Source organism: Streptococcus sanguinis SK355 (assembly GCF_000212855.1).
Lineage (GTDB): Bacteria > Bacillota > Bacilli > Lactobacillales > Streptococcaceae > Streptococcus > Streptococcus sanguinis_A.
Genome location: NZ_GL890993.1, coordinates 1,530,439 through 1,586,668 on the forward strand (window position 1 = coordinate 1,530,439; position 56,230 = coordinate 1,586,668).

Here is a 56,230-nt window from a genome sequence, read left to right on the forward strand (position 1 = left end):
CAATCAGCGGTTTTTTTTACGTTTGATTTCACTCATTTCAGTCTTGACTGAAATGAGTGAAAGAGATATACTATAGGCAAGAGGTAACAGATATGAATCAGAAAAAGAAGATTAGTTTAAAGCCAGAGTTACAAAAGTTTATTGAGAATATTGCTGCCATTTATGAAGGTTATGGCATTCCGCGAATTGGGGGTCGGATTTTCGGTTTGAGCCTTGTTTTTGGAGAACCTTTGTCAGCAGAAGATATGTCGGCTCTACTTCAAGCAAGCAGGAGCAGTATTTCTACCAATATTCGAGCATTGATGCTCAATGGCTGGATAGAAAAGGTTACCTTTCCTGGAGATAGGATTGACTATTTTAGATTTTCCCCCCAGGCTTGGGAACGAGTTCTCGAACATCGAAAAGAAGCTTTATTTCCAATCAAGCAGATTGTTGAAAGGGGACAGCAGGAATTGGCTGAAGATTCTCTCGAACACCAACAGTTAGAAGACATGAAAGCATGGCTGGATATCCAGGCTAATTATCAGGAGGAAATGTTGAAGGCTTGGCGGAAACATATTAGAGACAAGCAAAGAGGGTGACGAAGATGTATGAAAATCCTTATCAATATTTATCAGGAAATATTGGAGACAAAAAACTCATTCGAGCGGGTTTTGAAGAAAAACTCTATGATACAGGACAGATTAAACTGAATTATGTTGTGGGACCAGACAATGGACCCAATCTTCTGCTTATTCCAGCTCAAATAGGAACTTGGGAATCTTATGGCAAAGTCCTGATTTCTCTTTCTCAGCAGTTCAAGGTATATGCCATTGATATTCGGGGGCATGGCAAGTCCAGCTGGACACCAGGAGATTATTCTTGGTCTACAATCGGTCAGGATATGCGTTCCTTTATTGACAATGTCGTCCAAGGGAAAGTCATCATTTCGGGAAATTCTTCAGGAGGGATTATCGCTCTTTGGTGTGCAGCCAATTTGGGTTCGGAAGTGGCAGGAATTGTCATTGAGGATGCTCCTGTCTTTTCTGCAGAGATGCCTCGTTTTAAGGAGAGGGACCGTTTTGTCTACAATGGTCTCAAGCATGTGGTAGAAAAAATAGGGGATTTGGACAATCGTGATTTGGCGGATTATTTTTCAGGTCAGGAGATGCCTGTCTCGGAGAATCGGGTTAAAAAAATGCCTGACTGGATGATTCGTTTATTATCAAAGCGAATCAAAAAATTTCGAACCAATCACCCCAATCAGCCACTTGAAGTTGGTTTTCCATCTACCTTGAAGCAGCTTCTGAAATCACTGTCCATGTTTGATCCAGATTTTGCTCGCGCTTTTGTGGATGGCCGATTTTATCAAGGCATTCATCATGCTGAAGCCCTGAAAGCAAGCACTTGTCCAATACTATGTCTCCATGCTAACTGGAAAAGATATGAGAAGTACGGTCTAGTTGGGGCTCTAGATGACCAGGACGTTCAGCATATTCTGGAGCTGGCGCCACAGACTATTTACAAAAAAATTCCAGCCAATCATGTTATCCATGCATTTAAACCCCGTTGCTATATCCAAGCTTTGCTGGAGTTTAAAGACACAATTCAGAACAGCTAAAGCAAGCCAGCGGCTTGCTGTTTTTCATTTATTGGTAGGAATGGTATAATAGTTGATAGTCATGAGAAGTAGATTAGTGAATTTGGGAGAATGATGAAAAAGAGAGTTACAGATAATAAATGATAGCGATATAATCTATCAGCTTGGCAAAGAAAAGGAATAAAGATTTTAATTTTAAACGAGAGGTACCCCATGAACGAAATCAAATGCCCCAACTGCGGGGAGGTTTTTACAGTCAATGAGAGCCAGTACAGTGAGCTTTTGTCGCAGGTTCGGACTGCAGAGTTTGACAAGGAGATTCATGCTCGGATTGAGCAGGAACTGGCTTTAGCAGAGCAAAAATCCCAGAATGCCCAACAAGCCCTGCTATCGCAGAAAGATCAGGAAATTAACAATCTTCAAAATCAAATTGATCAGTTTGAGACCCAGCAGGAATTGGCAAAGAAAGAGGCGGAGCAGACAGCTAATCTTCAATTGCAGGAGAAGGATAAGGAAGTTCAGCAATTGGAAAGTCAGCTAATAACTCTGCGCTTGGAGCATGAAAATCAGCTTCAAAAGACCTTGTCTGCGCTGGAAAAAGAGCGCGACGAGGTTAAGAATCAGCTAGTTCTGCAAGAAAAGGAAGCAGCGCTGGCTCAGACCTCTCTCAAAGAGCGCTATGAGGTAGAGCTGCGGCAGAAAGATGAGACTATAGAGTTCTACAAGGATTTTAAGGCCAAGCAGTCTACTAAGATGATTGGCGAGAGTTTGGAACAGCACTGCGAGTACGAGTTTAACAAGAATCGTATGGCTATGTTTCCACGAGCGGAGTTTGGCAAGGACAATGATGCCAGAACCGGCAGCAAGGGCGACTACATTTACCGTGAGGTGGATGAAAATGGTGTAGAAATCCTCTCCATCATGTTTGAGATGAAAAATGAAGGCGATGAGACAGCGACCAAGAAGAAAAACGAGCATTTTTTCAAAGAGCTGGATAAGGACCGGCGGGAGAAAGGCTGTGAGTATGCTATTCTGGTGACACTTCTGGAGACTGACAGCGAGCTCTACAATTCAGGCATTGTCGATGTGTCCTATGCTTATGAGAAGATGTATGTTATCCGACCACAGTTCTTCCTGCCAATGATTACCCTCTTGCGTAATGCTGCGCTTAACTCGCTCCAGTACAAGCAAGAACTGGCCTTGGTGCGGGAGCAGAATATTGATATTACGCATTTTGAGGAAGATTTGGATGCCTTTAAAGTAGCTTTCGCCAAGAATTATCAGTCTGCTTCGACCAACTTTGGTAAGGCAATCGAAGAGATTGACAAGGCAATCCGCCGGATGGAAGAAATCAAGAAATTCCTGACAACCTCTGAAAACCAGCTGCGATTGGCAAACAACAAACTAGACGATGTCTCTGTCAAGAAACTGACGCGCAAAAATCCCACTATGAAAGCTAAGTTTGAAGCTTTGAAGGGTGACTAGGAGGATCCTATGCAGATACGAAAAGCAACCACGAAAGATGCTGAAGCCTTACTGTCTTTATACGAAGACTTGGGCTATCCAACGACCGCTTCTAAGCTGGCTCGACGTTTAGAAACGATTCTTTCTCAGCCGCATTATGGCTGTCTTTTAGCTGAAAGAAACGGAGAAATTTTAGGTTTCTTAGGTTATGCAAAGCTCTTCTTTTTTGAAGCAGATGGATCTTGCTATCGTATTTTAGCTTTGTCAGTTGCAAAAGAAGCAAGACGACAAGGAATTGCTAGTAGGCTAATTGATGAATTGAAAAAACAAGCGGTAAAAGAAGGAGTTAAGGCACTGGCTCTAAATAGTGGATTAACTGCTGAACGAAATGCTGCACATCAGTTTTATCAGGCGGTTGGATTTGAAAAAGTGACTGCCGGCTTTGCTCTGCATTTAAAAAGTCAATATGAATAAACATGATAAAATAGTAAGGAAAACGAAGTAATGTCTTCAACAAAAGGGAAAACCTTATATTTTAACAATAAGAGCATGGACTATGTGACCTTTGGAAAAGGTAAGAAACCACTGGTCATCATCCCAGGTCTAGGGGATGGTTTGGCGACTGTTAAGGGAATGGCGCAAATGCTTGCCCTAGCTTATAGGGGCTTAGCAACAGCGTTAATGATGAACGGTTGGCTGCGCATGCTTTTTATCAAAACCATGGCTTTCGCCAGACTAGCTTAGCTAATGTAGAGGAGGATGAGCATGGGAAAGAAAAAAGCTAAGACTAGACCGGAAATACCGAAGGAGCCCGACCTCAGCCCTGCTATGCAAGCCCTTTTAGAAGAGGCCTACACCCTGTTTAATTGCGATTTACACTTTCCTCTGACCCTTTGTACCTGCCCCGTCTGCATCTCCGAGGAGAATCTCAGAGCTTTGCAAACCATTCCTGTCAGGGAACTGAGTGAGGTGTTAATCTATGAATACCTCAACGCGGTGGTTAATAAGAGTGATGACGACTACCAAATCAGGCATTTTCTGCCTCGGATTTTAGAGATGATTGCTCACTACATTGAAATCAGAGTCGATGACTCTCTTAATCTGGATCGGTGTCACTTTGAAAGTGACAGTTGGAAGCCACAGGAGTTAGATTTTATGCGGCGCTTCTCACGTCAGTTTATCCTTGATACAATTAACTTTAGACCCAGTCAAGCTGATGGTGTGGCGGTTTATTTGGTTATGTTTGATCTGGCTGGCCTTGAAACCAGCCATCTGCTAGATAAGAGTCTTTGGCTGGAGGAAGCTGATCCCATCAAGGCACTACTTGCTCTGGAGGAGATTTACTACTATTACACCAAGGATTATGCCCACTTTGACTATATTTTTTCGGACAATCCTGCCTTTAACCAGCAGATGACAGATTGGCTGAACAGTCGGGAACTGGCTCAAGGTTTTTTTCCAATATTGGAAAATGTTCTCCTATCGGAGGAAGAAATAACGACTACTGAGGACTGCCGCCTTGAACAGCTTTATCAGATTTTTGAAAGTCGGATAGAAGTGTGACTATTTCGTTATGTTTTTCTAGTCAATCATTAGCATCCATATAAACTGATGGAATTTTTGAAAAAATCAAGAACAAAAAGTGACTGTTGATTCAGGCTCAGACCTGTCAAGAATATGATGCAAGAGCAGACAAGGATTTCCAAAAGAGAGTTTTAGTATTTTTAGAAAGTTAATCAATGAACGGAATTATCAACCTAAGAAAAGAAGCGGGAATGACCTCGCATGATGCGGTATTTAAGCTACGCAAGATTTTAAAAACCAAGAAAATCGGTCATGGGGGCACCTTGGATCCAGATGTAGTAGGGGTTCTTCCGATTGCTGTGGGCAAGGCAACGCGCTTAGTCGAGTTCATGCAGGAGGAAGGCAAGGTCTACGAGGGGGAAATCACACTGGGCTACTCAACAACGACAGAGGATGCCAGCGGAGACATCCTAGAGCGGACTCCAGTGACGGAACTTTTAGAAGAAGCTCTCATTGATGAAGCGATGGAGTCCATGACCGGTGAGATTCGCCAGATTCCGCCCATGTACTCTGCAGTCAAGGTCAATGGCCGCAAGCTTTATGAGTATGCAAGAGCGGGTCAAGAAGTGGAGCGGCCAGAGCGGCAGGTGTTCATCTATAGTTTCGAGCGCACCAGTCCGATTTCCTATGAAGATGAACAAGCCCGCTTTCGCTTTCGAGTCAAATGTAGCAAGGGGACCTATGTCCGAACTCTGTCTGTTGATTTAGGAGCCAAGCTTGGCTTTGCCAGTCACATGTCCCAGCTGACACGGACTTCCTCAGCAGGTATGAGCTTAGATGATGCCTTGACCTTGGATGAAATAGCGGAGCGAGTAGCAACGGAGGATTTCTCATTTCTCCGACCACTCGAATTGGGAATCGGAGATTTAGTGAAGGTTGAGCTTTCTGACGAGCAGGTTGAGGACGTGAGGAACGGCCGTTTTATCAGCTTGATGTCAGAAGAAACTGAGCTAGCTGGCTTTTATAAGGAGAAGTTAGTAGTCGTTTTGGAAAAGCGGGAAGCAGCCTACAAGCCCCGCAAAGTCTTCCTTTAATATTAACAGTAGAATTGTCAAAAGATTGTTACTCTTTTGTAATATGAAATGTGCGCTTGCATGTTATAATTATTTCATTAAACCTCACAAAAGGACAGCAACTGCACAACTGCTGTCCTTTTGTTTTGCTTTTTTCAGATTTTGACAAACGCCCTGACTAGAGCAGTAAAATTTTTTTAAATGTTTTGCAGTTTAGAGCGGAACGGATATTGTAAAAATAGCAAATGCGTAGTAAAATAGAGGAATGATGATAACCAAGAGAATTATAGATGAAAAAGGGATTGATCAGACAGAAGATACGGTCCTTGTTCTAGGCTATTTCGATGGGCTGCATAAGGGCCATCAGGCACTCTTTGAGAAGGCACGAGAGATTGCTGTAGAGCAAGGCCTAAAGATTGCAGTGATGACCTTCCCGGAGTCGCCTAAGCTAGCCTTTGTCCGCTATCAGCCTGAGCTCATGCTGCATCTGGCTAGCCCTGAAGACCGGATGGCGCAGCTGGAAAGTCTGGGTGTTGACTATCTTTACCTGATTGATTTTACTAGCCATTTTGCGGGCAATACAGCTCGGGACTTTTTTGAGAAATACGTGTCTCGTCTGCGCGCCAAGGCTGTGGTAGCTGGCTTTGACTATCATTTCGGATCAGACCGAAAAGAGTCACATGAGCTGAGAGATTATTTTAATGGCAAGATTGTTATCGTTCCCTCGGTTAATCTGGATAATCGGAAGATTTCTTCCACTCGGATTCGGGAGACGATTGCTGTCGGAGATATGCTGAAAACTCAAGAATTGCTGGGCTACCCTCTGTCCACTCGCGGTATTGTGGTTCATGGCAATGCCAGAGGACGGACGATTGGCTATCCAACAGCCAATCTAGCTCCCTTGGATCGAGTCCTTCTTCCAGGAGATGGCGTCTATGTCGCGGACGTTGAGCACAATGGTCAGCGCTATCGTGGTATGGCTAGTGTTGGGAAAAATGTAACTTTTGACGGTGATGAGCTTCGTTTTGAGGTCAATATCTTTGATTTTTCTCAGGATATCTATGGAGATACCATTCGGATTTTCTGGCTGGATAAGATTCGCGAGATGGTTAAGTTTGATGGTATTGACAGCTTGATTGCTCAGCTGCAGAGCGATGAACAGATTGCTCGAAGTTGGACTGGTTATCGAAATAGTTGAAAAAGTTATATTTTCATGACATTCGGCAGTAATTTTCAAAAAAATATAGTCAAGCCAAATAAAATTTAGTATAATAGAGGTAGTTATTATACAGAATTAGAAGAGAAACGCATGATTACATTATTTTTATCGCCGAGTTGTACTTCTTGCCGTAAGGCGCGTGCTTGGCTGCTAAATCATGAAGTGCCCTTTCAGGAACATAATATCATGACGAGCCCTCTGTCAGCTCCCGAATTGCAACACATTCTTTCTCTGACAGAGAACGGTACAGACGACATTATTTCAACTCGCTCAAAAATTTTTCAGAAATTAGATTTGGATGTGGAGGATTTGTCCATTTCAACCTTGATTCAGTTGATTGAGGAAAATCCCAGTCTTTTGCGACGCCCAATTATTTTAGACGGCAAACGGATGCAAATCGGCTTTAACGAGGATGAAATTCGTGCTTTCTTGCCTCGGAGTTATCGTAAGGAAGAGTTAAGATCCGCAACCATGCGGGCAGATATTCAGTAAAAATGAACAAAAATTATAGTTACCCACTAGATTTATCGTGGAGCACTGAAGAGCTTGCTTCGGTGCTCTCTTTTTTTAATGATGTAGAAGCAGCTTATGAACAGAAAGTCCAAGCGGAAAAGCTCTTGAAGTCCTATGCGGCTTTCAAGCAAGTTGTTCCTAGCAATGGCCAAGAGAAGCGAATCGGCCGTGACTTTGAAAACGTCAGCGGTTATTCGCTTTATCGTGCTGTTCAAGAGGCAAAAAGTAAAGGTAAAGGAAGCATTTCTCTTGGAAAATAAATTTCATTTTGCTAAAGAAATCATCTACCAAGCTGGTGCTTTTTTGAGGAAACATCTCTATGATGATTTGGATGTGAGTCAAAAGACCAGTGCCACCGACTTGGTCACCCAGATGGACCGGAAGGTTCAGGATGACTTGGTGGCTAAGATTCTAGCCCACTATCCGCAGGATGCTATTTTAGCAGAGGAAAATGGACTCCGACATAATATTGCTGATGGCAATGTCTGGGTGATTGATCCGATTGACGGAACCACCAACTTTATCACTCAGAAGGCTGATTTTGCCGTTATGATTGCCTATTTTGAAAAGGGAATTGGTCGTTTTGGCTTAATCTATGATGTGACCAGAGACCAGCTCTATCACGGTGGCGGAGACTTTGACGTCTATTGTAACGACAGGAAACTTCCTGCTTTTGAGAACCAGCCTTTTCAAAATTTTCTCATGGCTTCCAATGCCGGTATGCTGCAAGCCAATGATTGGGGCTTGGCAGACTTGGCTCGGGAGTGTTTAGGGGTTCGGGTTTATGGCAGTGCTGGGATTAGTTTTAGCAAGGTGCTGTCTGGCGGTCTCTTGGCTTATTTTTCCTACAACTGGCCTTGGGACTATGCGGCGGCTTCGATTATGGCGGAGAAGCTAGGCTTTATCGTCCAGACTTTGGATGGCAGTCAGCTAAATTTCCAGACTCGGCAGCCCGTTATGATGGCACCTAAGTGCAAACTATTAGCTATGAAGCCTTATTTAGAAAAGGGGAAGCAGTAAATGGACTTTCCTAAAGGTTTTAAAGAAAAATATGAGCAGATTCTAGGCTCAGAAGCAGCAGAATTTTTTGCGACTTTTGACGAGGAGCCAATTTCAGCCTTTCGCAGCAATCCTCTAAAAGAAGGCCAGCAGAATTTCTCAGATGCTATTCCTGAGACAGACTGGGGCTTTTATGGCAAGGTGTCTGGCAAGTCTGCTGAGCATGTGACTGGTCTGGTTTATTCGCAAGAGCCAGCAGCTCAAATGGTAGCTCAGATAGCAGCGCCATCTAAGGGGATGAAAGTCTTAGATTTGGCGGCAGCACCAGGTGGCAAGTCAACTCATCTTTTATCTTTTTTAGATAATACGGGCTTACTGGTCTCCAATGAAATCAATAGCAAACGCTCTAAAATCTTAGTGGAGAATATTGAGCGCTTTGGTGCTAGAAATGTGCTTGTTACCAATGAATCAGCCGAGCGACTGGCTCAGGTCTTTCAGGGCTATTTTGATCTGATTGTTCTAGATGCGCCTTGCTCGGGCGAGGGTATGTTCCGTAAGCAGCCGGATGCTACCCAGTATTGGACACCGGATTATCCAGCCCAGTGCGCCCAGCTCCAGCGAGAGATTTTAACAGCTGCTATGAGCATGCTTGCCAAGGACGGTCGCCTGGTTTATTCGACCTGTACTTGGGCTCCTGAAGAAAATGAAGGCATCGTTGCTTGGTTACTGGAAGAATTTCCACTTGAACTGATTGATATTCCTAAAGTAAACGGGATGACTGAAGGAATTGGCTTTCCTGAGACAGCTCGGATGTATCCGCATCGCTTCAAAGGTGAAGGTCAGTTTGCAGCTCATTTTCGCTATACTGGTGAGAATAGCTGCAAGAAGATTAAACCAGGTAAGAATCGTTTGACGAGCGAGCAAAGAAAACTCTGGCAGGACTTTGAGAACAAGCATCTAAAAACAGTCTTGACTGGAGAACTGCAGACCTTTGGGGATAATCTCTATTTGTTGCCTGCTGGTCTGCCAGATTTATCCAAGCTAAAGATTGCCCGTAACGGTTTGCATCTAGGAACATTTAAGAAGAATCGCTTTGAGCCTAGCTTTGCCCTAGGCTTGGCTATGAAGCCCAGCGAGGTTTCGAAGCAGGTTGAAATCAATGAACAGGACTTCACGAAATATGCTGCAGGCGAGACGATTGAACTGGCAGAAACGCAGCCAAACGGATGGTACCAACTAGTCCTTGGCGGGAACGGTCTGGGCTTTGCAAAAGTGACTGGAAAAACCCTGAAAAATTATTTTCCAAAAGGCCTGAGATTTAGATAAAATATTAGGAAAAGCTGCTATTATATGATATAGTTGAAGATGTGAATGTATTGAAAAAAGCTTCTTTCTGCTAAGTAAGAAATACTAAAGATACTTCCCATCCTCTTGATTTTATTAAAGGAGAAATCTTTTGAACAAATTGAAAAAATTTGCTTTAGCACTGACAGCTCTGGGCTTAGGTCTCAGCTTATCAGCTTGCTCATCTTGGATTGACCGCGGTGAATCCATGACAGCAGTAGGTTCAACTGCCCTGCAGCCCTTAGTTGAAGCAGCAGCTGATGAATTTGGCTCCAACAACATCGGTAAAACAGTCAATGTGCAGGGTGGTGGATCTGGTACAGGTCTGTCTCAAGTGCAGTCAGGAGCTGTTGAAATTGGGAACTCTGATGTTTTCGCTGAAGAGAAGGAAGGGATCAAAGCATCTGACCTGGTGGACCATAAGGTCGCTGTAGCCGGTATTGCTGTGATTGCCAATAAAGAAGTTGACGTGGATAATCTGACATCCGAGCAGCTGCAGAAAATTTTCACTGGTGAAATCACCAACTGGAAAGAGCTGGGCGGTAAGGACTTAGAGATTTCGATTATCAATCGTGCGGCTAGCTCTGGTTCCCGAGCAACCTTTGACAGTGTCATCATGGATGGGAAATCAGCTGTGCAGAGTCAAGAGCAGGATTCCAACGGTATGGTCAAAAATATCGTTTCGCAAACTCCTGGTGCGATTTCTTACCTAGCCTTTGCCTATGTTGATGAGTCTGTAAAAACCTTGAAACTTAATAACTACGAGCCAACAGCAGAAAATGTTGCTACCAATAACTGGTCGCTCTGGTCTTATGAGCATATGTATACACTAGGCAAGCCGACTGGTCTGGCTGCTGAATTTCTGGACTATATGCTATCAGATGATGTTCAAAAAGGCGTTGTAACCAGCATGGGCTATATCTCAATCAACGATATGAAAGTCAGCAAGGACGCTGATGGGAATGTCACAGCAATAGAATGAGATTCAAAATGAAAAATGAGGAATTAACCAAAAAGTTGTTATCGCCTTCTAAAAATTCTCGCTTGGAGAAGTTTGGCCGCTATCTGACTTTTGCTTGTCTGTCACTGATTGTGGTGATTGTGGCTATGATTCTAATCTTCGTTGCTCAAAAAGGTCTATCTACTTTCTTTGTCAACGGCGTTAATGTTTTTGATTTTCTTTTTGGTGGCGTCTGGAATCCTTCTGGTAAGGAATTCGGTGCCCTGCCAATGATTTTAGGCTCTTTTATCGTTACCATTCTGTCAGCTCTGATAGCAACTCCCTTTGCGATTGGTGCAGCTGTCTTTATGACAGAGGTTTCTCCAAAAGGAGCGAAAATATTGCAACCGGCGATTGAACTTTTAGTTGGTATTCCGTCTGTTGTTTATGGATTTATCGGTCTGCAAATCGTAGTGCCTTTTGTCCGTACAGTCTTTGGTGGTACTGGTTTTGGGATTTTGTCTGGTATTTTTGTGCTCTTTGTTATGATTTTGCCGACAGTAACCTTTATGACGACGGACAGTCTGCGTGCTGTGCCGCGTCACTACCGTGAAGCAAGTCTGGCTATGGGCGCAACGCGCTGGCAGACTATTTGGCGGGTAACTCTCAAAGCAGCTCGCTCAGGTATTTTTACAGCTGTGGTCTTTGGAATGGCGCGCGCCTTTGGTGAAGCACTAGCTATCCAGATGGTCGTTGGTAACTCAGCGGTGATTCCAACCTCTTTGACAACACCAGCAGCTACACTGACCTCTGTCTTGACTATGGGAATTGGAAATACCGTTATGGGAACAGTGGACAATAACGTTCTCTGGTCTCTAGCTCTGGTGCTCTTGATGATGAGCTTAGCCTTTAACAGTGTGATTAAACTAATTACAAAAGAAAGAGGTAAGAAAAACTATGCACGCTAAGAAATTAGATAAATTGGCGACTGGTGTTCTCTACACAATAGCAAGTATCATTGTTGCCATCCTTGCCTCTCTCATCCTCTATATCTTAGTTAGAGGCTTGCCGCATGTTTCTTGGTCTTTCCTGACAGGGAAATCCTCTTCTTACCAAGCTGGCGGTGGTATTGGGATTCAGCTATACAATTCCTTCTTCCTGCTTGTAATTACTCTGATTATCTCTGTGCCTCTTTCTATGGGGGCTGGGGTTTATTTGTCAGAGTATGCTAAGAAAGGTCCAGTGACCAACTTTGTCCGCACCTGTATTGAAATTCTGTCTTCACTGCCTTCAGTAGTAGTTGGGCTCTTTGGTTATTTGATCTTCGTTGTCCAGTTTGAGTATGGTTTTTCTATCATCTCTGGTGCCTTGGCTCTGACAGTCTTTAATCTGCCTCAGATGACGCGGAATGTCGAAGACAGCCTGCGTCATGTCCACCACACCCAGCGTGAAGCTGGTTTGGCCTTGGGAATTTCCCGCTGGGAAACGGTCCTGCATGTGGTCATTCCGGAAGCTTTGCCTAGTATTGTGACAGGGATTGTACTGGCTTCCGGTCGTATCTTTGGTGAGGCAGCAGCCTTGATTTATACAGCAGGTCAGTCAGCTCCAGCTCTTGACTGGTCCAACTGGAATATTTTCAGCGTTACCAGCCCTATCTCTATCTTCCGTCAGGCTGAGACCTTGGCCGTCCATATCTGGAAGGTCAACAGCGAGGGAACAATTCCTGATGGAACGGCTGTTTCTGCAGGTTCAGCAGCGGTTCTCCTAATTTTCATTTTGATTTTCAATCTGGGAGCCCGCAAACTGGGCAGCTATCTGCATAAGAAATTAACCTCTGCCTAAAGGAGAAGAAATGACAGAATATAATTGGAATGAAAAACATATCATTACTTTTCCTGAAGAAAAGGTAGCCCTGTCAACCAAGGATTTGCATGTTTACTATGGTAAAAAGGAATCCATCAAGGGCATTGATATGCAGTTTGAAAAAAACAAAATCACTGCTTTGATTGGTCCCTCTGGCTCAGGGAAATCAACCTATCTTCGCAGCCTCAACCGCATGAACGATACCATTGATATTGCCAATGTGACTGGAGAGATTCTCTACGAGGGGATTGATGTCAACCGCCCTGAAATCAATGTTTATGAAATGCGCAAGCATATCGGCATGGTTTTCCAGAGACCAAATCCTTTTGCCAAGTCCATCTATCGAAATATCACTTTTGCCCATGAACGGGCCGGTGTCAGAGATAGAAAGGTTTTGGATGAGATTGTGGAGACTTCACTCAAGCAAGCGGCTCTTTGGGACCAGGTCAAAGATGACTTGCACAAGTCAGCCCTGACTCTCTCTGGCGGTCAGCAGCAGCGGCTCTGCATTGCCCGTGCTATCTCGGTCAAGCCAAACATTCTGCTCATGGATGAGCCAGCGTCAGCCTTGGATCCGATTGCGACCATGCAGCTGGAAGAAACCATGTTCGAACTTAAGAATAACTATACCATTATCATTGTGACCCACAATATGCAGCAGGCTGCCCGTGCTAGTGACTACACTGGATTCTTCTATCTGGGCGACTTGATTGAGTACGATAAGACGGCCAATATTTTCCAAAATGCTAAGCTTCAGTCCACTAATGACTATGTTTCAGGCCACTTTGGTTAAGCTGCTGTCCGTATTCGTCACGATTCAACAAGCTTAGTCTTTGGTTGAATGTAAAATTAAATGAAGGAAAAACGTATGACAGAACCTATTTTGCAAGTCAAGGACTTGTCGGTTTATTATAATAAAAAGAAAGCCCTTAATAGCGTTTCACTTGATTTCATGCCAAATGAGATTACGGCTTTGATTGGACCGTCAGGCTCAGGGAAGTCAACCTTGCTCAAGGCCATCAACCGAATGGGGGACCTGAATCCAGAAGTAACGACTACAGGAACGGTCATTTATAACGGTCACAATATCTATAGTCCGAGGACAGATACGGTAGAGCTTCGCAAGGAAATCGGAATGGTCTTCCAACAGCCCAATCCCTTCCCTATGACTATCTATGAAAATGTGGTCTATGGACTTCGGATTAATGGTGTTAAGGACAAGGCTGTTTTGGACGAAGCAGTTGAGCGCTCCCTAATTGGTGCTTCTATCTGGGATGAGGTCAAGGACCGTCTGAATGATTCCGCTATCGGTCTTTCCGGTGGTCAGCAGCAACGTGTTTGTGTGGCTCGCGTGCTAGCTACTAGCCCTAAGATTATTCTCTTAGACGAGCCAACTTCAGCCTTGGACCCAATCTCAGCTGGGAAAATCGAGGAAACCCTCTACAGTTTGAAAGACAAATATACCATGCTTTTGGTCACTCGCTCCATGCAGCAGGCGTCTCGGATTTCTGAAAAGACTGGCTTCTTCCTTGGCGGAGACTTGATTGAATTTAATGAAACCAAGAAGATGTTCCTCAATCCAGCCCACAAAGAGACCGAAGACTACATTACTGGTAAATTTGGATAACAGAAAGGAATCTTATGCTTAGAGTACAATTTGAAGAAGATTTAGAAAAACTTCATAATCAATTCTATGCGATGGGAAATGAAGTCCTATCGCAGATTAACCGAACGGTGCGTGCCTTTGTCACACATGATCGTGAACTGGCTCGTCAGGTCATTGAAGACGACGCTGAAGTCAATGACTACGAGGTCAAACTGGAGAAAAAATCTCTGGAAATCATCGCTTTGCAACAGCCTGTGTCTCAGGACTTGCGGACTGTTATCACCGTGCTGAAAGCCAGCAGTGACTTGGAACGCATGGGCGACCACGCCGTATCGATCGCCAAAGCTACTGTTCGGATGAAGGGAGAAGTCCGCATCGAGTCCGTAGAGGATGCCATCAGCAAAATGGGGCGCGATGTTAAGAATTTCGTCGAAGAAACTCTGAACGTCTATCTCAATGGAAATGTAGACCAAGCTTATGCCGTAGCAGCGCTAGATGAGAAAATTAACCAATACTTTGATGATATTCGCGATCTTGCTACAGAGGAAATCAAACAAAATCCAGAACTGATTGTGACTGGCCGCGACTATTTCCAAGTTATCTCTTACTTGGAACGAATCGGCGACTATGCCAAGAATATCTGTGAATGGGTTGTTTACTTTGAAACAGGTAAAATTATTGAGTTGTGATCATCAAAAGATACGATTTATTTCGTGTCTTTTTTTCATACTCATGAAGAGGCTCAAGCATCCAGTTATTCATTGGAACTTGAGTACGACTATGCTACACTATAAGAGTATAAAGTATGCAATGTCTTTTCATAGAGAAGTATTTAGGTGGGAATCATGAAGAAAAAAATATTTATAACACTTGCTCTTATTCTTGTCTTGGTATCTGGTGGGATCTTTGTCTATAATAAACTGACAAAACCTAACTTAAGCCTCAAAACAGCCAAACTCTATCAGCGAGGTTTTCGACTCTTAGAAGAGCAAATTGGCACTTATATTAAGGAGAAATATTCAGGTATTGAAAAAATTGAATTTTCTCCAATTTATGTTATCGGAGATGATGGATCTTCCATGTTGAACGCCTATGTACGTCCGACTATATATGATAAATACGGGAATCAAGCAACTCTAGGTACACAAATAAAAAATTATACTCCAAACAGTTTGGGTATTGTTACGGACTTAATCGTTGATTTTGACTGGGATGGTAACGAGGTAATTGAATTATTTGATTCAGATGACGAGAGTATTGATGTCTCAAATGCTAAAGAACTCCCTGAAGAAGCTAAATTAACAGATGCAAAAAGTATAGATATAAATATTCAAATGTTAGTTGAAGATGGTCAGTTAAAAGATGTTGTCAAGGATGAAAAAGGAAGCTCTGAAGCACAGATTATTTACAATGTTAAGCTAAGCAAAGAGGAAGATTGATGTGGCGTGAACTAAGCAACAAATACAACTATTTTCTTATGTAGTTGAGGATAGAAGTTTGCCAAGAATAATGAAAAAGATTTTATATGACAATACTAAGGTATTATACTTTTTATTAGAAAAGAACTATGAAAACGCTTTATATTGGAGGTATATTAGTGAAAAAGAAGATTACTATTGTTTTAACAATTCTATTCATTGTATTTTCAGGAGGAATCTATATATACAACAGAGTAACCAAAGTCAACTTTAGCCCCAAAACAGCCAAACTCTATCAGCATGGCTTTCGACTTCTGGAAGAGCAACTAGGAACTTATATAAAAGATCATTACTCAGGGGTTGAAAAGATTGCGTTTTCCCCAATCTACGTTACTGAGGAAGGGTCAACTTTCTCAAATGCCTATGTACGTCCGACGATTTATGATAAATATGGGAATAAAGCAACATTAGGAACAACAATAAAGAACTACACACCTAATAGCTATGGTTCGGTTACTCATATATTTCTTGATTTTGATGGTTCAGGAAATGATGTTATAGAATTAATGGACTCAGAAGGTAATGACATTGATGTTTCAAATGCAAAACATTTGCCAGACGAAGCAAAGCTCACGAAAGCTAGAAGTACAGATGAAAATATTTCTTTATTGGTTGAAGACAGTCAGTTAAAGGATGTTGTCAAGGATGAAAAAGGAAGCCCAGAAGCTCAGATTCTTTACAATGTTAAGCTAAGTAAAGAGGAAGAATGATGTGACGTGAATTAATCAAGAAATATAGTCATTTCTTAGATGATTGAGAACAAAGTTTTGCAAGAACAATTAAAAAATTTTATATGACAATATAAATGTATTATGCTATACTATTAAAAAAGAACTTTGAAACCGCTCTCTGAAAAATCATTATAATGGAGGTAGTCTTGTGAAAAAAAAGATTATTATTGCTTTAACAATTCTATTCGTTGTAATATTAGGAGGAATCTACATGTACAACAAACTAACAAAACCTAACCTTAGCCCCAAAACAGCCAAACTCTATCAGCATGGCTTTCGACTATTAGAAGAACAATATGGAACCTATTTCAAAGAACACTATAAAGGTATTGAAAAGATTGAGTTTTCCCCAATCTACATTACTGAGGAAGGGTCAACTTTCTCAAATGCCTATGTACGTCCGACGATTTATGATAAATATGGTAATAAAGCAACATTAGGAACAACAATAAAGAACTACACACCTAATAGCTATGGTTTGGATACTCATATAATTCTTAATTTTGATGGAGGTGGAAATGAAGCTATAGATTTAAAGGACTCAAACGGGAATAACATTGATGTTTCAAATGCAAAACATTTGCCAGACGAAGCAAAGCTCACGAAGGCTAGAAGTACAGATGAAAATATTTCTTTATTGGTTGAAGACAGTCAGTTAAAGGATGTTGTTAAGGATGAAAAAGGAAGCCCAGAAGCTGAAATCATTTACAATGTTAAGCTTAGCAAAGGAGAAGAATGATATGACTTTGTCTGATCAAGAGGTTCGAAGATTACAGTTAGGTCTTAAGGGGAATGTTAAAAAAAGTGAGGGAGCAGTTATAAATGCCGGAACAGATGATAAACCTGAGTATTATCAAATCGTTTATCGACAAGATAGTACAACTCAAGCAATGGCAGTTGTACCTGTTGATAACAAAAAAGGAGCAAATCCAAACTACCAAGAAACAACGATAGTTGTTGCTGGTACTCAGATGCCCTTTGAAAATTCAAAAGAATTTGGGAATCAACCCTATTTCTGGAAGAAAAATCGAAATATTGTTGATTCATCTGAAAGAGCATTCTTTGCTAGTGGGGCATTCGGAATATTTCCAGGAATGCTGACTCCACAATCAGATGATATTGATATGTTTTATCAAATTACCGAAGAAAAGATAAAATCTCATAATGGTATCATTTCTAATATGTCTGGGCACAGTCAAGCAGGACCTGGAGTAGCTTATACAGCCTCAAAGTACGGCCTCAAACAAAACCGTTCAATCAAAGTGACAAATTTTATGGATTTTGCTGCTAAGAAAGCTGTTGACACAGGTGGTATTTCAAAAGAACAAGTAGCCTATCTCAACAAAAACGCCACTATCTATAGAGATAGTCGAGGCGATGTCGTTTTCTTAGATGGAAATAATGGTGATGTTCCTTATGGACAAACTATGAGATTTGAAGTTGAGGAAGGACAGGATGGTCACTCCCCAAGAACACCAGTAATGAAGGGAAATAAGTTAGATGTAGATTATTATTATAAAAGAAATCTATTCGCTACTGGCATGACAGAAAAACAGGTCCGAAAGATTGCTGAATATAAAGCAAAAACGTACAAAGTAAATGTAGCAATCGCTAATTATGGTTTAGAGATGGACAAGGTGACTCCTGAATACTATGTTCGTGAGTATTTAAAGGAATATGGAGACTTCGCTCCTGAGCCTTCTAAGCAGGATTTAATCGCTATAAATAGGAAATACATTGATGAACTGCATGCTTCTTTAAGAACCAGCTCTGGCGACAAAAAAATTAGTTTAAGAGAGGAACTCGTTCGTACAAGTGCGCAAACCGTTCAGCTTCAGGCTGAGGTCTATGAGCAAGAGATTAAAGATAAGATAAAAAGTGCTAAATCTAGTGTTGAAAACCATATCAAAGAACTGAGAGATGCAGCTTATACCCTAGCCCACAATCTTTCTGCTGATGAGGTAGAGGGCTTATTATCTGAGTTGAGCATGTCAACTGCTTGGAATGATGGAAAAGAAGCAAGTACTCTTGCCTCAGCAAGCTCTTATAAAAATACTATGACTAATATTGCAGGGAACTTAAACAAAGCTGCAGATAGGATAGTAGAAATCGATCAACAAGGTGCCCAGATTTTCGAGAAAAGTTAGGAGGAAGAGCATGATTGAACCAAATACAGAAGATAGAGTTGAAGCCGAACGTATAAAAAAAGAATATTTAAAGATTCAGGAGCGCATAGCTATTCGTGGCTTGATTTCATCTAAAAGAGCCATACTTCTTGAGGAGAGTCAAGCTTTGCAAAGCTGGCTGGATAATCAAGCTGAGACTATGAAGTCTTTTGCGTCTTCTCAAGTGCCTGCAGATTTATCTGGGGCTTTCTCTGGTGGGGCGGCGGATTCAGTCAAAGAAGTGCTAGGGGCTGTTCCAAAGCCTGAATTAGCCAGTCCTATCCTGTAGGAGGCCGTATGGATATTCAGAAAAAAATTAAGCGCCTTGATGACGAGCATATAGCTTTTCGAAAGAAAGTCAGCGAGTATGAATGGGATTATCAGGACATGAGACGAGAAGCTAAAAATGTTTCAGAGCAAATGAGCGAATGGATATTATCTTTTTGTCGGAATAGTCCTGATACCGTCCCCTCATATGAATTAAGCCAAATAGAGGAAAACAGGGAAATTTTTGAGAGAAAAATTCAGCGTTATGAAGAACGGCTAAACAAAACTTATCACGAAGAAAATCGAATCTATAATAAAAAATTAGAGGAACTTGAGAAAGAAAAGAAGAACTCTTGACCTTTCTTCTATTATCATAAACCAAATGGACAGCTTTTCCTGTCTTTTTGTTTGCATTTATTCTGCACTGAAATCTTTTAAATATGATACAATAATAACAGATTATAAGAGGACAAGTATGGCGGAGTAATCTTGCCATGTTGTTCGCTAGGTGAGGAGAAGCTTATGCAAGCAGTTAAACATTTTATTGAAACTTTTGTTCCTGAGCACTATGATCTCTTTTTGGATCTGAATCGTGCCGACAAGACTTTTTCAGGCAAGGTAACCATTACTGGGGAAGCTAAGACGAGTAAGATTTCCCTGCATCAAAAAGATTTGACGGTTGAAGCTGTAGAGGTGGCTGACCAAGCTCGCCCTTTCACTCTTGATAAGGACAATGAAGCTCTTTATATTGAGCTGGAAGCAGCTGGACCTGTAGTGGTGACCATAACTTATACTGGTAAGATTACGGACAATATGACAGGGATTTACCCATCTTACTACACGGTTGATGGTGTGAAAAAAGAGATTATTTCTACGCAGTTTGAGAGCCATTTTGCACGCGAAGCCTTTCCGAGTGTGGATGAGCCAGAGGCTAAGGCAACTTTTGATTTGGCTTTGAAATTTGACCAAGCAGAGGGTGAGTTGGCCCTGTCTAATATGCCGGAAATTGATGTTGAAAACCGCAAAGCGACTGGCGTTTGGAAGTTTGAAACGACTCCACGTATGTCTTCCTATCTCTTGGCTTTTGCTGCAGGTGATATGCAAGGAATTACTGCTAAAACCAAGAATGGAACTTTGGTAGGAGTTTATGCGACCAAGGCCCACCCAGAGAGCAATCTAGAGTTTGCTTTGGACATTGCGGTTCGCTGTATTGAATTTTACGAAGAATATTATGGAGTCAAGTATCCTATTCCTCAGTCACTTCATGTGGCTCTGCCAGACTTTTCTGCTGGTGCTATGGAAAACTGGGGCTTGGTGACCTATCGGGAAATCTATTTGCTGGTGGATGAAAATTCAACAGCTCTAAGCCGTCAGACAGTTGCCTTGGTTGTTGCACACGAATTAGCCCACCAATGGTTCGGAAATCTAGTGACGATGAAGTGGTGGGACGACCTTTGGCTCAATGAAAGCTTTGCCAATATGATGGAGTATGTCTCAGTTGATGCGATTGAGCCTAGCTGGAAGATTTTTGAAGATTTCCAGACCAGCGGAGCTCCTTATGCCCTCAAGCGTGACGCGACAGATGGCGTCCAGTCGGTCCATGTAGAGGTCAAGCACCCTGATGAAATTAATACTCTTTTTGATGGGGCGATCGTTTATGCCAAGGGCAGCCGTCTCATGCACATGCTGCGCCGTTGGCTGGGAGACGATGCTTTTCGTAAGGGGCTAGGTGCTTACTTTGAGAAGCACCAGTATGGAAATACTATCGGCCGTGACCTCTGGGACGCTCTTTCTCAAGCTTCTGGCCGTGATGTAGCTGCCTTTATGGATGCTTGGCTGGAGCAGCCGGGTTATCCAGTTGTCACTGCTAATGTCGAAAATGACTCCTTGATTTTGACCCAGAAGCAGTTCTTCATTGGGGAGCACAAGGACAAAGGTCGCCTCTGGCCAGTACCGCTCAACAGCAACTGGCAAGGACTTCCTGATACTCTGACGACAGAAAGACTGGAAATTCCTAATTATGCAGCCCTGGCAGCGCAAAATGAAGGAGCCCTGCGTCTTAATACAGAAAACACTGCCCACTATATTACAGATTATCAAGGTGAGTTGCTGGATGCTCTTCTAAATAATCTTAGCTCTTTGGACAATATCAGTAAGTTGCAAATCATGCAGGAGCGTCGACTTCTGGCAGAGTCTGGTAAGATTTCCTATGCGGACCTGCTGCCAGTCATCAGCAAGCTGGCAAACGAAACTTCTTATATGGTGGTTTCAGCTGTTTCCCAAGTGCTGGAAGGATTGAATCGCTTTGTGGATGAAGGCAGTCAGACTGAAGAAGATTACAAAGTCCTGTTGAAAATTCTCAGTCAAAGTAATTTCGACCGTCTTGGCTTTGAAAAACAGGAAGGCGAAAGTGATGAGGATGAGATGGTTCGTCAGCTGATTGTGGGTAATATGATTAAGGCTGAAGATGAGACAGCTAAAGCTCAAGCAAGCCAGATTTTTGACCGCTATCGTGATAATTTGGAAAAACTCCCTGCCGCTATTCGCCTGCAGGTACTTGTCAACCAAATCAAGCATCATGAAAGCAAGGAGCTGACTAAGCTTTATCTGGACCTATATGTTGCTTCAAATGATGGAAGCTTCAAAAATGCTCTTTCTACAGCCCTTTCTTATACGAAGAACATGGAAACCTTGGATGAACTTTTAGCGACTTGGAAGGATAAATTTACTGTGAAACCGCAGGATTTGTCAGCTTGGTATGCCCGTTTCCTCAGCCGTGATTTTACTCAAGAAGCAGTGTGGACTTGGGCGCGTGAGAATTGGGACTGGATCAAGGCAGCGCTAGGTGGCGACATGAGCTTTGATAGCTTTGTCATTAGCCCAGCTGTGGTCTTCAAGACAGAAGAAAGATTGGCAGAGTACAAAGCCTTCTTTGAGCCACAATTGGATGATATGGCGATTAGCCGAAACATTAGCATGGGAATCAAGGAAATCGCTGCGCGTGTTGAACTAGTGAAGCGCGAGAAAGAAGCAGTGGAAAAAGCGATTCGAGCTGCGATTTAATGGATTTGATTATAATGACTAGAACAGCCTGAGATAGTAGCCTATCTCAGGTTTTTTGTGTTATAAAATTTTGAAAATAAAAGTTCAATTTATTACAATATACGAATGACAATAAAGAGCTTTATTTCCAATTTCTCGCATTTTTAGTCTTTTTTAAGAAAAAATTCAGTCCTGTTTAAGTAAAAAACTATATGATAATGCTATTCTAGTGAAAGGATGTGTATTGGATGACTTGTAAGCTGCATTAGCTTCTTGCTTGATAGAATGAGTCAGAAAAATTAAAAAAGAAAGAAGGTAATAGATTTAATGGATATGGAAAAAATGATTGTTGTAGAAAAAAGTACCAAATGGTGGCTGACGGTTGCAACGGGTAGTGCTCTAGCAGTCGGACTTCTGGGAGGTTATGGTCTTGCGACAGCTATTCACGGTACAAACAGTCAGCAATCAGCTATTCAACAGCCAGCTACTGTGCCTGGAGCACCGGAGCAGGGACAAAATGGTCAGGATGCAGGAAATAGCATGCCTCCGCAACCAGGTCAGAATGGTCAAAACGGCGGACCGGGTAATGGCATGCCGACGCAGGATGGTGGTTCAGGACAGAACGGTCAAGACCAAGGCATGCCGCCTCAAGACGGTCAGCACTCTGGCAAGGACAAGAGCAAGGATTCTTCTGCTCAGCAAAATGACAACGGGAAGAAAAACAAGAAAAAGTCTTCAACGAACACAAATGAACAATCGGACAAGAACAATAATAAGTCGACAAAAGAAAATAAAACGTCGCAGTCGTAGAAAAAACTTACTGATTTTGACCCAAGTCATGATATAATAAGAATAGCAAATAAAACAAAAACCAAAAGACATAATCTTGGGAAGTTTTATTGGAGGAAAGAAAGATGATTAAAATTCTATTGGTAGAAGATGACCTTGGACTGTCAAACTCAGTTTTTGATTTTTTGGATGATTTTGCAGATGTAATGCAGATTTTTGATGGCGAAGAAGGCCTATATGAAGCAGAGAGCGGTGTTTATGACCTCATCTTGCTGGATCTCATGCTGCCCGAGAAAGATGGTTTCCAAGTGCTGAAAGATCTCCGGGCAAAAGGAGTCACTACCCCTGTTCTCATCATGACAGCTAAGGAAAGCTTGGATGACAAAGGACATGGCTTTGAGCTCGGGGCTGATGACTATCTGACAAAACCTTTCTATTTGGAAGAACTGAAAATGCGGATCCAGGCGCTCTTGAAACGTGCTGGTAAATTCAACGAGAATACTCTTTCTTATGGTGATGTGACAGTCAATCTATCCACAAATTCAACATTGAAAGACGGTAAAGACGTTGAGTTGCTTGGTAAAGAGTTCGACCTCTTGGTTTATTTCCTGCAAAATCAAAATGTAATCTTGCCTAAGACCCAAATTTTTGACCGTCTGTGGGGCTTTGACAGTGATACCACTGTTTCCGTTGTTGAAGTGTACGTTTCCAAGATTCGTAAAAAACTGAAAGGAACGGCATTTGCGAAAAACCTACATACTCTTCGTAGTGTCGGCTACATTTTAAAAGATGCTGAATAAAATCAAGAAGACCTTTTATGCGGATGATTTCTCTTATTTCATTCGCTATTTTGGGTTGTTTACATTAATCTTCTCAGCCATGACCTTGATTATTATTCAGGTTATGCGCTCCAGCCTTTATACGTCTGTTGATGAAAATCTTAAAAACCTGAGTAATGATCCTAGTTCAGTAGCAGATTTGGCCTATCGGACGACAGGTCAGCAGTCTAATCCGAGCAATAAGGTCAACACTAAAAGTCCTAAAAGCAGTAAAGAGCCAGATGGCGATCCAAACGAAGAGCCTAAGCCTGACAATCTGACGACGCCAAATTTCAGTTCTAATACTTTTGCCCTGCTTTTGGATGATAATTATAAAAATATTTCCACCAGCAAGAGCGATGGCTTTCTGGACTTTAATTCTTTGGACTTTAACAAGTCCTATCTGAATCAAATCAAGGAAATCGTGATTGGCAACAGCTTTGGCCAGACAGAAAGCTATCGGGCATATCTCTTTGATATTGACCCCAATAATGAGTATCCTGATATCAAGTATGCTGTGGTCATGACTAGTATTAGTCAGCTGGAGCAGACCAGCGGCAAGCATGAGCAACTGATTGCCATGGTTATGGTTAGCTTTTGGGGAATTTCCCTGATTGCTAGTATTTATCTGGCTCGGATGAGTGTTAAGCCCTTGCTGGAAAGTATCCAGAAGCAGAAGGCTTTCGTGGAAAATGCAAGTCACGAGCTGCGGACTCCTCTGGCGGTATTGCAGAGCCGTTTAGAAACACTCTTTCGTAAGCCTGAAGCAACAATTATGCAGAGCAGTGAAAATATCGCTTCTAGCTTGGATGAAGTACGCAATATGCGTCTATTGACGACCAATCTGCTCAACCTGGCCCGTCGCGATGATGGCATCAAGCCTCAATATGGTGAAGTCGAACCAGAATTTTTTGATACGACCTTTGCTAATTACTGCATTATCGCAAGGGAGAATAAAAAAGCCTTTCATTCAGAAAATATGATCAAGCACCCTATTGTGACAGATCAAATTTTCCTCAAACAGCTGATGACTATCCTATTTGACAATGCTATCAAGTACACAGATGATGACGGCGTAATCAGTGTCATGGCTACTTCGACAGATCGTTACCTTATTTTCCGAGTGGCGGACAATGGCCCTGGTATCAGCGATGAAGATAAGAAGAAGATTTTTGATCGCTTTTATCGGGTGGACAAGGCTCGGACCCGTCAGAAAGGTGGTTTTGGTCTGGGGCTATCTCTGGCCAAGCAGATTGCCGATGCTTTCAAGGGCACTATTTATGTCAAGGACAACAAACCAAAAGGCACGGTCTTTGAAGTTAAACTGCTACTGAAGGAAACGAAAAAGCGCTCTGTTAAATAGCGGGAGAGGCCTAATATGAACATTTTGGTTTATGGTGCTGGCACAATCGGTTTGACATACGCTTGGTTACTGTCTAATCAACATCAAGTTACTGTCTTAGTTAGAGAGCATAAGCTGTCGACTTTAGAGCAAGGCTTCACACTTTCTATTAAAGATTTAAGGAAAGATGAACAGGTCTATAAAGAATATCATTTCCAGCCGCCATTGGTGACGAGCATTGCTCAAGACTATGACCTGATTCTCTTAACGGTAAATAGTTTGCAACTAGAGCAGGCATTGAATCATTTGGCGGCTATAAAGGAAAAAGCTCATTTACTTATTTTACAGAATAACTGGAATATCAACTCCAAGATTCCTTCTTATTTGGATAGAAAGCAAGTGTCGTTAGCTTTTCCTTCTTCTGTTGGAGGAGGGCGAAAGAGTGATGGTCGGATCCAAGCTATCATTTTCAAAGAAGCTACGTTACTTGATGATGATTCTTACACATCAGAGTTGTCTCCTATCTTCACAGCTAGTGGGATAGGTATTGATGCTATGCCTGACTTGGCTTCTTGGATGAAGGTTCACTGCCTTCAGGAGGCGGTAATGGCAGGTGCAGTTGCAGAAGCAGAGACTTTTGATGCACTCTTGAAAGATAAAAAAGCAATTCGAAAGATGATTTGCGCTTGGCGAGAAGGTTTAGAACTCTGTCAGCGATATGGCATTCCTAAACATCGTTATAAACCTACTAAATATCTATCCCTGCCCCTATTTCTCTTGGTTCCAGTAATGAAGTTCATGTTGAGTCAGCCTTTGGTTGCTGAAATGGTCACAAATCATATGCATTCAGGCTATGCCGAATGGGTTGATCAATATTTTGAAATCAAAAGAAGTGCTGAGAAAGAAAGCATTCCCATGCCTCAATGGAATTCGTATAGCGACTTCATTGAACAGTTTTTGAAAAACAATTCTTAGCAGGCCTTATTGGCTTGCTTTTTATCTGCTTTCATTTACTTTTTTAAAAATTTAATATAAGTTTTGCCCAAAATAGGGTATAATAATAGACAAGAAAGAATGAGGTGAAATTATGGCATCAAAAATGTTACATACTTGTTTGCGTGTGGAGAATTTGGAAGCGTCTATCGCTTTTTATGCAGAGGCTTTTGGCTTTAAGGAGCTTCGTCGCAAGGATTTTCCAGATTATCAGTTTACTATCGTTTATCTAGGTTTGGAAGGCGATGATTATGAGCTGGAACTGACCTATAACTATGACCATGGTCCTTATGTGATTGGGGATGGCTTTGCTCATGTGGCACTTAGCACGCCAGACTTGGAAGGTCTGCACGCTGAGCACAAGGCCAAAGGCTATGAAGTGACAGATCCAAAAGGTCTTCCTGGCAACCCGCCTAATTATTATTTTGTAAAAGATCCTGATGGCTACAAGGTGGAAGTCATTCGTGAGAAGAGTCTTTAACATCTAGCTGCAGTTAATTTTGCAAGATAAATGATGATTTTTATTCATTTAGGACAGGTGTATGAAAAGACAAAATAACAAGAAACACGGCAAGAAAACACTCATCATTCTCAGCTTGCTAGGTTTAGCTTTTGTTGCTGCTCTATTTCTGGGTGCTGTAAAAATTTACGCTATTTTCCAAGAAAAGGAATTGCAAGAGAAGGTTAGTGTGCTGATTGCCCAAGAAGAGACCTTGCACGCTGAAAATACTGAAAAGCAGAGCAAGATGATTGGCAGCCACTATGTGGAGTCCTTCTATCCTCTACTAGATGGTCAGGTCATGGCAAGCGTCAAGGAGCAGATGGACGCAGATAGCCAGACGATTAAGGATAATCAGAAGAAGGGCGATAAGATTGAGGAATTGACCTTCTACTATGCTGAGGAAAAAGAAACGAGCCTGAAGGATGTTAAAGAAGTGCTGGTGCATCGCAAGGACTATCATGTCAAAGAGATGAAAATCAGCAAAGGAGAAGAGCGGGAGATTGCTGACAGCTACCTCGGTGCAGACGGCAGCCCTTTCACTCTGGATAAGCTCTTTCAGGATCCTGATGCAGCTAAGGAAATCTTCATCAACGAAATTTCCAGCCAGCTGACCTTTAGGCAGGCCGATGAGGCGGTGCAGACGGAAATTCTCAATAACCTTAATGGAACGGAGTTGGGTCAATGGTCTTTCCGCTATGAGTACAGCCATTTTTCTATTAAATTGAGCAAGGAAGTGCAAGGCTTAACCAGCATTGACGTTCCTTTATCTAGCTTTTATGACCAGATCAATGCGGACTATCTGACCGGCGATGACTTGGCAGCTTATCAGAGTTTTGAGGCTAAGAAGCATGTGAAGATGGTTGCTCTGACCTTTGATGACGGTCCAGATCCTAAGACAACACCGCAGGCTCTGGATATCCTCAAGAAATATGATGCCAAGGCGACCTTCTTTATGGTTGGGCAAAACATTGCTGGTAATGAAGCGATTGTCAAGCGCGTGCACAATGAAGGTCATCAGATTGGGATTCATACATGGGACCATCCGGTCTTAACCAAACTTCCTCTGGAGACAGCCCAAAAAGAAATCCTTGATACCCAGACCGCTATTAACAATGTCATAGGCATCAAGCCAACGATTACGCGGCCTCCTTATGGAGCTATTAATGCTACAATCCAAAATTCGGTTGACCAGTCCTTTATCATGTGGAATGTAGATAGTCTAGACTGGAAGACACGCAATACTAAGGCCATTATGCAAGAGATTGCTAAAACCCAGCCAGGCTCGATTATTCTCATGCATGATATTCACCAGACCAGCATTGACGCTCTGCCAAGTGTCCTCGAGTATCTGAAGAATAACGGCTATACTTTGGTAACGGTCGATGAGCTGCTGGAAGGTCAGCTAGAGCCCCATCGTATCTATTATGGTAGAGACTAAGACGGTCCTTGGGTTTAGCTTTTTGAAATTCTTGTTGCTAATAAGTAAAAAAGCTTTGGAAATCTAATGTTTCCAAAGCTTTTTAGTTTAACTTGTTACATAAAGTTCTTGATTTTTTAATACAATTTCACCAACGGGGGCGTATTTTTTTAATGTCTTCAGTTCTTCTGGATGGCTGATGAAGGTGATGACATAGCCCTCCTTGCCCATACGGCCGGTTCGCCCAGAGCGATGGGTATAGGTTTCTAAATCTCGCGGAAGCTCATAGTTGATGACACATTCCAGCGAGTCAATATCAATGCCGCGAGCAACCAAGTCGGTTGCCAGCAAGAGAGTAATCTGGTGTTCTTTGAACTTGTCCAGAATCACCTTCCGGAACTTAACATTGACATCGCTGGCTAGAGAAACTGCGTTGGCTTCACGATACTGGAGCTTTTCCTCGGCGCTTCCTAGGTCTGACAGAGCGTTGAAAAAGACCAGTCCACGGAAATCTTCTACATTGGATAACTTGCGCAGCAACTCCACCTTATCACGTTTTTCAACTTGCATGTAAAAATGCTGGATGTTGTCCAAAACTTGGTCTTCAATGCTGATTTCTAGAGTGTTTTCAGCAATCTTATTGTGGTCGAACTTAGCGGTGGCACTCATATATACCAGCTGGTGGTCACGAGGCGCATAGTGGGTGATTTTATCTACAAAGTGATACTGAGAATCACTGAGCAGCTGGTCAAACTCATCCAAAATGATGGTTTCGACATTCATCATCTTGATTTTCTTGAGCTTGACCAACTCGAAAATTCGCCCAGGCGTTCCGATGATAATCTCCGGACCTTTCTTAAGGCGCTCAATCTGTCGCTTCTGGCTGGAACCGGAGAGCAGGATCTGGGCTGTCAGTCCTAAAGGCTCCGCCCAAGTCTTGCATACCTCAAAAATTTGTCCAGCCAACTCAGTATTAGGAGCTAAAATCAAGAGCTGTTGTGCTTTTCTAGGTGTCAGCTTGAGCAGACTGGGAAAGAGATAGGCCAGAGTTTTGCCAGTACCAGTCGGACTAATTCCCAGCACCGTATCGCCTGCAGAAATAGGCTCAAACATCTTCTCCTGAATAGTTGTCAAATTTTCAAATCCTAGCTGAGCCAGCTGATTTTGCCAACTCGGGGGAAATAGTTCCTTAATCATCATCAACCTCAAATCTAATGCCAGCGTCCTTGCGCATGGCAAATAAGCTTTCGTGAACAGCCGTAGCCGCATTCAACCATTTCTCATAAGCCGCATCCTGTCCGCCCTTGAGCACTCGCGCAAAAGCTTGAGCTTCTTCCAGCATGGTGTGTGAAGCACGCTTGATAGGCAGCACCTCCTCTTGACCATCCAGACATTGGAAAATAGCAGAGCTGATAAATTCAATCCCGTCTAAAGTCAGAGTTCCTTGATCCGTGTATATTTCCGCAGGCAGATTGCTGTTTATATTTTTACCGGCCTGAATCTGAACTTGAAAGTCTGGATAGATGAGACAGCCGGCTCCATTTAAATCAATCGTATTGGCTAGCTGCTGGGCGCTGTAGCGAGCGAAGCGCGGATGGCCGAAAAGTCTGATAGCCGCATAGACTGTATAGACACCTAAGTCCATCAAAGCGCCGCCAGAAAATTTAGCTGAGAAAACATTGGGTTGCTCTCCTGCAAGTAGAGCCTGCATTTTAGAAGAATACTTGGCATAGGTGAAGTTGGCTCCCAAGACGGTCTTGTCCTTGAGAAAATCACTGATTGTATCAAAGGCCTGCTCATGATAGTTGCGGGCAGCTTCAAAGAGATAGACTTGATGCTCGTCCGCCAGCTTGACCAATTCCCGCCATTCTTTGGGACGAGAAACCGCTGGCTTTTCGACAATGACGTGTTTACGAGCCAGAATAGCTACCTTGGCATGATTGAAGTGCAAACTGTTGGGGCTAGCAATGTAGACGACATCGATATCAGACGACAGAAAGTCCAGCATTTCAGTATAGACGGCTGTATTTTCATAGTTTTGCACAAAGCGCTCAGCAGAAGCCAGAGTCCGAGAGTAGACTGCTGCCAGCTGATAGTCGCCTGTTGAGTGAGCGGCCTTGATGAACTCATGAGAAATAGAACCTGTTCCGATGATTCCAAGTTTGAACATAAAAACCTCCTTTTTTCTATTTTTAAGCATGTACTTTTTTTTATTTTAGCTCTTTCATTATAACATGAATTGCGGTAAAATAGATAAGATAACAAGAGATGGAGCTTATAATGCAAAATAGACCTATTATTATTGGTGTGACTGGTGGTTCCGGAGGCGGAAAGACCAGTGTTTCTCGAGCAATTTTGGCTAATTTTCCAAACGAAAAAATTGCCATGATTGAGCATGACTCCTACTATAAGGATCAGACGCATCTGACTTTTGAGGAGCGGGTTAAGACCAACTATGATCATCCTTTTGCCTTTGACACGGACCTGATGATTGAGCAAATCAAGGAGCTCTTGGCTGGTCGGCCTGTGGATATTCCTACTTATGACTATACGGAGCATACCCGCAGCAAAAAAACCTATCGTCAGGAGCCTCAGGATGTGTTCATAGTTGAGGGGATTTTGGTCTTAGAAGATCAGCGCCTGCGGGATTTGATGGATATTAAAATCTTTGTGGACACAGATGACGATGTTCGGATTATTCGTCGGATTAAGCGAGACATGGAAGAGCGTGGACGCAGTTTGGATAGCGTTATTGAGCAGTATTTGGGAGTCGTAAAGCCTATGTACCATCAGTTCATCGAGCCGACCAAGCGCTATGCGGATGTTATCATTCCAGAGGGAGCTTCTAACAAGGTGGCTATTGACCTGATTACGACCAAGATTGAAAAAATCCTTAAGGAAGCCAGAGAAGGCTAGGACACGTAGCTTTCTGCTCCGTCATTTGAGGAAATAAATAGCTGTCAATTTGGCGAATCGCAGTAGCTGCAAGATTTTTGAAATGTAATCTAGCAAGGGGAAGTGGACGGACTGAAATCTATGATTTTCGGAGTCTGGTCACTCCCTTATTTTGTAGGTGGTTTATGAAACAATTTGTAAAAAGAGAGTTTCACTCTCGTTCAAAATTTTTTGCCTGCCTCTTGACCTTTTGTGCAGGATTTATCGACGCCTATACCTTCATTGAGAGGGGTAGTACCTTGGTGGCAGGTCAGACGGGAAACGTCGTTTTTCTTTCGGTCGAGCTTATCAATCAGGAAACCAGCGGAATCGAAGTGAAATTGGCAACTATGTTGGCTTTTATGCTGGGGATTTTTCTGATGACTGTTTTTCAGCATCATTTTGAGCATTCTTGGCGCAGGCTGTCCAGTGTTTTTCCTTTGATATTGACGACAGCTGTCGCTGGATTTTTACCAGCAAATGTGCCTCGTCTCTATATCGTACCACCACTAGCTTTCTGCATGGGCCTAGTTGCGACGGCTTTTGGCGAGGTGGATGGCATTGTCTATAACAACTCTTTTATGACGGGGAATATCAAGAAAACTATGGTAGCTTTTGGCAACTATGCTCGAAACAAGAAAGGGAAAGATTTGAAAGAAGGCCTTTTCTTTGTAGCCCTATTAGCAAGCTTTGTAGTCGGAGCCATCATCTCTACCTATCTGATTCAATTTTACCTCTTGAAGACCATCTGGCTTGTTTCGTTGATTTTAACAGCCTTTCTCCTTTTCCGAGGTGTTCAGTACGTGAGGAGATGAAGTGACTTAATAATTAATTATCCAACTAACAGTTAGGTGTTTTTCTTTTGATTGCTTCAGTATTTTTTTATAAAGGTAAGATGAGATTCTGTCAATCCATTTATGTTATAATAATGTCAGGTTTGAAAGGATGATTTGAAATGAAAAGTAGGAAGAGTGTATTCCTAGTAGTAATTGCTATACTGATAATTATAGGGACGATTATGACAGTTCAAAATAAAAGTTTGTTTACAAATAGAACTACACAGGAGAAAAAGAAAGAGCAAGATCCACGTGAAAAACAGCTGGCTTATCTTAAAAAACATAAGAAGGATATTGAGCAGTATATTAAGTCTTTGAATCCTAAGATAGAAACAGTTCAAATTGATTGGGGACAGACACAATGGGATCAGATAGGAAATGCAACCCCTCAAGGTGGAGGTGATATTGTTCAGGTTTATGGAGGCTTTAATAATATAGAAAAATCAAGCTGGAGTGTTATTATTAGGATTGAAGATGGAAAAATTCTAATTCATTCTATTGGAATTGGTAGTCCTTTACGTATTGGGGGTGAACTTTTTGAGTAATAGCAATTTAAAAACTTTGATAAATTCTATGCTAATTTGGCTTAGTCCGTAAATTTCGTATTTTACAGAATACTTTTTATAAGTATTTTTTTAATGCATTCATGATATAATGATAGTAACTTCTCTTTACTTTGGAGGCCAAATGATGAAAAAAAGCAAAATAGCTATTCTATCAATTGTAAGCCTAACCGCTACTATAGTCATTGGAGGGACGATTATAACAGTTCAAAATAAAAATTTGTTTACAAATAGAACTACACAGGAGAAAAAGAAAGAGCAAGATCCACGTGAAAAGCAGTTGGCTTATTTGAAAGAGCATGAAGAAGAGATTAAGGAGTTTGTAAAATCTCAAAATTCAAAGATAGAATCGGTCCAGATTGATTGGAATCAAACGCGCTGGGAAGATATTGGAAATGGAACCCCACAAGGCGGAGGGGAAGTTGTGAGTATATTTGGTGAATTTAATAATTTAAAAGATTCAGACTGGAATGTCCTTATAGAAATCAAAGATGGAAAAGTTGATTTGGAAAGCATGGGTATCAGCAATGGTATAAGATTAGGAGGTGATCTTTTTGAGCAATAGTGATTTAAAAAACTTTGATAATCTCTATGCAGATTTAGCGCAGTCAGCCAATTTCTAATTTAACTAGAATACTTTTCAAAAGTATTTTTTTAATGCATTCATGATATAATAATAGTAACTTCTCTTTACCTAGGAGGACAAATGATGAAAAAAAGCAAAATAGCTACTTTATCAATTGTAGTGATAACCGCTACTCTAGTTATTGGAGGGACAATCATGACAGTTCAAAATAAAAATTTGTTTACAGACGGAACTAAGCAGGAGAAAAAGAAAGAGCAAGATCCACAAGAGAAACAGCTAGCTTATCTTAAAAAGCATGAAGAAGAGTTGGCTGACTTTGTTAAAGCTTTGAATCCTAAAGTTGAAAGTGTTCAATTTGATTGGGACAGTATGAAAGTTGAAGACATAGGGAACGGCACCCCACAAGTCGTTGGATATATTTTAACTTTGAACGGTAGAATAAATAATAACAAAGACACTGAATTTACATTAGGAATCCCCTTAAACCACGATTCAAATGAAGTTCCTGAGAAGCTGGTTATTTATGAAATGCAGCCGATAAGAATCTTGGAAGGGAATGTGTGGGATATTTATGAGTAACAGTAATTTAAAAACCTTTGATAATTTTTATGCAGATTTAGCACAGTTTGTAAATTTCATATTTTACGGAATACTTTTTAAAAGTATTTTTTTAATGCATTCATGATATAATAATAGTAACTTCTCTTTATCTAGGAGGCCAAATGATGAAAAAAAGCAAAATAGCTACTCTATCAATTGTAGCAATAACCGCTACTCTAGTTATTGGAGGAACAATTATGACACTTCAAAATAAAAATTTGTTTACACATGGAACTAAGCAGGAGAAAAAGAAAGAGCAAGATCCGCATGAAAAACAGCTTGCTTATCTTAAAAAGCATGAAGAAGAGATTAAGGAGTTTGTTAAATCTCAAAATTCAAAGATAGAATCTGTTCAGATAGATTGGAATGAAACCATGTGGGAAGAAGTTGGAAATGGAACACCGCAAGGAGGAGGTGAGGTTGTAATAGTTGGAGGAGGCTTCAATAATATAGAAGGATCGACATGGCAGGTTATGTTTAGAATTAAAAATGAACAAATTGTTTTTGATACTATGATGCAAGGAAGCCCATTGCGAGTAGGAGGTAGAATTTTTGAGTAATAGTAATTTAAAAACCTTTGATAATTTTTATGCAGATTTAGCTCAATCTGCTTACCATGGAAGACCAATTAGATTCCCCTATGAGTCTCAATTGAAAGATAATCAAAAAATATTAGATAATGGTGGCTCTCTAGAATTTGATTTTTCAAATGATGCTTATGTAAGAGATGAAGATGGGAAGATAACAGAAATCACCCCTGGAGGTAAGAAACTCGATAATGATGGCAAAGTTTACCTACAGCCAGATCCAGATTTGCACGTTGAAAAGGGATTAGATTTACCCTTTGTGGATGATAATGATAAGAAAATTGCTGATTATAAAGAGAAAGCAGGTTTAGGACCTTACCAGAAAGGTCGTTTAACTAATGAGAGAGTTGGTTTTAATGCATATTTTCTAACAGATACACCGACCTTAGGTAAGGATACAAAGCATACTTATATGGCTATTCGAGGTAGTGATGGTTTCAATACTGAGAGAGTTAAGAAAGAAGGAATTAAGCCTTTAAATCTGAATGACTGGCTTATTAATGATGCTAATTTTGCTTTATTTGACTCGCATATACCTCAGGCTAGACTAGCAACAGAGGGAATGAAAGCTACTATTGCAGAAATGAGCGAGAAAGCTCCCCAAGCTACGATGGATCTTACAGCCCACTCGCTGGGGACTATGGTGACAGTTCAAGGAATAGCTAATCTGAGCCAACAAGAATTTGATAAAATTGGAAAGGTCGTTCTTTTCGATGGACCGGATACTACCGATAGTTTGAAAAAAATGGGAGTTGATGATGATAGGATTAAAGCAATTAGTGAAAAACTAGAATACTATGTCAACCCTTTTGATATTGTTAGTATGCTTAATCGTGAGAATACAATCTATAATTTAGAGAAACCTGGAGAAAAGCCAACTCGTAAGGAATTGGGAACAGCTCATATAATTGTGCCTCTTCATTATACTCGCTTTGACTTTATGTCTGATAGTGCTCATGATTTTGGTGTTTTTCAGGCAGATGGCAAGGGTGGATTTTTAGTGGCTTCAGAAGATTTTCATCCAGAACTTCTGAGAGCAGGGGAGAAGCTTGCGAGATTAGAAGCGAAATTTTTAGATTTGCTTCGTATGCAAGGTTTGACTGATGATGAGGCGATAAAATTCATGAATGCTGTTGTTGACGTTTCTTCTTTTGGAACGGCAAATTTTGCGCGTGCAGGTATTTCTACATCTGCTTTCTATGAATTTAAGCGGGATTATCAAGCAATCATTGATGAAGCACGTAGAGAGTCGATGAAGTGGGACAAGAAAATGATTCCAAGCTATCAGAAACAGCTTGGAAGTGGCAATCTTACAGGTGAAGAGAGAATTTTAGTTCGTGCTCGTCTCCTTCAGACTGCAGCTCAGTTGGCTATCTTTGAAATAGAAGATAAAGTTAAACATGTCAAAACTTTATTGTCGGATGCCAAGGAATCTGTCCAAAAGATAATTAACGACGCAAGAACAGAGGCAGCTGGCCTTGCTACTTATTTGAGTGACTCAGAAGTGGAGAGTTTATTGATTGATTTTGATATAAAGCACTACTGGGACGATTCGGTTGAAACAAATACAAACACATCCGCAAAAGGCTTCCTGACAGAGATTGAACAGTTAGGAACGACTTTGGTCAGAGCTAGTGGAGATTTTGCAGCAGTCGATACTCAGCAAGCTGAGGATTTCAATAATCTCTTAGCAGATGTGAAAGGATCATGGAGGGTTATTGAAAATGCTTATACCAAATGATGATGCGCTCGTAACTAGAGTGGAGTTAGAGAGACAGTTTAAAGAAAAGATGAAGGAGCAGGAGAGGCAGGCTATCAAGGCTTTGATAGTGGCCAAAGAGCTGCTTATCCTTGCAAAAGGATTAGATCTGGTAGCTCAGCTACAGGCGGCGGCTTTGGATATGAAAAATTATGCTTCTACTAACTATGTCAATGACATTAAGGGTGGATTTGAAGGGAAGGCAGCGCAAGCTGCTGAAACTCATCTAACTCAGACGATGCAGATGCCTTCTTTGGATAGCCCAATTAAGGGTTAGGAGGTGAGGCAATGCTGAATAAAAAGAAGCGTAAGGAACTAGAAGATGAACATGCTCTAAAATTGCGTGAGATTGAGCGAGTAGAGACAGAGTTAGATGCTTACTACTATAAGTTTGATAGAGAGACGAACAAACTCTTAGAGGCGATTTCTTATGCTTGTAGAGAGATTCCTTTGACAGCGGCTCAACCTTATATTTTTCAAATAGAGGATAATCTGGATCAATACCATCAGCAATACAAAAAGCGGATAGACGATGTTCTCGAAGCTCGCTATCAGGAGAACAGACGCTTTCAGAAAAAGCTGGATGAAGAGAGCAAATAAACTATGTTGCGATTCCTGAAAAAATAGAAGAAGCAGAACTTACCTTGCTTCTTTTTCTTTCTCGGATTTATGGTAATAAAGCTACAAAATAATCCAGCATATTAAAAATTTTCAGAAAATATCGACTTTTTCTTGACAGGCCTATGATACTGTGCTAAAATACTAAACAATAAGAAACCATCTCAAAAAAGGAGTTAGTCGAACATGAAGTCAACCCAATCTTCAAACTTTGCTTTGTTGTTGCGTTACTCGGGCTAGTGCAAAAGCATTAGTCCTGTTTGGCTTACCAAGCGGGAGTAAATCAACATCTCGCTTGTTCCTCAAGTGAGATGTTTTTTATTTCACCTATCTTACCTCAAGCTCCGATGGGTAAGAAATGGATTCTAAAGGAGTGACGGGAGTGGGAGTATATCTTGATTTTTCTTAAATCAATTTTCTCATACCGTCTCAGTCATTGAACACGACCTAGAAGTTTGGGAAGAGTTTTTCCTATAGCTATTAACAGGGTCTATGTATCTTAGAAAAGGAGTTGTCTATGACACGCAAAGTTGAGTTTTTTGATACCAGCCTCCGGGATGGTGAGCAGACACCAGGAGTGAATTTCTCTATTAAGGAGAAGGTGGCTATTGTCAAGCAGTTAGAGAAGTGGGGTATTTCAGTCATTGAAGCTGGTTTTCCAGCTGCTAGCCCAGATTCATTTGCGGCGGTGCAAGAGATTGCTAAAGTCATCACTAAAGCTTCCGTCACTGGTCTGGCGCGTTCGGTTAAGTCTGACATTGATGCCTGCTACGAGGCACTCAAGGATGCCAAGCATCCGCAGGTCCATGTTTTTATTGCGACCAGTCCCATTCACAGAGAGTTCAAGCTGAAAAAGTCCAAGGAAGAGATTTTAGAAGCTGTGAAAGAGCATGTCTCCTACGCGCGCTCCAAGTTCGATATAGTCGAGTTTTCACCAGAGGATGCGACGCGAACAGAGCTGGATTTCCTTTTTCAGGTGGTACAAACAGCGGTTGATGCAGGTGCGACTTATATCAATATTCCAGATACAGTCGGTTTTACTACTCCGGAAGAGTTTGCAAATATTTTCGACTACCTAGTGGCAAATGTGACTTCTGATCATAAGGTGGTATTTGGTGTTCATTGTCATGATGACCTTGGTATGGCAACGGCTAATACTTTGACGGCTATCAAGCACGGTGCTGGTCGTGTTCAGGGGACTATCAATGGAATCGGTGAGCGGGCTGGAAATGTAGCACTGGAAGAAGTAGCAGTTGCCTTAGAAATTCGTCAAGACTATTATCAGGTTGAGTCGGATATCGTCCTTAATGAAACCATCAACACTTCTGAGCTGGTGTCCCGCTTCTCAGGTATTCCAGTGCCTAAGAACAAGGCGGTTGTTGGTGGCAATGCCTTCTCTCATGAGTCCGGCATCCATCAGGATGGTGTTCTTAAGAATCCACTGACCTATGAAATCATCACACCTGAGCTGGTTGGAGTCAAGAGCAATTCACTACCGCTTGGCAAACTATCTGGCCGCCATGCCTTTGTCGAAAAACTCAAAGAACTGGCTCTGGACTTTGCGGAATCTGAAATTAATGATCTCTTTGCTAAGTTTAAGGTTTTGGCTGATAAGAAAAATGAAGTCACTGACGCTGATATTCGGGCTCTGATTGCTGGAACGACGGTCGAAAATCCTGAAGGCTTCCACTTTGATGATCTGCAGTTGACGACCAACGACGACCATACCATCACTGCGGATGTGCAGCTGGTAAATAGCGACGGTGAGACGGTCAGCTGTGTGGCGGAAGGCAAGGGAAGCGTCGAAGCAATCTTTAATGCCATTGACCAATTCTTTAACCAGTCTGTTCAGCTCTTGTCTTATAACATTGAAGCGGTAACGGACGGTATTGACTCTCAGGCTCGTGTTTTGGTAACTGTTGAAAATACGGATACAGATACGATTTTCAACTCTTCTGGTATTGACTTTGATGTTCTTAAGGCCAGCGCCATTGCCTATATCCATGCCAACACCTTTGTGCAAAAGGAAAATGCTGGTGAAATCGGTCATCAGGTATCCTATCGCGATCTGCCTGCAAATAATTAGAAGGAAGCGACTATGACAAAAGAAATTGTAGCTCTGGCGGGTGATGGTATCGGCCCAGAAATCATGGAAGCCGGTCTCCAAGTGCTGGCTGCTGTTGCGGACAAGTTCGGTTTTACTTATCATGCTACTGAGAAGGCTTTTGGGGGGGCTGGTATTGATGCGGAAGGTCATCCTCTGCCTCAGTCAACTCTAGAAGCGGCCAAGAAGGCTGATGCTATTCTCCTAGCAGCTATCGGCAGTCCCCAGTATGATAATGCTCCAGTTCGACCGGAGCAAGGCTTGCTGGCTCTGCGCAAGGAGCTTGAACTCTATGCCAATATCCGCCCAGTTAAGATTTTCGATGCTCTTAAGCATTTGTCGCCTTTGAAAGCAGGGCGAATTGCTGGAGTGGACTTCGTAGTCGTGCGCGAGCTGACTGGTGGGATTTACTTTGGTGAGCATATTTTGGAGGATAAATCTGCGCGTGATATCAACGACTACAGCTATGAAGAGGTGGAGCGGATTGTCCGTAAGGCCTTTGTCATTGCGCGTGGTCGCAGAAAGCTTGTGACCAGTATTGACAAGCAAAATGTGCTAGCGACATCCAAACTCTGGCGTAGAGTTGCCGATGAGGTGGCCAAGGATTATTCAGATGTGACCTTGGAGCACCAACTGGTGGACAGCGCTGCGATGCTCATGATTACCAATCCTGCTAAGTTTGATGTTGTGGTAACGGAAAATCTCTTCGGGGATATTCTCTCAGACGAGTCCAGTGTCTTGTCAGGGACGCTGGGAGTTATGCCATCAGCCAGTCATTCGGCAGCTGGACCAAGTCTTTACGAGCCTATCCATGGTTCGGCTCCAGATATTGCAGGGAAAGGCATTGCAAACCCTATCAGTATGATCCTTTCTGTAGCCATGATGCTGCGGGATAGTTTTGCAGAGCTTGAAGCTGCAGAGGCGATTGAAGCAGCGGTTGAGAAGACTTTGGGTCAGGGTGTCTTAACCCGAGATCTGGGCGGTCAGGCAGGAACAGCTCAAATGACGGAGGCAATTATTAAGAACTTATGAAATGGATATTAACGGGTATTTGCCTGCTATGGAACCTTGTCGTTTTCCTGCTTTATGGCTGGGATAAGCGTAAGGCTAAGAAAAATCACTACCGCATTCCAGAGAAGACTTTGCTCTTATCAGCATTGGCAGCCGGAGGTTTGGGCGCTTTATTAGGTGGTCGCCTCTTTCACCACAAGACCAGAAAATGGTATTTCTGGTTGGCTTGGATTTGCGGAATAATAGTGGAAATCGGAATTTTATATTACATATGGAGAAGCTAGTATGGCTGGAAAATCGATTTTTGATAAGCTGTGGGAAAGGCATCTGATAACAGGTGAAGAAGGTCAGCCCCAGCTTATGTATGTGGATCAGCATTATATTCATGAAGTAACCAGCCCTCAGGCTTTTCAAGGTCTTCGAGATGCAGGGCGCAAAGTTAGACGGCCGGATTTGACCTTTGGAACCTTTGACCATAATGTTCCTACGGTCAATATCTATGATATCCGGGATGTTATTTCCAAGGCTCAGATTGATAAACTTTCTGAGAATGTCAAGGATTTTGGCATCGAGCATGCGGCTCACGGATCGGAGTTGCAGGGGATTGTCCATATGGTTGGACCGGAAACGGGCAAGACTCAGCCGGGCAAATTCATCGTCTGCGGTGACAGTCACACGGCCACTCACGGTGCTTTTGGTGCCATTGCTTTTGGAATCGGTACTTCAGAGGTAGAGCACGTTTTTGCCACGCAGACCATTTGGCAGGTCAAGCCTAAGAAAATGTTGGTCAAATTTACCGGAGTGCCACCTAAAGGTGTCTATTCCAAGGACTTTATCCTCGCTCTGATTGCCCGATATGGTGTGGCTGCAGGTGTCGGTCATGTGGTCGAGTATGCTGGTGATGCGATTGATCATCTGACCATGGAAGAGCGCATGACTATCTGCAATATGTCCATTGAGTTTGGCTCTAAGATGGGCATTATGAATCCCGACCAGAAGACCTATGATTATGTTCAAGGACGGCCGGGTGCTCCCAAGGACTTTGAGGCAGCGGTAGCTGATTGGAAGACTCTGGTCAGTGATCCTGATGCTGTCTATGATAAGGTCATTGAGATTGATGTCTCCGAGCTGGCACCTATGGTGACTTGGGGGACCAATCCTTCCATGGGAGTTGAGTTCGGCGCGGCTTTCCCAGAAATCCGTGATATGAACGACGAGCGGGCATACAATTACATGGACCTCTCCCCAGGTAAGAAAGCAGAAGATATTGATCTAGGTTATATTTTTATCGGCTCCTGTACCAATGCCAGACTCAGCGATTTGCAGCTGGCTGCTAAGTTTGTCGCTGGCAAGCATATCGCTCCCAATTTGACAGCTATCGTTGTACCAGGCTCTCGTCCGGTCAAGCGGGCTGCTGAAAAGATGGGACTGGATAAAATTTTCATGGATGCAGGCTTTGAGTGGCGCGATCCGGGTTGCTCCATGTGTCTGGGAATGAATCCAGATAAGGTGCCGGACGGAGTCCACTGTGCCTCTACTAGTAATCGGAACTTTGAGGATCGTCAGGGATTTGGTGCTAAAACCCATCTTTGCAGTCCAGCTATGGCAGCAGCGGCAGCTATTGCTGGGCACTTTGTAGACGTCCGCCAGCTACCGGAGGTCCAGTAAGGAAGTTTTATGGAAAAATTTACAATCTACACGGGGACAACAGTCCCCCTCATGAACGATAATATCGATACGGACCAAATTTTACCCAAGCAGTTTCTCAAGTTGATTGATAAAAAAGGCTTTGGCAAGTACCTCATGTACGCTTGGCGCTATCTGGATAATCAGTACACTGAAGATCCTGATTTCGTCTTTAATAGACCGGAGTACCGCAAGGCGACTATTCTGATTACAGGGGACAATTTTGGAGCGGGTTCCTCTCGGGAGCACGCTGCCTGGGCCTTGGCTGACTATGGCTTCAAGGTAGTTATTGCCGGATCTTTCGGGGATATTCACTACAATAACGAGCTTAATAACGGTATGCTGCCTATCGTCCAGCCGCTCGAAGTGCGGCAAGCCTTGGCTAATCTGAAGCCAACGGATGAAGTGACGGTGGATTTGGAGCAGCAGAAGATTTTTTCACCGGTGGGAGAATTCTCTTTTGACATTGATGGAGAATGGAAGCACAAGCTCCTCAACGGTCTGGATGACATCGGCATTACGCTGCAATATGAGGATTTGATTACGAAATATGAAAAAAATCGTCCATCTTATTGGCAGTAACCTTATTTTTGCTATATTGAGAAAATTCTGAAAAAACCTTGTCTCCGATAAAAATATATGGTAAAATAAATCTTAATTTAATAGAAAAGGAAGAAACTTATGACAAAACACATTCAATGGAACGGACAGCTTTCACAAGAAGGTTATGACATCTTGAAAGGCGATGGCGGCTGTATCGTTTGCCCGACCAAGGTGGGTTACATCATCATGACTAGCGATAGAGCTGGCTTGGAGCGTAAGTTCGAAGCTAAGGCTCGTAACCGTAATAAGCCAGGTGTTGTCCTCTGTGGCAGTATGGATGAGCTCCGTGCTTTGGCTCAGCTGAATCCGGAAATTGAAGCTTTTTATCAAAAGCATTGGGATGAAGACATCCTCTTGGGCTGTATCCTACCATGGAAGCCAGAAGCTTTTGAAAAGCTCAAGGCCTTTGGCGACGGTCGGGAAGAGCTGATGACAGATGTTCGTGGCACTAGCTGTTTTGTTATTAAGTTTGGTAAGGCGGGCGAGCAGCTGGCAGCTAAGCTTTGGGAAGAAGGCAAGATGGTTTATGCTTCCTCAGCCAACCCATCCGGTAAAGGAAACCGCGGCAAGGTAGAAGGAATTGGCGAGCGCATCGAAAATGCTGTTGACTTAGTCATTGAAGCAGATGATTATGTAGCTTCTATCCAGCCAGACAAGACCATTGAAACTCGCTATGAGCAAGGTGTTATGGTCTCAATGGTTGACAAGGATGGAAAATTGATTCCAGAACAAGGTGGGCAACGTTCCATCTCACCAGCACCAGTGGTCATCCGCAAAGGCTTGGACATTGACAAAATCATGATGCACCTGTCTGATACTTTCAACTCATGGGATTACCGTCAGGGTGAATATTACTAAGATAAAAAGAAGCTCAGTGTGGGAGAGGTATTTCCTCATTACACTGGGTTTTTTAGTTTGAAACTTTAATTTTAAATTCTTTACCAAGTTTAAAATTATTTCTAAACAGAACAAAATTCTTGATAGTTGAAATCACAAGTGTTACAATGGAACCGTTCGTTTTGGATGATAATGGATTGATTGTAGAGCATTGGGACAATAAAGAAGTCATGCCTAAGGTAGAAGACTTGACGAATCGAGGGAAGTTTTAAATTGAGGACAAAGAATGATTGAATATAAAAATGTAGCGCTACGCTATACAGAAAAGGATGTCTTGAGAGATGTCAACTTACAGATTGAGGATGGAGAGTTCATGGTTTTAGTGGGTCCTTCTGGGTCCGGTAAGACAACCATGCTCAAGATGATCAACCGACTTTTAGAGCCAACAGATGGCAACATCTATATGGATGATAAGAGAATCAAAGACTATGATGAGCGTGAACTCCGCCTTTCTACTGGTTATGTCTTACAAGCGATCGCCCTCTTTCCAAACCTAACTGTGGCTGAAAATATTGCTCTCATTCCTGAGATGAAAGGATGGCGCAAAGCAGATATTCAGCAGAAGACAGCTGAATTGCTCGAGTTAGTAGGCTTGCCTGCTGAAGACTATGCTCAGCGTATGCCGAGTGAGCTGTCTGGCGGTGAGCAGCAACGGGTGGGCATTGTCCGTGCCATTATCGCCCAACCCAAAATCCTACTGATGGACGAGCCTTTTTCAGCTCTTGATGCTATCTCGCGTAAGCAATTGCAGAGCTTGACTAAGAGTATCCATGACCAGTTTGGGATGACGACAATCTTTGTGACCCATGATACGGACGAGGCTTTAAAGCTGGGGAATCGGATTGCTGTTTTACAGGATGGGGAGATTCGTCAAGTGGCAACACCTGAGGAAATCTTATCTGCTCCTGCGACTAACTTCGTAGCAGATTTGTTTGGAGGTGTTCAACATGGCTAATTTGTTTTCTACCTTTCAGGATCGCTTTGGCGAATGGTTGGCAGCCTTAGGGCAACATCTCCAGCTGTCTCTTCTGACCTTACTAGTGGCCATCTTCCTGACCATTCCGCTCGCTATCTATCTTCATAGTCATAAAAAAGCAGCCAATTGGGTGCTGCAAATTGCAGGAATCTTTCAAACCATTCCTTCAATGGCTTTGTTGGGACTTTTTATCCCTCTTATGGGGATTGGTACACTGCCGGCACTGACTGCTCTGGTGATTTACGCTATTTTCCCGATTTTAGAAAATACTGTTACTGCTTTGAATGGGATTGATCCTAGTTTAGAGGAAGCTGGAATCGCTTTTGGGATGACCAAGTGGGAGCGGCTCAAAAAGTTTGAACTGCCTCTAGCTATGCCCGTCATCGTGTCAGGAGTTCGGACGGCAACGGTTATGATTATCGGGACAGCAACTCTAGCAGCCCTTGTCGGAGCTGGCGGACTAGGTTCCTTTATCCTTCTTGGAATTGATCGTCGCAATGCCAGTCTGATCTTGATTGGAGCTATTTCATCTGCAGTTTTGGCCATTCTTTTCAACAGTCTCCTTAAATGGATGGAAAAGGCTAAGCTTCGGACGGTATTTACAGCTTTTGCGGTCTTAACCCTCGGCCTCGGCGCTTCTTATACACCCAGTCTAATTCCCAAGCAGGAGAAGGATCATCTGGTTATTGCTGGGAAATTAGGTCCAGAGCCAGAAATTCTCATGAATATGTATAAACTCCTCATCGAGGAAAATACTGATATGACTGTGACAGTCAAGCCAAACTTTGGTAAGACAGACTTCCTTTATCAAGCTCTAAAAAAAGGTGATATTGATATCTATCCTGAGTTTACCGGTACGATTACTGGAACTCTCTTACAGCCTGCTCCAAAGGTCAGCAATGATGCTGAAGAAGTTTTTGAAGTAGCGCGTGATGGCATTAAGAAACAGGACAATCTAGTCTTGCTCAATCAGATGGCTTATCAAAATACCTATGCTATCGCAGTACCTAAGAGTGTCGCCAAAGAATACAATCTTAAAACCATCTCTGATCTTAAAGCAGTCGAAGACAAGCTCAAGGCAGGGTTTACCTTGGAATTTAACGACCGTGAAGATGGAAACAAGGGTTTGCAATCTGTCTATGGACTGAATCTCAATGTGTCAACCATGGAGCCAGCCCTTCGCTACCAAGCTATCCAGTCGGGTGATATTCAAATCACGGATGCCTATTCGACTGACGCAGAACTTGCGCGTTATGATTTACAAGTTTTAGAAGACGATAAACATCTTTTCCCTCCTTATCAAGGAGCCCCTCTCATGAAGGCTGAATTGCTAGAAAAACACCCTGAATTGGAAGGTATTCTCAATAAGCTGGCTGGTAAAATTACAGAAAGCCAGATGAGCCAGATGAATTATCAAGTTGGCATTGAGGGCAAAAAGGCGGAAGCTGTTGCGCGTGACTATCTGGTCAAGGAAGGACTTTTAAAAAATAATAAGTAAAAGAGTTAGACTTGTAAGGTCTAGCTTTTTTGCTTACTTGTGGATAGACAGACTGCGGATTTGAAGGAGATGTGTTTATCTCTTAGTCAGGAAATCTTCATCCATTTTTGGTATAATAAAGTATCAATGCATGGAGGTGTTTCGATGGCATCTAGTCAAGAATATTTGGATTTTATCCTGAAGCAACTGCAGGGCTTAGGTCAAGAAATTAGCTTTCGCAAGATGATGGGAGAGTATTTGCTCTATTATCGAGGGCGCTTATTTGGCGGGATTTATGACAATCGCCTGATGGTCAAGCCGGTCCAGCCAGCTCTGGATTTTTTTGAAAATCCGATTTATGAGTCTCCTTATCCAGGCGCAAAACCAATGCTTCATATAGAAGAAGTAGAAGATGCTGCCTTTCTCTGCAGTTTGATTGAAGCTGCCTATCCTGCCTTACCAGCACCTAAAAAGAAAAAATAGACTTTCCTTTACAATAGATATTCTAAAAAGTTGCCGTTTAAATAGACATTTTTTAAATTTTCCTTTATAATGGACTTAAAGGAGGTTTGGTATGCTTTATATTGCTCTTATTGGAGATTTAATTGAATCCAAACAGCTGAAAAATCGTAAGCAGGCCCAGAAGGACCTGCAGGACATGATGGCAGTGCTAAATCAGGATTATCGGGATTATCTGGTGTCACCTTTCACGGTAACGACTGGAGATGAGTTTCAGGCTTTGCTGCGGCCTAATCCAGAGATCATGCAGCTCCTTGATCAGATTGCCTTGGGTTTTCCTCATCCGATTCGCTTTGGACTTGGCCTAGGGGAGATTGTGACGGACATCAATCGGGAGCAGAGTATTGGTGCGGACGGTCCGGCCTACTGGAGGGCCCGCGCAGCCATTGAGGCTGTTCACGAGAAGAACGACTACGGCAGCAGCCGTATAGCTGTATCCTTGGGAGATGAAGAGCTCAGTCAGGCGGTCAATACGGTGCTGGCAGCTACTTCCTTTATCCAGAGTAAGTGGAATACCAGTCAGAGAGAGGTTCTGGAGCGGATGCTCATGGAATATATCTATGACGAGAATTTTTCTCATGGGGAAATAGCAGAGCTGCTGCAGATTAGTCCCAGTGCGCTTAGTAAGCGGCTCAAGTCGTCTGGACTGAAGATTTATCTGAGAAATCGCCGTTTAGCTATGAGAATGATTCTACAGGCAGCAAAGGAGGCTGAAGAATGACAAATTTTATGGGATTTTCAGAATTTTTCACGCAGAATCCGATTCTTGTACTTACTTTGCTGGCTCATGTACTAGCTGATTTTCAGCTTCAAAGTCAGAAAATGGCCGACCTCAAAAGCCGGCGGATGAATTTCTTAATTCTCCATTTGGGAATTGTTCTCTTGCCCTTGTTCCTCTTGGGCCTCATCTTACCTAATTATCTGCTATATTTCACCTTGGTCTGGCTCAGTCATGCGCTTATTGACTTCTTGAAGAATAGGTTGAATTCATCAATTGTCCGCCATCATGCTCAAAAGTCAGCCTTTTTACTGGATCAGATCTTGCATCTGATTAGCATTTTTGCTCTTTATTTTCTCTTAGGACAGCAGCAAATTCCAGCTCCTAATTGGCTGTCTGAGCGCTACCTCATGCTACAGGCTCTCTTTTTCTTCGCCCTTACTGGTAAGCCGATTAATATCCTCTTTAAACTCTTCTTCAGCAAGTATCAGGCGGGGGAAGACAGTGGAGAGACTATTGCGGGGGCTGGTGCCATGATTGGGATATTAGAGCGCTTGATTATGGGACTTTCTCTTATTTTCGGGCAGTTTACTGCCATTGGGTTAGTCTTTACGGCTAAGTCTATCGCCCGCTATAATAAGATTTCAGAAAGCCAGTCCTTTGCTGAATACTACCTGATTGGTTCGCTTTTCAGTATGATTGCAGTCCTGCTTGTTTACGGCTGTCTTTATTGGTAAAAATAAATAAAAAAACAGATCATCATAGCAAGAATGGTCTGTTTTTATGTTCTTATCTGTAACTCTACTCAATCATGGTATTGACAGCAGTGCCTGTTTGGTAGTCAATCTCTGCATTTGGAGAGACATTGTCCAGGATGACATGAGACATTCCGTCTTCATCAATTGTTTCCTTGCCCCCTAGCTGGATGCTGACAATATTGCCTTCTGCGTCAAGTCCGACATACTGGAGCTCAATCTGGCGAGGAAGAAGCTCATTGTCCGTGTAAATCGGAGTAACCTTGTAATCCAGCCAATAATCAGGATTTTCCTCTAACCAGCGCTCCAAGCGATGTTCATAATAGAGCATGCTATCTGGGTTATTGTCATCCAGTCCTTGGAAACTGCCAGAGTTGAGCCAAGCGGTCATTGGAACGAGGTTTTTCCCTTCATTATTGAGGCCGCTGAAAGTAAAGCCAATCAGGTGAGCGCGATTCATGAGCCAAGCCCGATCATCTCCATTTCCGTAGTAAAATTTGTAATTGTGCCAACCGATTGGATTGTATGTGACCTTGGTCTCCTTTTTCTTTTTGGCTTTGTGTTGCTCCTGCATTTGAACATGAGCAGCAGTAGCCCGACCGTATTTGTCCTTTTTCCCAAGCTTTAGCTGATACTCTCCGTTCAACTCCAGAGTGCCAATAGCTGTTTCATCGCTATGGTTAAGCAGCTGGACCTTAATCTGGTTCTTCTGATTAGCAGCAACATTTTCTGCAGGAAGAGCCTGTGAAAGTAACAACAAAGAGCCGGCTGACAGGACAAGCCAAGTGCCAAACCTAAACTTTTTCATAAAGAACTCCTTTTAAATAATATATCTCCGACATCATTCTACTAAAAAATAGATTGTTTGACAACTAAAACTTTTCAAAAATATTACAAAAATAAATATCTGTTCAATAAGTGCGAGATTTGACTCGGATGTGTATTTTTCCTATAATCATAACTAGAGAAAACGCTTGTATAAATTACCTAAGGAGGTGCTTATGAGTCCATCTTTAGAGGAAATGTCACTCGAGGAGCTGTGGCAGCTTTTTCCGATTTTTCTGAGAGAGCATGATGCAGCGTGGAAAGATTGGTATGAGGCGGAACGACTTCGGCTCTTGAGTTTTATGCCAGAACATCAGATTGTTCGTCTTAGCCATATTGGCTCAACATCGGTAGAGACCATTTGGGCCAAGCCAATAGTGGATATCTTATTGGAAATTCCCATAGAAACAGATATGGCGGCAATGAGAGAGTCGCTGCTGCAAAATGGTTATCTGCTCATGTCAGAAAGCAAGGGGCGGATGTCATTTAATAAAGGCTACACACCGAGTGGTTTTGCCGAGCGGGTTTTCCATCTGCATCTGCGCTATGAAGGCGATCATGATGAACTGTACTTTAGAGACTATTTGCAGGAGCACCATGCTGTAGCTAAAGACTATGAAAAGCTCAAGCTGTCCTTGTGGAAGCAATACGAGCACAATCGTGATGCCTATACAGAGGCGAAAACGGATTTTATCAAGAAGTATACAGAAGAAGCCAAAAGGCTTTATGGTGGAAGATATGAGAGGGAAGACGTATGAGTTATCTAGCCATAATTAGCCTTTTAATTATTCTTGCTTTTCTTTACTTAATGTACCAATCAAAAAGGCCGTCCGGCTTGGTTGGGTTATGGATGATGAAATAATGGAATCGTGTTTATATGCCCATGGTTGTTTGGGCGGTCAGTCAGCTGGATCATAAGAAGCGATATAATGCTATTTTGGATGTTGGAGTTGGAAATGGAGCTTCCTCGAAATATTTGAAAAAGCACTTTCCTAATAGCCAAGTGTTGGGGATTGATATTTCTTCTACGGCCATCAGAGCAGCTGAAAAATTGGCTGAGCCTGGCCTATCTTTCGAGGTAAAAAATGTTGAGAAAACAAATCTTCCATTTGAGGAATTTGATTTGATTACAGCCTTTCAGACTCATTTTCATTGGCAAAATCTAACTCAGTCCTTCCTAGAACTTAAGCGGATTCTTAAGCCAGATGGAATCATCTTACTGGCATGTGAATGGAGCAAATTAGCTTACTACCTACCAGACTTTAGAAAGCAAGAAAAATTTGAAAACTATTTGATAAACTTGGATTTACATCTCATCGATAGTCAAAAAAAGGGCCAATGGATTATTTATAAAATTAGGAAAAAATAAGGAGGTATCCTATGAAACAATTATTTTTATGTTCTTATTTTGCGGGAGTCAAGGACTTGTTCAGACAATATGCGTCTGAAAAGCAATTGGGCAATCAGGTACTTTTTATCCCGACGGCTGGAAATGTAGAAGACTACAGGGGTTATATTGACGAAGCCCTGCAGTCCTTTGCAGAGTTGGGATTTCAAGTAGAGGTCTTGGATATTTCAGCTTGTGATAGAGAAACGGCTCAGGCTAAAATTTTCCAAAGCAAACTCCTCTATGTCTCTGGCGGCAATACTTTTTATCTTCTGCAAGAACTAAAGAAAAAGCAGCTTTTGTTCTTGATAAAAGAACAAATTGCAGACGGCATGGTCTATGTGGGAGAATCTGCTGGCGCTGTTATCACTGCTGAGGATATTGACTACATCAGACTTATGGACGATAAGGAAGTAGCAGGGGAACTGTCTGATACGGTGGCGTTAAAGGAGGCAGATTTTTATCTTCTTCCTCATGTCGGAGAAGAACCCTTTGCTGAAAGTGCTCAGGCAATCCTAGATACTTATGGAGACAAGCTTAATTTACTGCCTCTTAATAATCGTCAAGCAGTGCTGGTGGAGGATGAGGAAGTGAAGGTTTTGGAGGAGGAATAAAATATTTTTGCCACGAATTTTAACAAAAGGTCTATAAAAAGTAAGAAAAGCTTGGTTGAAGCAACCAGCTTTTTTGCTATACTAACAGTGTAATCATAAAAAGGAGATTAAAAAATGATTTCTAAAAATATTGCTATTTTAAGAAAAAGAGAGAATATTTCTCAGGAAAAACTGGCCGAGGAAATAGGTGTATCAAGGCAGACTATAGCAAAATGGGAAGCAGGAGAAAGCGTTCCAGATGTGATTTATTCCTCTCAATTAGCTGATTTTTTTGATGTGAGTTTGGATGAACTAGTACATTTAGAGAGCAATTTATTGACAACTCCTAGTATCAAAGGGAAATATATTTTTGGAACAGTAACGGTGGGTGAGCGTGGTGAAATCCACTTACCCCCTCGGTCACGAAATATTTTTCAAATAAAAGCGGGAGATCAGCTTCTTTTGCTAGGAGATGAAAATCAAGGATTGGCGTTATTAGATCCGAATTTTTTTCTAGAAACTCCTAAGTATTTTTCAGAAAAGTAGCAGGCAATGAATGAAAAGGACAATGATGTTAGTTATTTTGATATTGATAGCTGTTATATTGGTAAGTGCAGGGTGGTTTGCTTATCGTAATCTTCACTATGATAAGGCTAATCTTAAATATATCCGACAAGCTGGGATGATAGAAAAGCAAGTGACTTTACCAGATGGATCTCTTATAAATTATGGCGAAGGTCCCAAAAATGGTCCTCCTTTACTCCTGATCCATGGCCAGCAAGTATCTTGGGAGGACTACGCCAAGGTTTTTGGAGAATTGTCTAAGCGATATCATGTATATGCAGTAGATTGTTATGGACATGGTGGGTCTAGTAAAAATCCTGCTAAATATTCAGTACTGGAAAATAGTCAGGATTTCATTTGGTTTATTCATAATATTATAAAAGCTCCTGTGTTCATTTCAGGACATTCATCAGGAGGGCTTCTTGCAACAATGGTAGCTGCACTAGCTCCTGATACTGTTAGAGGACTATTGATAGAAGATGCACCGTTTTTTTCAACAGAGCCTAGTCGAGCATTTTCTACTTTTTCTTGGTTAGGATTTAAAGATATGTATGATTTCTTAAAAAGCGGTAAAAAAATTATACTGCCTATTTTTTAGAACATACTTATTTAAAAAAAATTTTTGGTGAGAAAAATTTTAATAAAATTGTCAAAAAACCAGCTCTGAACTATATGAAAAATCATCCAGGAAAGATTCCTAGAATTTGGTACTATCCGCCAGAATTACAAGTGAATCTCATCTATGACTTAACAGCTAATTTACAGGATGGAACAGGAAATTACGATCTTCGTTTTGGCACAACGTTTTATGATTTTTCTTGGTTCAAGGGATTTGAACAGGAAGAAATCTTGAAAAAAGTTCAATGTCCATCTATATTGCTTCATGTGGCTCGGCCTTTGAATCAGAAAAAATACTATGATAAAAATGGGGTTCTCTTGAGTGCTATGGATGACAAAGATGCTAAGCAAGTAGACAAACTTTTGTTGAACAATCATCTAATAGATAATATCAAGAGTGGGCATGATATTCATGTTGAAAAACCTGAGATTTTTATTCGGGCGATTGATGATTTACAAAAAAGGTGTAAATAGAATCTTAAAGGTGAGAGATTATTTTACTTGATCTATTGGGATTTTCACTTGACGAAAAGTTTAAAGTATATTTTAGTTGTGCTTCTTATTTTTATTTCAAAAACAGTCATAAGACTGTTTTTTTGATATAATAGACTCTATGAACACAAAAGAAAAAATTTCAAATTATCAACTTTTACTGGCTCAGCTAGAAGCCTTGTTGGAGGATGAGACCAATGCTTTAGCCAATCTTTCCAATGCTAGCGCCTTGCTCAATCAAGCCTTGCCTAATTCTGTTTTTACTGGTTTCTATCTTTTTGATGGGAGTGAGCTGATTTTGGGGCCTTTTCAGGGCGGTGTTTCCTGTGTCCATATTGCGCTAGGCAAGGGTGTCTGTGGGGAATCTGCGGAGAAAGAGCAGACGATTATCGTAGATGATGTGACCCAGCATGCCAACTATATCTCTTGTGACAGCAGAGCGAAAAGCGAAATTGTGGTGCCCATGGTAAAAGACGGTCGACTGCTTGGAGTGCTGGATTTGGACTCAGCCTTGACGGGTGATTATGATGACGTAGACCAGGAATATCTGGAAAAATTTGTCCATATTTTGCTTGAAAAAACAACTTGGAATTTTGAAATGTTTGGAGAAAAAGCCTAATGTATCAAGCTTTATATCGAAAGTACCGCAGTCAGACCTTTGGTCAGCTGGTGGGGCAGCAGGTAGTAGCCACCACCTTGCGGCAGGCTGTTGAGCAAGAGAAAATCAGCCATGCCTATCTTTTTTCTGGCCCGCGTGGAACAGGAAAGACCAGCGTTGCCAAGATTTTTGCTAAGGCTATGAACTGTCCGAATCAAAAGGATGGTGAGCCCTGCAATGACTGCTATATCTGTCAGGCCATCACTGAGGGGAGCCTTGAAGACGTCATCGAAATTGATGCGGCTTCTAATAATGGGGTAGATGAGATTCGTGACATTCGGGACAAGTCCACCTATGCGCCCAGTCTAGCCAAGCACAAGGTCTATATCATTGACGAGGTGCACATGCTTTCGACTGGGGCTTTTAATGCCTTGCTCAAGACCTTGGAAGAGCCAACGGAAAATGTGGTCTTTATCCTAGCGACGACAGAGCTGCATAAGATTCCAGCGACCATTCTTTCCCGTGTCCAGCGTTTTGAGTTTAAGTCTATCAAGACGCAGGACATTATTGGTCATATTGAGTGGATTTTGGAGCAGGAAGGGATTGATTTTGAGCAGGAAGGTGTGCAGATTATTGCCCGTCGAGCTGAGGGCGGTATGCGGGACGCCTTGTCTATCCTCGATCAGGCTCTTAGCTTAACTCAAGAAAATCGTTTGACCACTGATATTGCTGAAGAAATCACTGGATCTATCAGCTTGGGAGCCTTGGATGCCTATGTAGCTGCTTTGATTGCTCATGATGCAGTTGCAGCCTTGGATAATCTCAATCTGATTTTTGATAGCGGTAAAAACATGGCTCGTTTTGTGACGGACCTCCTGCAATATCTGCGTGATCTAATCATTGTCAAAACTGGCGGGGAGAATCATCATGCTAGTGAGATCTTTCTGGAAAATCTCAAGACACCGCAGGAGACTCTCTTTGCCATGATTGATATGGCGACCAAGAGTTTGGCAGACATCAAGAACAGCCTGCAGCCTAAGATTTATACAGAGATGATGACCATTCGACTGGCAGAGATCAGCAGCCATCCTATGGTGGCAGCAATTCCGAATAATCTAGCCGATGAGCTTAAGGGATTGAGACAAGAAATTGATAGTCTTAAGCAGCAGCTGGCTAATGGCAATGGAAAACCTGCAGCAGCTGTCAAAACTTCGGATATTCGACCGCAGAAATCTAAGGGCTACCGAGCAGACCGCAATAAGGTCAATGCTATCCTAGAAGAGGCTCTTGACAATCCTAGTCTGGCTCGCAGCAATCTGACTAAGCTGCAGAATGCTTGGGGTGAGATTATTGAAAGTCTGGCTGGAGCTGACAAGGCCTTGCTGGCAGGCTCGCAACCGGTGGCGGCTAACGAAAGCCACGCTATCTTAGCTTTTGAGTCTAATTTCAACGCTGAGCAGACCATGAAGCGGGACAATCTCAATACCATGTTTGGCAATATCCTCAGCAATGCGGCAGGATTTTCACCTGAGATTTTGGCTATTTCATTGGAAGAGTGGACCAAGATTCGGGCGGATTTTTCGGCTCGCAGCCGCAATGGTAAGGCAGAGGTTGAAGAGAAGGAAGAAGAAAGCTTGATTCCAGAGGGATTTGACTTTTTAGCAGAAAAAATTACCATTCAAGAGGACTAAAAAAAGATTTTTCTAGGTTTTCGTGTTATAATAAAACTATGAACAGACGACAATTTATTGTAATGGCTGTTTTTACGGCCTTAGAGACCTATTTTTTCAATGAATCCATCATGGCGGGGCGCTATTTCATGGCTGCTTTCTGGGCAGTTTTGGTGCTGCGCAATCTGCAGATTTCCTATGTCATGGGGCGGATTGTGGATGAAATCGATAAACATTTAGGACCGAAATAATGAAAACAGGACTGAGTCATTAAGACTTAGTCCTTTTGAAATGAATTTTTTTGATTACCAGCTGGTCAGCGAGACTTCGCCGCTATTAAGCCAGATTTCCTGACCATTATCAAGCTGAATGAGGAGTTGACCACTGTCTGAGATGTCTTTGGCCAAACCTTGGTAGTCTGAGCCTTTTTGGCTGAAGGTCACTTGCCGTCCCAGAACCAAGGAGCGTTGCTTGTAGAGGTAGATGAGCTCTTCTGGGTCACTTTCGTAGAAGCATTTCCAAATCTCGGCAATGAGCTCATTGCGACTAATGGCTGGTTTCTCTTCAAAGAGGGAGCCGGCTTTTTCTTTGATGTCGGCTGGAAAGTCTGTAATGAAAAAATTAAAACCAACACCGATGATGACATCGGTGACGAGTCCTGTCTCAATAGAAGTCGTAGCCTCAGTTAAGATGCCGGAAATTTTCTTGTTTCGATAGTAAATGTCATTAACCCACTTGATATCAATCTCCATGAGGGTTAGATTTTTCACCGCCTTGTAGATAGCTCCCGCAGTCAAGATAGTATAGGAGGGGAGCTGGTCGAAGGGGAGGTTGGGCTTGAGGTGGAGAGACATGTAAAAGCCGCCCTGGCTGGGGCAGAAGAAGGAACGACCAAAACGGCCACGGCCTGCGGATTGAGCAGCGGCCAGATAGAGAGTGTTGGCCGGTCGTCCGGCCTCCATGCCAGCCTTGGCATCCATCTGAGTGGATTGGCAGTCAGGATTGAAGGAGACCTGAACAGGAGAGTGGGCTTCAATCCAGTCAGGAATCAGTAGATCACCGGCTGTCAATCGATAGCCCCGGTTTTTGACGGATTCGATTTGAATTCCTTCTTTCTCCAATTTTTGAATGGCCTTCCAAATGGAAGTTCGTGAAATGCCCAATTCTTGGGCTATTTTTTCGCCGTTGACATAGTCGTCAGCCTGGCTGAGGATATCAAAGAGTTTTTCGTAGGTTTTCATAGGAGGTCTTTCTAGCTTAAAAGCTGCTTTCTCTTAGTGTCAGCTTGGTAGAGAGCTTAATCATGTAAGGGATGGAGCTTTCGTCAGTTTTGATCATCTGGTCCAGTATCTGCAGAGCTTGCTTACCCATCTCCTCTGTAAATACTGTCACAGTACTGAGAGGCGGATAGACGTATTTGGCAATGGATGTATCATTAAAGGAAATAATCTGGACATCTTGGGGAACAGCTATTCCCGCTTCCTGAAGAGCACGGAGAGCACCGACTGCCAGAGCATCGCTGGCAATAAAGAGTGCTTTGGGCATCCGCTCTTTTTGCTGGTCAATCATGTCTTTCATCAGCTGGTAGCCAGACTCAGAGGAGAATTTGCCTATCTTGACATAAGTTGGCTGATAAAGATCTTTGTCACTAAGGTAACGGCAGAAGCAGGGCAAGCGTGGGTCATCAAGACTTATCGTTCCGTCTGCCGTTTCTTCGCGTCCAGCAATCATCCCGATTTCTCGTATGCCCTGCTCAAGAAAATGGTCGAGAACATGGGTAACGGCATGTTCAAAATCCGTTGTCACACAGCTATGGCCTTGGTCTAGCGTATCGCTATCCACGAAAACCAAAGGAGGACTGTATTGCTCCAGCTCCTGCACTTGCTTGGTGCTGAATTTTCCAATGGCAATGATGCCGTCAATCTGTTCTAGCTGGCTCAGAGAATCGTTGTTGAAAATCCGTACGATATCATAGCCCAGTTCCTGGGCTTTCTTTTCAATGCCTAAGCGGATGGAGTAGTAGTAAAGATCATCCAGCTCTTCTAGCTCAGTGTACCATTCCACGATGGCAATGCGATGGGTTTGAGGTGGAGTCTTTTTCTGTCTGTTGCTTTTTTTGTAGTTGAGCTGTTCAGCGATATTGAAAATCTTCTTACGCGTCTCATCGCTGACAGACATGGACTTGTCATAGTTCAAAACCCGCGAAACAGTTGCGGAAGAAACACCAGCAGTCTGGGCGATATCTTTGATAGTAGCCATTTGATTTGGTCCTTTTTAATTTACTGTCTACATAAATTATAACTCAAAAATTAGTAAATAACAAAGAAGAATTTAGTAAATATTTGCCATGTATTAAATTAAGTAAAATTTTACTAAATTTATTGAAGTTTTACTCGGAAACGGTTATAATAAATATAAGAAAACGATTACAAAGTCAATCATTCATTTTAAAGGAGTTTAGCTTATGTCAAACCTAATTTCAGCGGAGCAAGTCCGCGCAGATTTTGCCAAAGTTTTTGGAGTAGAGTCGGATCACACTTTCTTTTCACCCGGTCGGATCAATCTGATTGGAGAGCATACCGACTA

General features: G+C 42.3%; 65 protein-coding genes and 2 pseudogenes (1 of these 67 cut by a window edge). 62 read left to right on the forward strand and 5 right to left on the reverse strand.

The genetic code is table 11. From position 1 onward, the window contains the following. Positions 1-92: 92 nt before the first annotated feature. The 31 genes from HMPREF9389_RS04000 (at position 93) to HMPREF9389_RS03855 (ending at position 27,689) form a co-directional block, all read left to right on the forward strand. Positions 93-581 (forward strand): GbsR/MarR family transcriptional regulator, encoded by a 489-nt coding sequence (locus HMPREF9389_RS04000; RefSeq protein ID WP_032906492.1) that lies wholly within the window; start codon positions 93-95, stop codon positions 579-581. A 5-nt stretch (positions 582-586) separates the two neighbouring features. Then, positions 587-1,600, forward strand: coding sequence for an alpha/beta fold hydrolase (locus tag HMPREF9389_RS03995; protein WP_032906493.1), 1,014 nt, complete (start codon positions 587-589; stop codon positions 1,598-1,600). Positions 1,601-1,792: 192 nt separating this feature from the next. Then, entirely contained in the window at positions 1,793-3,064 is a 1,272-nt protein-coding gene (locus HMPREF9389_RS03990; protein WP_002930120.1) for a DUF2130 domain-containing protein, read from the forward strand. A gap of 9 nt (positions 3,065-3,073) precedes the next feature. Further along, a complete protein-coding gene (locus HMPREF9389_RS03985) occupies positions 3,074-3,517 on the forward strand; it encodes a GNAT family N-acetyltransferase (protein ID WP_002930122.1) in 444 nt (147 codons plus the stop codon). A gap of 30 nt (positions 3,518-3,547) precedes the next feature. After that, positions 3,548-3,787, forward strand: a complete 240-nt coding sequence (locus HMPREF9389_RS03980) for a hypothetical protein (protein WP_002930123.1) — start codon at positions 3,548-3,550, stop codon at positions 3,785-3,787. Between the two features lie 21 nt (positions 3,788-3,808). Further along, entirely contained in the window at positions 3,809-4,606 is a 798-nt protein-coding gene (locus tag HMPREF9389_RS03975; protein ID WP_032906494.1) for a hypothetical protein, read from the forward strand. Between the two features lie 176 nt (positions 4,607-4,782). Beyond that, the gene (gene truB, locus HMPREF9389_RS03970; RefSeq protein ID WP_002930125.1) at positions 4,783-5,661 is read left to right on the forward strand and encodes a tRNA pseudouridine(55) synthase TruB; all 879 of its coding nucleotides are present in this window, start codon (positions 4,783-4,785) and stop codon (positions 5,659-5,661) included. Between the two features lie 247 nt (positions 5,662-5,908). Next, on the forward strand, positions 5,909-6,838 hold the full coding sequence (locus HMPREF9389_RS03965) for a bifunctional riboflavin kinase/FAD synthetase (protein ID WP_328261980.1): 930 nt from the start codon (positions 5,909-5,911) through the stop codon (positions 6,836-6,838). Positions 6,839-6,949: 111 nt separating this feature from the next. Further along, on the forward strand, positions 6,950-7,351 hold the full coding sequence (locus HMPREF9389_RS0111325; protein WP_002906786.1) for a Spx/MgsR family RNA polymerase-binding regulatory protein: 402 nt from the start codon (positions 6,950-6,952) through the stop codon (positions 7,349-7,351). Positions 7,352-7,353: 2 nt separating this feature from the next. Continuing rightward, positions 7,354-7,632 (forward strand): UPF0223 family protein, encoded by a 279-nt coding sequence (locus HMPREF9389_RS03960; RefSeq protein WP_002930133.1) that lies wholly within the window; start codon positions 7,354-7,356, stop codon positions 7,630-7,632. Then, a complete protein-coding gene (locus HMPREF9389_RS03955) occupies positions 7,622-8,392 on the forward strand; it encodes an inositol monophosphatase family protein (RefSeq protein ID WP_002930134.1) in 771 nt (256 codons plus the stop codon). Before HMPREF9389_RS03960 ends, HMPREF9389_RS03955 begins: the two co-directional genes overlap by 11 nt. After that, complete coding sequence (locus HMPREF9389_RS03950) at positions 8,393-9,697, forward strand: RsmF rRNA methyltransferase first C-terminal domain-containing protein (RefSeq protein WP_002930135.1); 1,305 nt, start codon at positions 8,393-8,395, stop codon at positions 9,695-9,697. A gap of 130 nt (positions 9,698-9,827) precedes the next feature. Then, complete coding sequence (locus tag HMPREF9389_RS03945; protein ID WP_002930138.1) at positions 9,828-10,697, forward strand: phosphate ABC transporter substrate-binding protein PstS family protein; 870 nt, start codon at positions 9,828-9,830, stop codon at positions 10,695-10,697. Between the two features lie 8 nt (positions 10,698-10,705). After that, positions 10,706-11,623, forward strand: coding sequence for a phosphate ABC transporter permease subunit PstC (gene pstC / locus HMPREF9389_RS03940; protein WP_002895771.1), 918 nt, complete (start codon positions 10,706-10,708; stop codon positions 11,621-11,623). Continuing rightward, the gene (gene pstA / locus HMPREF9389_RS03935; protein WP_002895770.1) at positions 11,613-12,497 is read left to right on the forward strand and encodes a phosphate ABC transporter permease PstA; all 885 of its coding nucleotides are present in this window, start codon (positions 11,613-11,615) and stop codon (positions 12,495-12,497) included. Before pstC ends, pstA begins: the two co-directional genes overlap by 11 nt. A 10-nt stretch (positions 12,498-12,507) precedes the next feature. Further along, positions 12,508-13,311 carry a phosphate ABC transporter ATP-binding protein PstB gene (gene pstB, locus HMPREF9389_RS03930; RefSeq protein WP_002895769.1) on the forward strand — a complete coding sequence of 268 codons (804 nt, stop codon included), beginning with the start codon at positions 12,508-12,510 and terminating at the stop codon, positions 13,309-13,311. A 75-nt stretch (positions 13,312-13,386) separates the two neighbouring features. Continuing rightward, entirely contained in the window at positions 13,387-14,145 is a 759-nt protein-coding gene (gene pstB, locus HMPREF9389_RS03925; protein WP_032906495.1) for a phosphate ABC transporter ATP-binding protein PstB, read from the forward strand. A 14-nt stretch (positions 14,146-14,159) separates the two neighbouring features. Continuing rightward, positions 14,160-14,813: a phosphate signaling complex protein PhoU gene (gene phoU / locus HMPREF9389_RS03920; RefSeq protein WP_002919209.1), complete on the forward strand. Its 654-nt coding sequence runs from the start codon at positions 14,160-14,162 to the stop codon at positions 14,811-14,813. A 156-nt stretch (positions 14,814-14,969) separates the two neighbouring features. Then, the gene (locus tag HMPREF9389_RS03915; protein WP_002930144.1) at positions 14,970-15,563 is read left to right on the forward strand and encodes a hypothetical protein; all 594 of its coding nucleotides are present in this window, start codon (positions 14,970-14,972) and stop codon (positions 15,561-15,563) included. Between the two features lie 128 nt (positions 15,564-15,691). Next, positions 15,692-16,312 (forward strand): hypothetical protein, encoded by a 621-nt coding sequence (locus tag HMPREF9389_RS03910; RefSeq protein ID WP_002930146.1) that lies wholly within the window; start codon positions 15,692-15,694, stop codon positions 16,310-16,312. A gap of 139 nt (positions 16,313-16,451) precedes the next feature. Next, complete coding sequence (locus HMPREF9389_RS03905) at positions 16,452-17,072, forward strand: hypothetical protein (protein ID WP_032906498.1); 621 nt, start codon at positions 16,452-16,454, stop codon at positions 17,070-17,072. 1 nt (position 17,073) lies between these two features. Further along, positions 17,074-18,480, forward strand: coding sequence for a hypothetical protein (locus HMPREF9389_RS03900; protein ID WP_032906499.1), 1,407 nt, complete (start codon positions 17,074-17,076; stop codon positions 18,478-18,480). A 10-nt stretch (positions 18,481-18,490) separates the two neighbouring features. Further along, entirely contained in the window at positions 18,491-18,787 is a 297-nt protein-coding gene (locus HMPREF9389_RS03895; RefSeq protein WP_002930154.1) for a hypothetical protein, read from the forward strand. Between the two features lie 8 nt (positions 18,788-18,795). Then, positions 18,796-19,122 (forward strand): hypothetical protein, encoded by a 327-nt coding sequence (locus tag HMPREF9389_RS03890; RefSeq protein ID WP_002930156.1) that lies wholly within the window; start codon positions 18,796-18,798, stop codon positions 19,120-19,122. A gap of 165 nt (positions 19,123-19,287) precedes the next feature. Next, positions 19,288-21,828 carry a M1 family metallopeptidase gene (locus HMPREF9389_RS03885; RefSeq protein ID WP_002930157.1) on the forward strand — a complete coding sequence of 847 codons (2,541 nt, stop codon included), beginning with the start codon at positions 19,288-19,290 and terminating at the stop codon, positions 21,826-21,828. A gap of 306 nt (positions 21,829-22,134) precedes the next feature. After that, on the forward strand, positions 22,135-22,617 hold the full coding sequence (locus tag HMPREF9389_RS03880; RefSeq protein WP_002930159.1) for a hypothetical protein: 483 nt from the start codon (positions 22,135-22,137) through the stop codon (positions 22,615-22,617). Between the two features lie 104 nt (positions 22,618-22,721). Continuing rightward, entirely contained in the window at positions 22,722-23,396 is a 675-nt protein-coding gene (locus tag HMPREF9389_RS03875) for a response regulator transcription factor (RefSeq protein WP_002930161.1), read from the forward strand. Then, complete coding sequence (locus tag HMPREF9389_RS03870; RefSeq protein WP_002930166.1) at positions 23,386-24,777, forward strand: sensor histidine kinase; 1,392 nt, start codon at positions 23,386-23,388, stop codon at positions 24,775-24,777. Before HMPREF9389_RS03875 ends, HMPREF9389_RS03870 begins: the two co-directional genes overlap by 11 nt. A 15-nt stretch (positions 24,778-24,792) precedes the next feature. After that, positions 24,793-25,731, forward strand: coding sequence for a ketopantoate reductase family protein (locus HMPREF9389_RS03865; protein WP_002930172.1), 939 nt, complete (start codon positions 24,793-24,795; stop codon positions 25,729-25,731). 112 nt (positions 25,732-25,843) lie between these two features. After that, positions 25,844-26,230 carry a VOC family protein gene (locus tag HMPREF9389_RS03860; protein ID WP_002895748.1) on the forward strand — a complete coding sequence of 129 codons (387 nt, stop codon included), beginning with the start codon at positions 25,844-25,846 and terminating at the stop codon, positions 26,228-26,230. Positions 26,231-26,291: 61 nt separating this feature from the next. Beyond that, positions 26,292-27,689, forward strand: a complete 1,398-nt coding sequence (locus HMPREF9389_RS03855) for a polysaccharide deacetylase family protein (RefSeq protein WP_002930176.1) — start codon at positions 26,292-26,294, stop codon at positions 27,687-27,689. 87 nt (positions 27,690-27,776) lie between these two features. On the opposite strand, the gene HMPREF9389_RS03850 is transcribed toward HMPREF9389_RS03855, so the two are convergent. Together HMPREF9389_RS03850 and HMPREF9389_RS03845 are read right to left on the reverse strand one after the other, a co-directional pair. Beyond that, positions 27,777-28,868 (reverse strand): DEAD/DEAH box helicase, encoded by a 1,092-nt coding sequence (locus tag HMPREF9389_RS03850; RefSeq protein WP_002930178.1) that lies wholly within the window; start codon positions 28,866-28,868, stop codon positions 27,777-27,779. Then, entirely contained in the window at positions 28,858-29,868 is a 1,011-nt protein-coding gene (locus HMPREF9389_RS03845) for a Gfo/Idh/MocA family protein (protein ID WP_002930181.1), read from the reverse strand. The genes HMPREF9389_RS03850 and HMPREF9389_RS03845 overlap by 11 nt, the downstream gene beginning before the upstream one ends. Positions 29,869-29,948: 80 nt before the next feature. Here HMPREF9389_RS03845 and udk point away from each other — a divergent pair, with 80 nt between their 5' ends. The 21 genes and pseudogenes from udk (at position 29,949) to HMPREF9389_RS03750 (ending at position 46,879) form a co-directional block, all read left to right on the forward strand. Beyond that, positions 29,949-30,584 (forward strand): uridine kinase, encoded by a 636-nt coding sequence (gene udk, locus HMPREF9389_RS03840; RefSeq protein WP_009660533.1) that lies wholly within the window; start codon positions 29,949-29,951, stop codon positions 30,582-30,584. 164 nt (positions 30,585-30,748) lie between these two features. Further along, entirely contained in the window at positions 30,749-31,417 is a 669-nt protein-coding gene (locus tag HMPREF9389_RS03835) for a YoaK family protein (RefSeq protein ID WP_002930183.1), read from the forward strand. Between the two features lie 140 nt (positions 31,418-31,557). After that, a complete protein-coding gene (locus HMPREF9389_RS03830) occupies positions 31,558-31,983 on the forward strand; it encodes a hypothetical protein (RefSeq protein ID WP_002930186.1) in 426 nt (141 codons plus the stop codon). A 142-nt stretch (positions 31,984-32,125) separates the two neighbouring features. Then, positions 32,126-32,566 (forward strand): hypothetical protein, encoded by a 441-nt coding sequence (locus HMPREF9389_RS03825; RefSeq protein WP_419177175.1) that lies wholly within the window; start codon positions 32,126-32,128, stop codon positions 32,564-32,566. A 141-nt stretch (positions 32,567-32,707) separates the two neighbouring features. Continuing rightward, on the forward strand, positions 32,708-33,166 hold the full coding sequence (locus tag HMPREF9389_RS03820) for a hypothetical protein (protein ID WP_002930190.1): 459 nt from the start codon (positions 32,708-32,710) through the stop codon (positions 33,164-33,166). Positions 33,167-33,312: 146 nt separating this feature from the next. After that, a complete protein-coding gene (locus HMPREF9389_RS03815) occupies positions 33,313-33,747 on the forward strand; it encodes a hypothetical protein (protein WP_032906721.1) in 435 nt (144 codons plus the stop codon). After that, positions 33,740-35,515, forward strand: coding sequence for a DUF2974 domain-containing protein (locus tag HMPREF9389_RS03810; protein WP_002930192.1), 1,776 nt, complete (start codon positions 33,740-33,742; stop codon positions 35,513-35,515). The genes HMPREF9389_RS03815 and HMPREF9389_RS03810 overlap by 8 nt, the downstream gene beginning before the upstream one ends. Then, positions 35,499-35,810: a hypothetical protein gene (locus HMPREF9389_RS03805; protein WP_002930193.1), complete on the forward strand. Its 312-nt coding sequence runs from the start codon at positions 35,499-35,501 to the stop codon at positions 35,808-35,810. Before HMPREF9389_RS03810 ends, HMPREF9389_RS03805 begins: the two co-directional genes overlap by 17 nt. A gap of 11 nt (positions 35,811-35,821) precedes the next feature. Next, entirely contained in the window at positions 35,822-36,133 is a 312-nt protein-coding gene (locus HMPREF9389_RS03800; protein WP_002930194.1) for a hypothetical protein, read from the forward strand. Between the two features lie 535 nt (positions 36,134-36,668). Further along, the gene (locus HMPREF9389_RS03795; protein WP_002930196.1) at positions 36,669-38,237 is read left to right on the forward strand and encodes a 2-isopropylmalate synthase; all 1,569 of its coding nucleotides are present in this window, start codon (positions 36,669-36,671) and stop codon (positions 38,235-38,237) included. Positions 38,238-38,249: 12 nt separating this feature from the next. Further along, a complete protein-coding gene (gene leuB / locus HMPREF9389_RS03790; RefSeq protein ID WP_002930199.1) occupies positions 38,250-39,287 on the forward strand; it encodes a 3-isopropylmalate dehydrogenase in 1,038 nt (345 codons plus the stop codon). Further along, positions 39,284-39,550 (forward strand): DUF1294 domain-containing protein, encoded by a 267-nt coding sequence (locus HMPREF9389_RS03785; protein WP_002895724.1) that lies wholly within the window; start codon positions 39,284-39,286, stop codon positions 39,548-39,550. Before leuB ends, HMPREF9389_RS03785 begins: the two co-directional genes overlap by 4 nt. 1 nt (position 39,551) lies before the next feature. After that, positions 39,552-40,934 carry a 3-isopropylmalate dehydratase large subunit gene (leuC, locus tag HMPREF9389_RS03780; protein WP_002930201.1) on the forward strand — a complete coding sequence of 461 codons (1,383 nt, stop codon included), beginning with the start codon at positions 39,552-39,554 and terminating at the stop codon, positions 40,932-40,934. A 9-nt stretch (positions 40,935-40,943) separates the two neighbouring features. Next, entirely contained in the window at positions 40,944-41,534 is a 591-nt protein-coding gene (gene leuD, locus HMPREF9389_RS03775) for a 3-isopropylmalate dehydratase small subunit (RefSeq protein ID WP_002930202.1), read from the forward strand. Positions 41,535-41,633: 99 nt separating this feature from the next. Continuing rightward, positions 41,634-42,413, forward strand: coding sequence for an L-threonylcarbamoyladenylate synthase (locus HMPREF9389_RS03770; protein ID WP_002930204.1), 780 nt, complete (start codon positions 41,634-41,636; stop codon positions 42,411-42,413). A 167-nt stretch (positions 42,414-42,580) separates the two neighbouring features. Then, positions 42,581-42,664: pseudogene (locus HMPREF9389_RS12390) on the forward strand (polyketide cyclase); the annotation flags it as partial. Between the two features lie 14 nt (positions 42,665-42,678). After that, positions 42,679-43,407 (forward strand): ABC transporter ATP-binding protein, encoded by a 729-nt coding sequence (locus HMPREF9389_RS03765; protein ID WP_002930205.1) that lies wholly within the window; start codon positions 42,679-42,681, stop codon positions 43,405-43,407. Beyond that, positions 43,400-44,926: an ABC transporter permease/substrate-binding protein gene (locus HMPREF9389_RS03760; protein ID WP_002930208.1), complete on the forward strand. Its 1,527-nt coding sequence runs from the start codon at positions 43,400-43,402 to the stop codon at positions 44,924-44,926. The genes HMPREF9389_RS03765 and HMPREF9389_RS03760 overlap by 8 nt, the downstream gene beginning before the upstream one ends. Before the next feature lie 144 nt (positions 44,927-45,070). After that, a complete protein-coding gene (locus tag HMPREF9389_RS0111330; protein ID WP_032906504.1) occupies positions 45,071-45,388 on the forward strand; it encodes a TfoX/Sxy family protein in 318 nt (105 codons plus the stop codon). Positions 45,389-45,479: 91 nt separating this feature from the next. Next, a complete protein-coding gene (locus tag HMPREF9389_RS03755) occupies positions 45,480-46,145 on the forward strand; it encodes a SatD family protein (RefSeq protein ID WP_002930212.1) in 666 nt (221 codons plus the stop codon). Further along, a complete protein-coding gene (locus HMPREF9389_RS03750; protein ID WP_002930214.1) occupies positions 46,142-46,879 on the forward strand; it encodes a DUF3307 domain-containing protein in 738 nt (245 codons plus the stop codon). The genes HMPREF9389_RS03755 and HMPREF9389_RS03750 overlap by 4 nt, the downstream gene beginning before the upstream one ends. Before the next feature lie 64 nt (positions 46,880-46,943). On the opposite strand, the gene HMPREF9389_RS03745 is transcribed toward HMPREF9389_RS03750, so the two are convergent. Further along, the gene (locus HMPREF9389_RS03745; RefSeq protein WP_002930216.1) at positions 46,944-47,705 is read right to left on the reverse strand and encodes a DNA/RNA non-specific endonuclease; all 762 of its coding nucleotides are present in this window, start codon (positions 47,703-47,705) and stop codon (positions 46,944-46,946) included. Positions 47,706-47,898: 193 nt separating this feature from the next. Here HMPREF9389_RS03745 and HMPREF9389_RS03740 point away from each other — a divergent pair, with 193 nt between their 5' ends. The 9 genes and pseudogenes from HMPREF9389_RS03740 (at position 47,899) to HMPREF9389_RS03715 (ending at position 53,895) form a co-directional block, all read left to right on the forward strand. Continuing rightward, entirely contained in the window at positions 47,899-48,480 is a 582-nt protein-coding gene (locus tag HMPREF9389_RS03740) for a GrpB family protein (RefSeq protein ID WP_002930218.1), read from the forward strand. Next, positions 48,477-49,091, forward strand: a pseudogene (locus HMPREF9389_RS0111335) (class I SAM-dependent methyltransferase). Before HMPREF9389_RS03740 ends, HMPREF9389_RS0111335 begins: the two are co-directional and overlap by 4 nt. Before the next feature lie 11 nt (positions 49,092-49,102). Continuing rightward, a complete protein-coding gene (locus tag HMPREF9389_RS03735; protein ID WP_002930221.1) occupies positions 49,103-49,723 on the forward strand; it encodes a Type 1 glutamine amidotransferase-like domain-containing protein in 621 nt (206 codons plus the stop codon). Positions 49,724-49,837: 114 nt separating this feature from the next. Continuing rightward, entirely contained in the window at positions 49,838-50,248 is a 411-nt protein-coding gene (locus tag HMPREF9389_RS03730; RefSeq protein WP_002930222.1) for a helix-turn-helix domain-containing protein, read from the forward strand. Between the two features lie 10 nt (positions 50,249-50,258). Further along, on the forward strand, positions 50,259-50,864 hold the full coding sequence (locus HMPREF9389_RS12240; protein WP_002930223.1) for an alpha/beta fold hydrolase: 606 nt from the start codon (positions 50,259-50,261) through the stop codon (positions 50,862-50,864). A 74-nt stretch (positions 50,865-50,938) separates the two neighbouring features. Then, positions 50,939-51,358, forward strand: a complete 420-nt coding sequence (locus tag HMPREF9389_RS12245; protein WP_002930224.1) for a hypothetical protein — start codon at positions 50,939-50,941, stop codon at positions 51,356-51,358. A gap of 139 nt (positions 51,359-51,497) precedes the next feature. Next, positions 51,498-51,995, forward strand: coding sequence for a GAF domain-containing protein (locus HMPREF9389_RS03725; protein WP_002930225.1), 498 nt, complete (start codon positions 51,498-51,500; stop codon positions 51,993-51,995). Further along, on the forward strand, positions 51,995-53,665 hold the full coding sequence (gene dnaX, locus HMPREF9389_RS03720) for a DNA polymerase III subunit gamma/tau (RefSeq protein ID WP_002930227.1): 1,671 nt from the start codon (positions 51,995-51,997) through the stop codon (positions 53,663-53,665). The genes HMPREF9389_RS03725 and dnaX overlap by 1 nt, the downstream gene beginning before the upstream one ends. 38 nt (positions 53,666-53,703) lie before the next feature. Beyond that, positions 53,704-53,895: a DUF3272 domain-containing protein gene (locus HMPREF9389_RS03715; RefSeq protein WP_002895701.1), complete on the forward strand. Its 192-nt coding sequence runs from the start codon at positions 53,704-53,706 to the stop codon at positions 53,893-53,895. Positions 53,896-53,949: 54 nt separating this feature from the next. Here HMPREF9389_RS03715 and birA read toward each other — a convergent pair whose 3' ends face one another. Next, complete coding sequence (gene birA / locus HMPREF9389_RS03710; protein WP_002930229.1) at positions 53,950-54,885, reverse strand: bifunctional biotin--[acetyl-CoA-carboxylase] ligase/biotin operon repressor BirA; 936 nt, start codon at positions 54,883-54,885, stop codon at positions 53,950-53,952. A gap of 16 nt (positions 54,886-54,901) precedes the next feature. Then, a complete protein-coding gene (locus HMPREF9389_RS03705) occupies positions 54,902-55,903 on the reverse strand; it encodes a LacI family DNA-binding transcriptional regulator (RefSeq protein ID WP_002930230.1) in 1,002 nt (333 codons plus the stop codon). A gap of 205 nt (positions 55,904-56,108) precedes the next feature. On the opposite strand from HMPREF9389_RS03705, the gene HMPREF9389_RS03700 reads away from it, so the two are divergent. Then, positions 56,109-56,230 carry the 5' end (the start) of a galactokinase gene (locus HMPREF9389_RS03700; protein WP_002930231.1) on the forward strand. The gene runs 1,057 nt beyond the window's last position, so the window shows 122 of its 1,179 coding nt (coding positions 1-122); the start codon lies at positions 56,109-56,111; its stop codon lies off the right edge, out of view.

Coding starts and splice junctions, on each gene's coding strand:
- HMPREF9389_RS04000 (WP_032906492.1), top strand. CDS start 93: ATGAATCAGAAAAAGAAGATTAGTTTAAAGCCAGAGTTACAAAAGTTT.
- HMPREF9389_RS03995 (WP_032906493.1), top strand. CDS start 587: ATGTATGAAAATCCTTATCAATATTTATCAGGAAATATTGGAGACAAA.
- HMPREF9389_RS03990 (WP_002930120.1), top strand. CDS start 1,793: ATGAACGAAATCAAATGCCCCAACTGCGGGGAGGTTTTTACAGTCAAT.
- HMPREF9389_RS03985 (WP_002930122.1), top strand. CDS start 3,074: ATGCAGATACGAAAAGCAACCACGAAAGATGCTGAAGCCTTACTGTCT.
- HMPREF9389_RS03980 (WP_002930123.1), top strand. CDS start 3,548: ATGTCTTCAACAAAAGGGAAAACCTTATATTTTAACAATAAGAGCATG.
- HMPREF9389_RS03975 (WP_032906494.1), top strand. CDS start 3,809: ATGGGAAAGAAAAAAGCTAAGACTAGACCGGAAATACCGAAGGAGCCC.
- truB (WP_002930125.1), top strand. CDS start 4,783: ATGAACGGAATTATCAACCTAAGAAAAGAAGCGGGAATGACCTCGCAT.
- HMPREF9389_RS03965 (WP_328261980.1), top strand. CDS start 5,909: ATGATAACCAAGAGAATTATAGATGAAAAAGGGATTGATCAGACAGAA.
- HMPREF9389_RS0111325 (WP_002906786.1), top strand. CDS start 6,950: ATGATTACATTATTTTTATCGCCGAGTTGTACTTCTTGCCGTAAGGCG.
- HMPREF9389_RS03960 (WP_002930133.1), top strand. CDS start 7,354: ATGAACAAAAATTATAGTTACCCACTAGATTTATCGTGGAGCACTGAA.
- HMPREF9389_RS03950 (WP_002930135.1), top strand. CDS start 8,393: ATGGACTTTCCTAAAGGTTTTAAAGAAAAATATGAGCAGATTCTAGGC.
- pstC (WP_002895771.1), top strand. CDS start 10,706: ATGAAAAATGAGGAATTAACCAAAAAGTTGTTATCGCCTTCTAAAAAT.
- pstA (WP_002895770.1), top strand. CDS start 11,613: ATGCACGCTAAGAAATTAGATAAATTGGCGACTGGTGTTCTCTACACA.
- pstB (WP_002895769.1), top strand. CDS start 12,508: ATGACAGAATATAATTGGAATGAAAAACATATCATTACTTTTCCTGAA.
- pstB (WP_032906495.1), top strand. CDS start 13,387: ATGACAGAACCTATTTTGCAAGTCAAGGACTTGTCGGTTTATTATAAT.
- phoU (WP_002919209.1), top strand. CDS start 14,160: ATGCTTAGAGTACAATTTGAAGAAGATTTAGAAAAACTTCATAATCAA.
- HMPREF9389_RS03915 (WP_002930144.1), top strand. CDS start 14,970: ATGAAGAAAAAAATATTTATAACACTTGCTCTTATTCTTGTCTTGGTA.
- HMPREF9389_RS03910 (WP_002930146.1), top strand. CDS start 15,692: ATGAAAACGCTTTATATTGGAGGTATATTAGTGAAAAAGAAGATTACT.
- HMPREF9389_RS03900 (WP_032906499.1), top strand. CDS start 17,074: ATGACTTTGTCTGATCAAGAGGTTCGAAGATTACAGTTAGGTCTTAAG.
- HMPREF9389_RS03895 (WP_002930154.1), top strand. CDS start 18,491: ATGATTGAACCAAATACAGAAGATAGAGTTGAAGCCGAACGTATAAAA.
- HMPREF9389_RS03890 (WP_002930156.1), top strand. CDS start 18,796: ATGGATATTCAGAAAAAAATTAAGCGCCTTGATGACGAGCATATAGCT.
- HMPREF9389_RS03885 (WP_002930157.1), top strand. CDS start 19,288: ATGCAAGCAGTTAAACATTTTATTGAAACTTTTGTTCCTGAGCACTAT.
- HMPREF9389_RS03880 (WP_002930159.1), top strand. CDS start 22,135: ATGGATATGGAAAAAATGATTGTTGTAGAAAAAAGTACCAAATGGTGG.
- HMPREF9389_RS03875 (WP_002930161.1), top strand. CDS start 22,722: ATGATTAAAATTCTATTGGTAGAAGATGACCTTGGACTGTCAAACTCA.
- HMPREF9389_RS03870 (WP_002930166.1), top strand. CDS start 23,386: ATGCTGAATAAAATCAAGAAGACCTTTTATGCGGATGATTTCTCTTAT.
- HMPREF9389_RS03865 (WP_002930172.1), top strand. CDS start 24,793: ATGAACATTTTGGTTTATGGTGCTGGCACAATCGGTTTGACATACGCT.
- HMPREF9389_RS03860 (WP_002895748.1), top strand. CDS start 25,844: ATGGCATCAAAAATGTTACATACTTGTTTGCGTGTGGAGAATTTGGAA.
- HMPREF9389_RS03855 (WP_002930176.1), top strand. CDS start 26,292: ATGAAAAGACAAAATAACAAGAAACACGGCAAGAAAACACTCATCATT.
- HMPREF9389_RS03850 (WP_002930178.1), bottom strand. CDS start 28,868: ATGATGATTAAGGAACTATTTCCCCCGAGTTGGCAAAATCAGCTGGCT.
- HMPREF9389_RS03845 (WP_002930181.1), bottom strand. CDS start 29,868: ATGCTTAAAAATAGAAAAAAGGAGGTTTTTATGTTCAAACTTGGAATC.
- udk (WP_009660533.1), top strand. CDS start 29,949: ATGCAAAATAGACCTATTATTATTGGTGTGACTGGTGGTTCCGGAGGC.
- HMPREF9389_RS03835 (WP_002930183.1), top strand. CDS start 30,749: ATGAAACAATTTGTAAAAAGAGAGTTTCACTCTCGTTCAAAATTTTTT.
- HMPREF9389_RS03830 (WP_002930186.1), top strand. CDS start 31,558: ATGAAAAGTAGGAAGAGTGTATTCCTAGTAGTAATTGCTATACTGATA.
- HMPREF9389_RS03825 (WP_419177175.1), top strand. CDS start 32,126: ATGATGAAAAAAAGCAAAATAGCTATTCTATCAATTGTAAGCCTAACC.
- HMPREF9389_RS03820 (WP_002930190.1), top strand. CDS start 32,708: ATGATGAAAAAAAGCAAAATAGCTACTTTATCAATTGTAGTGATAACC.
- HMPREF9389_RS03815 (WP_032906721.1), top strand. CDS start 33,313: ATGAAAAAAAGCAAAATAGCTACTCTATCAATTGTAGCAATAACCGCT.
- HMPREF9389_RS03805 (WP_002930193.1), top strand. CDS start 35,499: ATGCTTATACCAAATGATGATGCGCTCGTAACTAGAGTGGAGTTAGAG.
- HMPREF9389_RS03800 (WP_002930194.1), top strand. CDS start 35,822: ATGCTGAATAAAAAGAAGCGTAAGGAACTAGAAGATGAACATGCTCTA.
- HMPREF9389_RS03795 (WP_002930196.1), top strand. CDS start 36,669: ATGACACGCAAAGTTGAGTTTTTTGATACCAGCCTCCGGGATGGTGAG.
- leuB (WP_002930199.1), top strand. CDS start 38,250: ATGACAAAAGAAATTGTAGCTCTGGCGGGTGATGGTATCGGCCCAGAA.
- HMPREF9389_RS03785 (WP_002895724.1), top strand. CDS start 39,284: ATGAAATGGATATTAACGGGTATTTGCCTGCTATGGAACCTTGTCGTT.
- leuC (WP_002930201.1), top strand. CDS start 39,552: ATGGCTGGAAAATCGATTTTTGATAAGCTGTGGGAAAGGCATCTGATA.
- leuD (WP_002930202.1), top strand. CDS start 40,944: ATGGAAAAATTTACAATCTACACGGGGACAACAGTCCCCCTCATGAAC.
- HMPREF9389_RS03770 (WP_002930204.1), top strand. CDS start 41,634: ATGACAAAACACATTCAATGGAACGGACAGCTTTCACAAGAAGGTTAT.
- HMPREF9389_RS03765 (WP_002930205.1), top strand. CDS start 42,679: ATGATTGAATATAAAAATGTAGCGCTACGCTATACAGAAAAGGATGTC.
- HMPREF9389_RS03760 (WP_002930208.1), top strand. CDS start 43,400: ATGGCTAATTTGTTTTCTACCTTTCAGGATCGCTTTGGCGAATGGTTG.
- HMPREF9389_RS0111330 (WP_032906504.1), top strand. CDS start 45,071: ATGGCATCTAGTCAAGAATATTTGGATTTTATCCTGAAGCAACTGCAG.
- HMPREF9389_RS03755 (WP_002930212.1), top strand. CDS start 45,480: ATGCTTTATATTGCTCTTATTGGAGATTTAATTGAATCCAAACAGCTG.
- HMPREF9389_RS03750 (WP_002930214.1), top strand. CDS start 46,142: ATGACAAATTTTATGGGATTTTCAGAATTTTTCACGCAGAATCCGATT.
- HMPREF9389_RS03745 (WP_002930216.1), bottom strand. CDS start 47,705: ATGAAAAAGTTTAGGTTTGGCACTTGGCTTGTCCTGTCAGCCGGCTCT.
- HMPREF9389_RS03740 (WP_002930218.1), top strand. CDS start 47,899: ATGAGTCCATCTTTAGAGGAAATGTCACTCGAGGAGCTGTGGCAGCTT.
- HMPREF9389_RS03735 (WP_002930221.1), top strand. CDS start 49,103: ATGAAACAATTATTTTTATGTTCTTATTTTGCGGGAGTCAAGGACTTG.
- HMPREF9389_RS03730 (WP_002930222.1), top strand. CDS start 49,838: ATGATTTCTAAAAATATTGCTATTTTAAGAAAAAGAGAGAATATTTCT.
- HMPREF9389_RS12240 (WP_002930223.1), top strand. CDS start 50,259: ATGAAAAGGACAATGATGTTAGTTATTTTGATATTGATAGCTGTTATA.
- HMPREF9389_RS12245 (WP_002930224.1), top strand. CDS start 50,939: ATGAAAAATCATCCAGGAAAGATTCCTAGAATTTGGTACTATCCGCCA.
- HMPREF9389_RS03725 (WP_002930225.1), top strand. CDS start 51,498: ATGAACACAAAAGAAAAAATTTCAAATTATCAACTTTTACTGGCTCAG.
- dnaX (WP_002930227.1), top strand. CDS start 51,995: ATGTATCAAGCTTTATATCGAAAGTACCGCAGTCAGACCTTTGGTCAG.
- HMPREF9389_RS03715 (WP_002895701.1), top strand. CDS start 53,704: ATGAACAGACGACAATTTATTGTAATGGCTGTTTTTACGGCCTTAGAG.
- birA (WP_002930229.1), bottom strand. CDS start 54,885: ATGAAAACCTACGAAAAACTCTTTGATATCCTCAGCCAGGCTGACGAC.
- HMPREF9389_RS03705 (WP_002930230.1), bottom strand. CDS start 55,903: ATGGCTACTATCAAAGATATCGCCCAGACTGCTGGTGTTTCTTCCGCA.